The 57,671-nt window shown below is 59.7% G+C and carries 51 protein-coding genes and 2 pseudogenes (2 of these 53 running past the window's edge); 19 read left to right on the top strand and 34 right to left on the bottom strand.

The window, feature by feature from the left end; all coding sequences use genetic code 11:
* The 3 genes in view from PQU94_RS03925 to PQU94_RS03935 are tightly spaced (each overlapping or abutting the next) and all read left to right on the top strand, a layout consistent with a single transcriptional unit that may run on beyond the window.
* Positions 1-524 carry the end of a flagellar basal body P-ring protein FlgI gene (locus tag PQU94_RS03925; protein ID WP_438263732.1) on the top strand. Its footprint begins 589 nt before the window's first position, so 524 of the gene's 1,113 nt are visible here — the last part of the coding sequence; its start codon lies off the left edge, out of view; its stop codon occupies positions 522-524.
* Positions 524-826, top strand: coding sequence for a rod-binding protein (locus PQU94_RS03930; protein WP_272740195.1), 303 nt, complete (start codon positions 524-526; stop codon positions 824-826). The genes PQU94_RS03925 and PQU94_RS03930 overlap by 1 nt, the downstream gene beginning before the upstream one ends.
* Positions 823-1,263 carry a flagellar basal-body protein FlbY gene (locus tag PQU94_RS03935; protein WP_272740196.1) on the top strand — a complete coding sequence of 147 codons (441 nt, stop codon included), beginning with the start codon at positions 823-825 and terminating at the stop codon, positions 1,261-1,263. The genes PQU94_RS03930 and PQU94_RS03935 overlap by 4 nt, the downstream gene beginning before the upstream one ends.
* Here the strand turns inward: PQU94_RS03935 and PQU94_RS03940 are convergent.
* On the bottom strand, positions 1,253-1,936 hold the full coding sequence (locus PQU94_RS03940; protein ID WP_272740197.1) for a hypothetical protein: 684 nt from the start codon (positions 1,934-1,936) through the stop codon (positions 1,253-1,255). The two genes, PQU94_RS03935 and PQU94_RS03940, sit on opposite strands and share 11 nt — an antisense overlap.
* Before the next feature lie 257 nt (positions 1,937-2,193).
* Here PQU94_RS03940 and uvrA point away from each other — a divergent pair, with 257 nt between their 5' ends.
* Both uvrA and PQU94_RS03950 read left to right on the top strand, forming a co-directional pair.
* The gene (uvrA, locus tag PQU94_RS03945) at positions 2,194-5,076 is read left to right on the top strand and encodes an excinuclease ABC subunit UvrA (RefSeq protein WP_272740465.1); all 2,883 of its coding nucleotides are present in this window, start codon (positions 2,194-2,196) and stop codon (positions 5,074-5,076) included.
* A gap of 93 nt (positions 5,077-5,169) precedes the next feature.
* Positions 5,170-6,027 (top strand): carbonic anhydrase, encoded by an 858-nt coding sequence (locus tag PQU94_RS03950; RefSeq protein ID WP_272740198.1) that lies wholly within the window; start codon positions 5,170-5,172, stop codon positions 6,025-6,027.
* Here the strand turns inward: PQU94_RS03950 and PQU94_RS03955 are convergent, their stop codons facing one another.
* Positions 6,028-6,927 (bottom strand): hypothetical protein, encoded by a 900-nt coding sequence (locus PQU94_RS03955; RefSeq protein ID WP_272740199.1) that lies wholly within the window; start codon positions 6,925-6,927, stop codon positions 6,028-6,030.
* Between the two features lie 26 nt (positions 6,928-6,953).
* On the bottom strand, positions 6,954-7,757 hold the full coding sequence (locus PQU94_RS03960) for a hypothetical protein (protein WP_272740200.1): 804 nt from the start codon (positions 7,755-7,757) through the stop codon (positions 6,954-6,956).
* A 147-nt stretch (positions 7,758-7,904) separates the two neighbouring features.
* On the opposite strand from PQU94_RS03960, the gene trmFO reads away from it, so the two are divergent.
* Complete coding sequence (gene trmFO / locus PQU94_RS03965; protein ID WP_272740201.1) at positions 7,905-9,317, top strand: methylenetetrahydrofolate--tRNA-(uracil(54)-C(5))-methyltransferase (FADH(2)-oxidizing) TrmFO; 1,413 nt, start codon at positions 7,905-7,907, stop codon at positions 9,315-9,317.
* A 23-nt stretch (positions 9,318-9,340) separates the two neighbouring features.
* Complete coding sequence (locus PQU94_RS03970) at positions 9,341-10,027, top strand: DUF1353 domain-containing protein (RefSeq protein WP_272740202.1); 687 nt, start codon at positions 9,341-9,343, stop codon at positions 10,025-10,027.
* 147 nt (positions 10,028-10,174) lie between these two features.
* Here the strand turns inward: PQU94_RS03970 and PQU94_RS03975 are convergent, their stop codons facing one another.
* The 4 genes from PQU94_RS03975 to PQU94_RS03990 form a co-directional block, all read right to left on the bottom strand.
* The gene (locus PQU94_RS03975) at positions 10,175-10,873 is read right to left on the bottom strand and encodes a squalene/phytoene synthase family protein (protein WP_272740203.1); all 699 of its coding nucleotides are present in this window, start codon (positions 10,871-10,873) and stop codon (positions 10,175-10,177) included.
* A 92-nt stretch (positions 10,874-10,965) separates the two neighbouring features.
* On the bottom strand, positions 10,966-13,557 hold the full coding sequence (gene secD, locus PQU94_RS03980; RefSeq protein ID WP_272740204.1) for a protein translocase subunit SecD: 2,592 nt from the start codon (positions 13,555-13,557) through the stop codon (positions 10,966-10,968).
* Positions 13,558-13,668: 111 nt separating this feature from the next.
* Positions 13,669-13,968: a preprotein translocase subunit YajC gene (yajC, locus tag PQU94_RS03985; protein WP_272740205.1), complete on the bottom strand. Its 300-nt coding sequence runs from the start codon at positions 13,966-13,968 to the stop codon at positions 13,669-13,671.
* A 142-nt stretch (positions 13,969-14,110) separates the two neighbouring features.
* Entirely contained in the window at positions 14,111-15,226 is a 1,116-nt protein-coding gene (locus PQU94_RS03990) for a M23 family metallopeptidase (RefSeq protein WP_272740206.1), read from the bottom strand.
* A gap of 617 nt (positions 15,227-15,843) precedes the next feature.
* Here PQU94_RS03990 and PQU94_RS03995 point away from each other — a divergent pair.
* The 7 genes from PQU94_RS03995 to PQU94_RS04025 all read left to right on the top strand — a co-directional run bounded on the left by PQU94_RS03995 (position 15,844) and on the right by PQU94_RS04025 (position 25,697).
* Complete coding sequence (locus PQU94_RS03995) at positions 15,844-18,693, top strand: TonB-dependent receptor (RefSeq protein ID WP_272740207.1); 2,850 nt, start codon at positions 15,844-15,846, stop codon at positions 18,691-18,693.
* A 155-nt stretch (positions 18,694-18,848) separates the two neighbouring features.
* Complete coding sequence (locus PQU94_RS04000) at positions 18,849-19,778, top strand: LysR substrate-binding domain-containing protein (protein ID WP_272740208.1); 930 nt, start codon at positions 18,849-18,851, stop codon at positions 19,776-19,778.
* Positions 19,779-19,817: 39 nt separating this feature from the next.
* Positions 19,818-20,402, top strand: a complete 585-nt coding sequence (locus PQU94_RS04005; protein WP_272740209.1) for an HD domain-containing protein — start codon at positions 19,818-19,820, stop codon at positions 20,400-20,402.
* A gap of 74 nt (positions 20,403-20,476) precedes the next feature.
* The gene (locus PQU94_RS04010) at positions 20,477-21,751 is read left to right on the top strand and encodes a DUF5690 family protein (protein ID WP_272740210.1); all 1,275 of its coding nucleotides are present in this window, start codon (positions 20,477-20,479) and stop codon (positions 21,749-21,751) included.
* Positions 21,748-22,767, top strand: coding sequence for an alkaline phosphatase D family protein (locus tag PQU94_RS04015; RefSeq protein WP_272740211.1), 1,020 nt, complete (start codon positions 21,748-21,750; stop codon positions 22,765-22,767). Before PQU94_RS04010 ends, PQU94_RS04015 begins: the two co-directional genes overlap by 4 nt.
* A gap of 15 nt (positions 22,768-22,782) precedes the next feature.
* Positions 22,783-24,924, top strand: coding sequence for a phosphocholine-specific phospholipase C (locus PQU94_RS04020; protein ID WP_272740212.1), 2,142 nt, complete (start codon positions 22,783-22,785; stop codon positions 24,922-24,924).
* A gap of 71 nt (positions 24,925-24,995) precedes the next feature.
* Entirely contained in the window at positions 24,996-25,697 is a 702-nt protein-coding gene (locus tag PQU94_RS04025; protein WP_272740213.1) for a VIT1/CCC1 transporter family protein, read from the top strand.
* A gap of 144 nt (positions 25,698-25,841) precedes the next feature.
* Here PQU94_RS04025 and PQU94_RS04030 read toward each other — a convergent pair whose 3' ends face one another.
* A complete protein-coding gene (locus tag PQU94_RS04030) occupies positions 25,842-28,205 on the bottom strand; it encodes a TonB-dependent receptor (RefSeq protein WP_272740214.1) in 2,364 nt (787 codons plus the stop codon).
* A 388-nt stretch (positions 28,206-28,593) separates the two neighbouring features.
* Between PQU94_RS04030 and PQU94_RS04035 the strand changes: the two genes are divergently transcribed.
* Positions 28,594-28,959, top strand: a complete 366-nt coding sequence (locus PQU94_RS04035; RefSeq protein WP_272740215.1) for an HVO_A0114 family putative DNA-binding protein — start codon at positions 28,594-28,596, stop codon at positions 28,957-28,959.
* 12 nt (positions 28,960-28,971) lie between these two features.
* On the opposite strand, the gene PQU94_RS04040 is transcribed toward PQU94_RS04035, so the two are convergent.
* On the bottom strand, positions 28,972-30,345 hold the full coding sequence (locus PQU94_RS04040; RefSeq protein ID WP_272740216.1) for a sensor histidine kinase: 1,374 nt from the start codon (positions 30,343-30,345) through the stop codon (positions 28,972-28,974).
* Positions 30,342-31,037 carry a response regulator gene (locus PQU94_RS04045; RefSeq protein WP_272740217.1) on the bottom strand — a complete coding sequence of 232 codons (696 nt, stop codon included), beginning with the start codon at positions 31,035-31,037 and terminating at the stop codon, positions 30,342-30,344. Before PQU94_RS04045 ends, PQU94_RS04040 begins: the two co-directional genes overlap by 4 nt.
* Before the next feature lie 193 nt (positions 31,038-31,230).
* Between PQU94_RS04045 and PQU94_RS04050 the strand changes: the two genes are divergently transcribed.
* Complete coding sequence (locus PQU94_RS04050) at positions 31,231-31,623, top strand: HVO_A0114 family putative DNA-binding protein (RefSeq protein WP_272740218.1); 393 nt, start codon at positions 31,231-31,233, stop codon at positions 31,621-31,623.
* Positions 31,624-31,705: 82 nt separating this feature from the next.
* On the opposite strand, the gene PQU94_RS04055 is transcribed toward PQU94_RS04050, so the two are convergent.
* Positions 31,706-34,480 carry a TonB-dependent receptor gene (locus tag PQU94_RS04055; protein WP_272740219.1) on the bottom strand — a complete coding sequence of 925 codons (2,775 nt, stop codon included), beginning with the start codon at positions 34,478-34,480 and terminating at the stop codon, positions 31,706-31,708.
* Between the two features lie 401 nt (positions 34,481-34,881).
* On the opposite strand from PQU94_RS04055, the gene PQU94_RS04060 reads away from it, so the two are divergent.
* Both PQU94_RS04060 and PQU94_RS04065 read left to right on the top strand, forming a co-directional pair.
* On the top strand, positions 34,882-35,793 hold the full coding sequence (locus tag PQU94_RS04060) for a LysR family transcriptional regulator (protein ID WP_272740220.1): 912 nt from the start codon (positions 34,882-34,884) through the stop codon (positions 35,791-35,793).
* A 445-nt stretch (positions 35,794-36,238) separates the two neighbouring features.
* Positions 36,239-36,842 (top strand): annotated as a pseudogene (locus tag PQU94_RS04065) (IS3 family transposase); the annotation flags it as partial.
* A 22-nt stretch (positions 36,843-36,864) separates the two neighbouring features.
* Here the strand turns inward: PQU94_RS04065 and PQU94_RS04070 are convergent.
* The 14 genes and pseudogenes from PQU94_RS04070 to PQU94_RS04135 all read right to left on the bottom strand — a co-directional run.
* Positions 36,865-37,206: pseudogene (locus tag PQU94_RS04070) on the bottom strand (IS110 family transposase); the annotation flags it as partial.
* Between the two features lie 297 nt (positions 37,207-37,503).
* Positions 37,504-38,013 carry a DUF6932 family protein gene (locus PQU94_RS04075; RefSeq protein ID WP_272740221.1) on the bottom strand — a complete coding sequence of 170 codons (510 nt, stop codon included), beginning with the start codon at positions 38,011-38,013 and terminating at the stop codon, positions 37,504-37,506.
* Complete coding sequence (locus PQU94_RS04080; protein ID WP_272740222.1) at positions 38,003-38,812, bottom strand: Fic family protein; 810 nt, start codon at positions 38,810-38,812, stop codon at positions 38,003-38,005. Before PQU94_RS04080 ends, PQU94_RS04075 begins: the two co-directional genes overlap by 11 nt.
* A gap of 8 nt (positions 38,813-38,820) precedes the next feature.
* A complete protein-coding gene (locus PQU94_RS04085; RefSeq protein ID WP_272740223.1) occupies positions 38,821-40,941 on the bottom strand; it encodes a peptidase domain-containing ABC transporter in 2,121 nt (706 codons plus the stop codon).
* Positions 40,942-40,978: 37 nt separating this feature from the next.
* Positions 40,979-41,893 carry a pepsin/retropepsin-like aspartic protease family protein gene (locus PQU94_RS04090; protein ID WP_272740224.1) on the bottom strand — a complete coding sequence of 305 codons (915 nt, stop codon included), beginning with the start codon at positions 41,891-41,893 and terminating at the stop codon, positions 40,979-40,981.
* Position 41,894: 1 nt separating this feature from the next.
* On the bottom strand, positions 41,895-42,416 hold the full coding sequence (locus tag PQU94_RS04095; RefSeq protein WP_272740225.1) for a hypothetical protein: 522 nt from the start codon (positions 42,414-42,416) through the stop codon (positions 41,895-41,897).
* 24 nt (positions 42,417-42,440) lie between these two features.
* Positions 42,441-42,776, bottom strand: coding sequence for a hypothetical protein (locus PQU94_RS04100; protein ID WP_272740226.1), 336 nt, complete (start codon positions 42,774-42,776; stop codon positions 42,441-42,443).
* Positions 42,777-42,807: 31 nt separating this feature from the next.
* Positions 42,808-44,064: an HlyD family secretion protein gene (locus PQU94_RS04105; RefSeq protein ID WP_272740227.1), complete on the bottom strand. Its 1,257-nt coding sequence runs from the start codon at positions 44,062-44,064 to the stop codon at positions 42,808-42,810.
* Between the two features lie 699 nt (positions 44,065-44,763).
* Entirely contained in the window at positions 44,764-45,828 is a 1,065-nt protein-coding gene (gene ada / locus PQU94_RS04110) for a bifunctional DNA-binding transcriptional regulator/O6-methylguanine-DNA methyltransferase Ada (protein WP_272740228.1), read from the bottom strand.
* Positions 45,829-45,837: 9 nt separating this feature from the next.
* Positions 45,838-46,242, bottom strand: a complete 405-nt coding sequence (locus PQU94_RS04115; protein WP_272740229.1) for a YybH family protein — start codon at positions 46,240-46,242, stop codon at positions 45,838-45,840.
* Positions 46,243-46,355: 113 nt separating this feature from the next.
* On the bottom strand, positions 46,356-47,324 hold the full coding sequence (locus tag PQU94_RS04120; protein ID WP_272740230.1) for an SDR family NAD(P)-dependent oxidoreductase: 969 nt from the start codon (positions 47,322-47,324) through the stop codon (positions 46,356-46,358).
* A gap of 26 nt (positions 47,325-47,350) precedes the next feature.
* Complete coding sequence (gene nuoF / locus PQU94_RS04125; RefSeq protein ID WP_272740231.1) at positions 47,351-48,664, bottom strand: NADH-quinone oxidoreductase subunit NuoF; 1,314 nt, start codon at positions 48,662-48,664, stop codon at positions 47,351-47,353.
* 58 nt (positions 48,665-48,722) lie between these two features.
* The gene (locus PQU94_RS04130) at positions 48,723-49,169 is read right to left on the bottom strand and encodes a carboxymuconolactone decarboxylase family protein (protein ID WP_272740232.1); all 447 of its coding nucleotides are present in this window, start codon (positions 49,167-49,169) and stop codon (positions 48,723-48,725) included.
* A gap of 90 nt (positions 49,170-49,259) precedes the next feature.
* Complete coding sequence (locus PQU94_RS04135; protein ID WP_368407057.1) at positions 49,260-49,895, bottom strand: RrF2 family transcriptional regulator; 636 nt, start codon at positions 49,893-49,895, stop codon at positions 49,260-49,262.
* Positions 49,896-49,925: 30 nt separating this feature from the next.
* Between PQU94_RS04135 and pdxR the strand changes: the two genes are divergently transcribed.
* Complete coding sequence (pdxR, locus tag PQU94_RS04140) at positions 49,926-51,362, top strand: MocR-like pyridoxine biosynthesis transcription factor PdxR (RefSeq protein WP_497006775.1); 1,437 nt, start codon at positions 49,926-49,928, stop codon at positions 51,360-51,362.
* A 193-nt stretch (positions 51,363-51,555) separates the two neighbouring features.
* Here the strand turns inward: pdxR and PQU94_RS18275 are convergent, their stop codons facing one another.
* From PQU94_RS18275 to trbE, 9 genes are all read right to left on the bottom strand, one after another.
* The gene (locus PQU94_RS18275; RefSeq protein WP_438263733.1) at positions 51,556-51,936 is read right to left on the bottom strand and encodes a helix-turn-helix transcriptional regulator; all 381 of its coding nucleotides are present in this window, start codon (positions 51,934-51,936) and stop codon (positions 51,556-51,558) included.
* A 225-nt stretch (positions 51,937-52,161) separates the two neighbouring features.
* A complete protein-coding gene (locus PQU94_RS04150) occupies positions 52,162-52,401 on the bottom strand; it encodes a helix-turn-helix domain-containing protein (protein ID WP_272740466.1) in 240 nt (79 codons plus the stop codon).
* Positions 52,401-52,613 carry a DUF2274 domain-containing protein gene (locus tag PQU94_RS04155; protein WP_272740236.1) on the bottom strand — a complete coding sequence of 71 codons (213 nt, stop codon included), beginning with the start codon at positions 52,611-52,613 and terminating at the stop codon, positions 52,401-52,403. The genes PQU94_RS04150 and PQU94_RS04155 overlap by 1 nt, the downstream gene beginning before the upstream one ends.
* Complete coding sequence (locus tag PQU94_RS04160; protein ID WP_272740237.1) at positions 52,606-53,796, bottom strand: TraB/TrbI/VirB10 family type IV secretion system protein; 1,191 nt, start codon at positions 53,794-53,796, stop codon at positions 52,606-52,608. The genes PQU94_RS04155 and PQU94_RS04160 overlap by 8 nt, the downstream gene beginning before the upstream one ends.
* Positions 53,789-54,661 carry a P-type conjugative transfer protein TrbG gene (gene trbG / locus PQU94_RS04165; RefSeq protein ID WP_272740238.1) on the bottom strand — a complete coding sequence of 291 codons (873 nt, stop codon included), beginning with the start codon at positions 54,659-54,661 and terminating at the stop codon, positions 53,789-53,791. Before trbG ends, PQU94_RS04160 begins: the two co-directional genes overlap by 8 nt.
* On the bottom strand, positions 54,658-55,404 hold the full coding sequence (gene trbF, locus PQU94_RS04170) for a conjugal transfer protein TrbF (protein WP_272740239.1): 747 nt from the start codon (positions 55,402-55,404) through the stop codon (positions 54,658-54,660). The genes trbG and trbF overlap by 4 nt, the downstream gene beginning before the upstream one ends.
* Positions 55,405-55,407: 3 nt before the next feature.
* The gene (trbL, locus tag PQU94_RS04175) at positions 55,408-56,637 is read right to left on the bottom strand and encodes a P-type conjugative transfer protein TrbL (protein ID WP_272740240.1); all 1,230 of its coding nucleotides are present in this window, start codon (positions 56,635-56,637) and stop codon (positions 55,408-55,410) included.
* Between the two features lie 35 nt (positions 56,638-56,672).
* Complete coding sequence (trbJ, locus tag PQU94_RS04180; RefSeq protein ID WP_272740241.1) at positions 56,673-57,398, bottom strand: P-type conjugative transfer protein TrbJ; 726 nt, start codon at positions 57,396-57,398, stop codon at positions 56,673-56,675.
* A 94-nt stretch (positions 57,399-57,492) separates the two neighbouring features.
* Positions 57,493-57,671, bottom strand: the 3' portion of a protein-coding gene (gene trbE, locus PQU94_RS04185) for a conjugal transfer protein TrbE (RefSeq protein WP_272740242.1). It continues 2,242 nt past the right edge of the window; 179 of the gene's 2,421 nt are visible here — the last part of the coding sequence; its start codon lies beyond the right edge, outside the window — the gene reads right to left on this strand; its stop codon occupies positions 57,493-57,495.

Below are 57,671 nucleotides of genomic sequence, written 5' to 3' on the forward strand. Positions count from 1 at the left end.
TGAAAAATCCCGACTTCACCACCGCCAAACGCATCGCGGACACGGTGAACAAGGCCTATCCCGGCACGGCCTTTGCCGACAACCCGACCGTGGTATCGGTGCGCAACCGGCCGGAAATGAACATGATGAGCTTCATCACCGCCATTGAGCAACTGCCCGTCGCCGTAGATACACCGGCCAAGGTGGTCATTGATGAGGTCAACGGCGTCATTGTCATCGGTGAAAACGTCCGCGTCTCGCGCGTTGCCATCGCTCAGGGGAACCTGACCATCCGTGTCGATGAGCGCCCCTTCGTCAGTCAGCCCGCTCCCTTCTCGCAGGGCCAGACGACTGCCGTTCCCGACAGTTCGGTGAGCGTGGAAGAGGAAAAGGGCAAAAAACTCTATGAGCTTCAGGAGACCACCTCGCTTACCGATCTGGTCAATGGTCTCAATGCCCTGGGCGTCAGCCCGCGCGACATGATTTCCATCTTGCAGACCATCAAGGCGTCCGGCGCTCTGCAAGCCGATATCGAGGTGATGTAATGGACACGCTCAATACCACCGCAACCTCAACGAACGGACACAGCCCCACCCTGTCCAAGGCCTCGCCACCAACAGGGAAAAAGGTGGGTACAGACTTTGAAAACATGGTCATTTCCCAGATGCTGAAACCCATGTTCGAAGGCCTGTCCACGGACGGCCTGTTCGGTGGTGGCGAAGGTGAGGAAGCCTTTCGGTCGGTCTATCTCGACGCCCTGGCTGGTCAGGTGGTAAAATCCGGAGGTGTCGGCATTTCCGCGCAGGTTCAGAAACAACTTCTTGCCCTTCAGGAGGCGCACTCATGAGCATTTCCGCCCGCGACGCCGATGATTACGCGGCTCAGCTTCTGGTTCTGACCGAACGCCTCACCGAACGCCTGACCGGCGAAGCCGAAGCGCTGGAAGCCCATCGCCCGCTCGATATCCGCGACTCGGTCGAAGAAACACGCAGCCTGTCCGCCCTCTATCGGCAGGAAAGCGCCCGCCTGAAGGCCGACCCGGCGCGTCTGCAAGGGTTGAGCCCCGCGCATAAGGACAGCCTGCGCAGGGCGACCGAGGTGTTTGTCGCCATATCCGAGCGCCATGCGCGCGCTGTCGAAGCCGCCAAGACGATTTCAGAGGGTCTGATGAAGGCGGTCGCCGATACGCTGAATGAGAACCGCAAGCCCAGCCTGACCTACGGCCCCGGCGCGGCGGTAACGGATCGCACGCCGCAATCCCTGAACTACGGCTTCAAGGCTTAGGCAGGGTTTCGCGCTTGGCCTTGTAATAGGCATCGGTGCGCCCATCGACATCGTGCATAAACTGCCCCTTTTCCGTGGAATAGACGCCCGGCGCTGGCAGGTCGGGCGGCGTGTAGCGCGGCGAGTCGGGGCCGTTGACGCGCTTCCAGTAATCGACATTGCCGGGCTCGCTCTTGTAGCGGCGCTCGGCTTCGGTGGCGGCGACCTGCGCCTCCCAATAGGGTTGAGGCCCCGGCTTGACCGGCAAAGGCCGCACAGGGGCATAACCGCGTTCAGGACAATCGGGCGGCAGGGCGGTTCCGTTCATTAACGCCTTGCGACAGGCCTGCCCGTGACGCAGAGCAGCCCCAAGCGTCTCACGCCCCGTATCTTCGGTGGCGGACGGCGCGGCCGTACTGGCGACTACCGAAGGCGTAGCCCCGGAAGGGTCAGGAGACCGCAAGGGTTGAGGATAGGCCGGTGACGCCGTGTGGCGCCCTCCCTGAGCTGAGCGGGACGGCGACCTCACCCCGCGCGATGGCACAAACCACACCTCACTAAGGGTCGGCCCGTCCTTCGACGGCGTTTCACGGGGCCGCGAAATCATGAACAGCAGGGCCAGCGCCATATGCGCCGCCGCCACTACAAGTGCGGCGAACCCCACCTGTCGCCATTGAATCACCTGATGCGCCATACCGCCCCCTGTCTCTGCTAGATGAGACGAACAATTCGGCCTTTAAGAGGCGGTCCACGGACACAGTTTTTACAAAAGCGTTCGCAAAACGTTCTTGCGCCATCAGCGCAAATCGGGCAGTGAACCCAAAAACCTCTGCTGACACTTTCTCGACGCTGCCATTATACCTATATGGCGGAAATTGCCTCCCCAAATGGATATGCGTAATGGCCGATAGCGGACACGACAAGGATATGCTGATGAGCAGCTCAAACCTGATGCAGGGCTTCATCAAGGTGCGCGGCGCGCGCGAGCATAACCTCAAGGGGGTCGATGTCGATATTCCCCGCGGCAAGCTGGTGGTGCTCACCGGCCTCTCCGGGTCGGGCAAGTCGTCACTCGCCTTCGACACCATCTATGCCGAGGGGCAGCGGCGTTACGTCGAGTCGCTGTCGGCCTATGCGCGGCAATTCCTTGAGCTGATGTCGAAGCCCGACGTGGACCTGATTGAAGGCCTGTCACCGGCCATTTCCATCGAGCAGAAAACGACCTCCAAAAACCCCCGCTCGACCGTCGGTACGGTAACGGAAATCCACGACTATATGCGCCTTCTGTGGGCGCGCACCGGCGTGCCCTATTCGCCCGCCACGGGTCTGCCCATCGAAAGCCAGACCATTTCGCAGATGGTCGATAAGATCATGGCCCTGCCCGAAGGGACGCGCCTGCTGCTGCTGGCCCCCTTCGTGCGCGGGCGCAAGGGCGAATACAAGAAAGAAATCGCCGACCTTCAGCGTCAGGGCTTTCAGCGCCTGAAGATCGACGGTCAGTACTACGCCATCGAAGACGCCCCCAAGCTCGACAAGAAGTACAAGCACGATATCGACGTCGTGGTGGATCGTGTGGTCGTCAAAGGCGGGCTGATGCAGCGTCTGGCCGACAGTCTGGAAACGGCGCTGCGGCTGGCCGACGGCTTGGCCATCGCCGAATATGCCGATGTGGCTGAAGGCGAAACCGAGCCGAAGCGCCTGATCTTTTCGGAAAAATTCGCCTGCCCGGTCTCTGGCTTTACCATTGCCGAGATCGAGCCGCGCCTGTTCTCGTTCAACAATCCGTTCGGCGCCTGCCCGACCTGCGACGGGCTGGGGGTGAAGCTGACCTTTGACCGCTCGCTGATCGTGCCGGATGAGTCGTTGAGCCTCAAGGACGGGGCCATTGCGCCATGGGCCAAGGGCCCCTCGCCGCTGTACGCACAAACGCTTGAAGCCCTGTCCGGGCATTACGGCTTCAAGATGGACACCAAATGGCGCGCCCTGACGCCGGAAGCGCAGGACGTGATCCTGCTGGGGTCCGGTTCGGAAAAGATCAAGTTCGTCTATCAGGACGGCTCGCGGCGCTACGACGTGACCAAGCCGTTCGAAGGCGTCATCCCCAATATGGAGCGCCGCTACCGCGAAACCGACTCGTCCTGGGTGCGCGAGGACCTGAGCCGTTATCAGGCCGAAACCCCGTGCGAGGCCTGCGGCGGCAAGCGCCTCAAGCCCGAGGCCCTGGCCGTCAAGGTCAATGCGAAGGACATCGCCGAAATCTCCGGCCTGTCGATCAAGAAGGCACACGACTGGTTCGCCGATCTGCAGAACCATCTGAGCGAAAAGCAGATGGATATTGCGCGGCGCATCCTGAAGGAAATTCTCGACCGCCTGAACTTCCTCAATGCGGTGGGGCTCGACTATCTCAACCTGTCGCGCAATTCCGGCACCCTGTCCGGCGGCGAAAGCCAGCGTATCCGTCTGGCCTCACAGATCGGTTCGGGCCTGACCGGCGTGCTCTACGTGCTGGATGAACCCTCGATCGGTCTGCATCAACGCGACAATGACCGCCTGCTCGACAGCCTGAAAGGGCTGCGCGATCTGGGCAATTCGGTACTTGTGGTCGAACACGACGAAGACGCCATCCTTACCGCCGACTATGTGATCGACATGGGCCCGGCGGCCGGTGTGCACGGCGGTCAGGTGGTGGCCGAGGGCACGCCCGATGACATCAAGGCCAATGCCAACTCGCTGACCGGGCAATATCTGACCGGCAAGCGCGAAATCCCCCTCTACTTCTCGAAGGATACGGACAATGAGCGCCGCCCCATCGACAAGAAGAAGATGCTCAAGGTCATCGGGGCGCGCGGCAACAATCTGAAAAACGTCACCGGCGAAATTCCGGTGGGCGTCATGACCTGCATCACCGGTGTTTCCGGTGGCGGCAAATCGACCTTCACGCTGGAAACCCTGCATAAGGCGGCGGCGCGACGCCTCAACAACGCCTCCGCCAATCCCGCCGTCCACGACAAGATCGAGGGGCTGGAGTTTTTCGACAAGGTGGTCGAGATCGACCAGTCGCCCATCGGCCGCACGCCGCGTTCCAACCCAGCCACCTATACGGGGGCCTTCGGGCCGATCCGCGACTGGTACGCCGGCCTGCCGGAATCCAAGGCGCGCGGCTACGGACCGGGCCGCTTCTCCTTCAACGTCAAGGGCGGCCGCTGCGAAGCCTGTCAGGGCGACGGCGTCATCAAGATCGAGATGCACTTCCTGCCCGACGTCTATGTCACCTGCGATGTGTGCAAGGGCAAGCGATATAACCGCGAGACGCTGGAGATCGTCTTCAAGGGCCATTCCATCGCCGATGTGCTGGACATGACGGTCGAGGAAGGCGCCGAGGCCTTCAAGGCCGTGCCTTCGATCCGTGACAAGCTGGAGACGCTGAAGCGCGTCGGTCTGGGCTATATCAAGATCGGCCAGCAGGCGACCACCCTTTCGGGCGGTGAGGCGCAGCGCGTCAAGCTGTCGAAAGAGCTGTCGAAACGCGCCACGGGCAAAACCCTGTATATTCTCGACGAACCGACCACGGGGCTGCATTTTGAGGATACGCGCAAGCTGCTGGAAGTGCTGCACGAGCTGACCGACCACGGCAACACGACCGTGGTGATCGAGCACAATCTGGACGTCATCAAGACGGCCGACTGGCTGCTCGACTTCGGCCCGGAAGGTGGTGACGGCGGCGGCGAGATCGTGGCCTTCGGCACGCCGGAAAAGGTGGCGGACAATCCGAAGTCGTGGACCGGCAAATACCTGAAAGACATTCTGGCCCGGCACAAGGTGCGGAAAAAATAGGCTTCAAACGCGGATCCGTTGCGAAAGTGAACACTGCGTTAACCCTGTTGCGGCATTGAATCGAACATCGTCATCCTCGATTCGAGACCCGTCATGCGCCGCCGCCCCCTCTCCTCGGCCCTGCTCGTTACTGTTGCCGCCCTTGGTCTGATGAGCGCGGGACTGTCGGGGTGCAGCAAGCCGAAGGCCGAGCCTGGCGATCCGCACGCTGAAGCCGCAGGCGATCATGGGGGGAGCGATGCGGAACACGGTGCCGCCAAGAACGATGTCGCGCACTGGAGCTATGAAGGCGATGACGGCCCGGCGCACTGGGGGGATCTGAGCACTGAGAATAAGGCCTGCAAGACCGGACCGCGTCAGTCCCCGATCAATCTCAGCGGCGTGGCGTCGCCCAAGGCCGTTAATCTGACGCTCGACTATACCTCATCCCCGGCCAAGATCCAGAACATGGGACACGCCATTCAGGTCTCACCGACCGACGGCGGCGGCGTGGTGATGGACGGCGTGCGCTACAAGCTGGTGCAGTTCCATTTCCATACCCCGTCCGAACACACGATCGACGGCCACCGCGCGGCCATCGAAACCCACTTTGTGCACAAGAACGACAAGGGTGACCTGCTGGTTATCGGCGTCCTGTCGGATGTAGGCGTGGCCGACCCCATGCTGGCACCCATCTGGACGTGGCTGCCGACCGATCCGGGGCCGGCCGCCCTGATCCCCGACCTGCTGGTCAATGCGCGCGATCTGATGCCCGCCACCGAAGAGTTTTATGCCTATTCCGGTTCGCTGACCACGCCGCCGTGCACGGAAAACGTCACATGGCTGGTCTATGCCTCGCCGCTGTCGATCTCACCGGAGCAGGTGGACGCCTATCAGCGCCTGACCGGCCCCAATGCGCGCCCGATACAGTCGCCGCAGGGCCGAGACATCCTGCACCTCGTCGGAAGCTGATCAGGCTTTTGGCGTATTTTTCAGGGTTTGATAGGCCGCAGCGACGGCTCCAATCATGATAGCCGTGGTCAGGGGCGCAATCACACCGTTGACCGCCAGATAGATGCCCGTCAAAGGCTCAAACAGATTGGCCAGTTGTGAGACGTCGGGCTGAGGCACCTCGTCCACCGACGTGATTTCACGGCCCGTTATAAGAACGGCCAAGGCCATATACACGGTCTGCGCCAGCATACTGACCAGTAACGCCATCAGGAAGGCCACAGCAAATCCGCCCAGAAGCGACCAGAACCGCCCCTGAGTCAGCTTGAGCGAACCCGTCAGGTTGAAATGACCTTCATCGAAACTCTGTACGCTGACCATGGACAGACGCACCATCAGCCAGATGTTGAAGATCATGGCCGCCATGGCCGTCAAGGTTCCGATCACCGGGACGACGGCCTGAGACACCGCACCGACGAGGAATGACAGCAGACCACCCAGTATGGCGAGGACCACGGTAATCAGCAGGGTAACGACGATAATGGCCAGAGCGAGCACGAAGGAAAGCGCCATCTGCCGGATTTCATCGGCCCCCAGACGCAGAAACCCGAACTGAGGCGAATGTCCGCCCAGCACCGCCCGATACACCGCGCAGGTAATAATGGCCGAAAAAACCAGAGTCACCATCAAGGCCAGCACATAGGCCGGCCCCAGACGTAGAAGCAACTCCGCCGCCTTTTCCGGTTCGTTGGGCACCTGCCCCTGAATGAGGGCGTTCCATTCCGGACCAGCCACCGACATCAGCAAAGCGGTAGACAGGATAAGCGCTACCAGCAGAACCGCCCCCCACCAGGCAATCAGGATGGGCCGCTCACGGATGATACGGAAGCCTTCAAAGGCAAAATCAACGGACGAAGCCATGCACGGAACCGGGGAAAGAGAACTTCCTATCCCTTAGCGCGAAGTGCGCTGATTTGCCTATAGGCAGACGCCAAAAAAGCAATGCTCAGCGGCATGAAGACGCCCACACCCAGCGCTAAATTAATAATGCCCCCCAGCGGCAATTCCGCCATGATCATCAGCGGCGGCATCAGGTTGCTCAGGACGATAAACGGCAGCAGGATATAGACATAGCCAAGGAACAGCTTGACCGTCTGTCCCGAAGACAGGCTGAGGGCATTGAGCGACACCAGACGATGTTCGGCCACCGTGGCGGCGCGGTGCAGCCACAGTTTCACCGTCAGGATGCTGAGCGTCAGAAGAACGGCGATAATGGCAACGCCGACGACGACCCCTTGCGGTTGCGCCCCTTCGATCAGGGTGCGCAGCAGGGCCTGCGGTGTGCGGTAGCTGTCTTCGGGCAGACCTGCCGCCCCCATGAACAGAGCCAGCACCACGGCGCCCGCGATAAACACGATGGACCAGAACAGCAGGACCAGAGCGCTCGCCCCCAGCAGGCGGCGCTCACCCTTGCCGAACTGCAAACCGCCAAAGCCCAGACCTTCAGCCGCAGCAAAACGCTCACCGAACAGGGCCAGACGATACAGCGCCCCCGCCGCCGCCGTGTGCACGATAACGCCGACCACGATCAGACCCCGCCGCAACCACACATCCAGATGCGGCAGATGCCCCAGCAGCAGGACGACAAACAGAACACCCAGAACCGGGCCCGCCTTGCGCCACAGTAGCGGCAGGCTCTGCCCGGCCGTCTTCAGCGCACCGATCAGATGAAAGGCCGTGCCGAAACTCATTGTCGAAATCCCCAAAAGCCCGATAACCCGCAGCGTTAACCCTAAGCAGGGACCACTGTTAAACAAATCCTTTCCCTTTAAAAGGGCAAAGGCAAGTGGCCCGATGTTTTTCATCGAGACCGTGACATCGTCATACGATCTCATTATATGACCCGCATGACAGTCCAACCCGTACATATCATTGGCGGCGGTCTCGCCGGTTCCGAAGCCGCCTGGCAACTGGCTCAGGCCGGTGTTCCCGTCATTATTCACGAGATGCGCGGCGTCAAACCGACCGACGCGCACCAGACCGACGGCCTCGCCGAACTGGTCTGCTCCAACTCGTTCCGCTCGGACGACTGGGAATATAATGCCGTGGGCCTGCTGCACGCAGAAATGCGGCGCGGCAACTCGCTGATCATGGCCTGCGCCGACAGACATCAGGTGCCGGCCGGCGGTGCGCTGGCCGTTGACCGCGAAGGCTTCTCGCAGGCCGTCACCGCCGCTCTGGCGGCGCATCCGCTGGTGACCCTCCTGCGCGAAGAGGTCACCTCCCTGAAAGACAAGGACTGGAAAAACGTCATCTGTGCCACCGGGCCGCTGACCTCGGAATCCCTGTCCGAGGTCATTCTGGAACTGACCGGCGAAGGCCACCTCAGCTTTTTTGACGCCATCGCCCCTATCGTGCACTCCGAAAGCATCGACATGTCGATTGCTTGGCGGCAGTCCCGCTACGACAAGGAAGGGCCCGGCGGCGACGCGGCGGCCTATATCAACTGCCCCATGACAAAGGACCAGTATGAGGCCTTTGTCGATGCCCTGCTGACCGGCCCCAAGGCGGATTTCAAGGAGTGGGAGCACGTCCCCTATTTCGACGGCTGCCTGCCCATTGAGGTGATGGCCGAGCGCGGACGCGAAACCCTGCGCTATGGCCCGATGAAGCCCGTCGGCCTGACCGATCCCAATAATCCGACCGTCAAACCTCATGCGATTGTTCAGCTTCGGCAGGATAATGCCCTGGGAACATTGTATAATCTGGTTGGCTTTCAGACCAAGCTGAAACACGGGGCTCAGGCCGAGGTCTTTCGCATGATCCCCGGGCTTCAGAACGCGCAGTTCGCGCGTCTGGGCGGACTGCACCGCAACACCTTCATCCAGTCGCCCAAGGTGCTGGGGGCCGATCTGCGCCTGAAGCGCCTGATCGGTGAGCGGTCCCTGCGCTTTGCCGGGCAGATCACCGGCGTCGAAGGCTATGTCGAAAGCGCCGCCATGGGCTTGCTTGCCGGACGCTTTGCCGCCGCCGAAGCGAGAGGCGAAAGCCTGCCGCCGCCGCCGCCGACCACGGCACTGGGGGCCCTGATCGGGCATATCACCGGCGGGCATCTGGCCGATGAAAAGGCGTCCTTTCAACCCATGAATATCAACTATGGACTGCTGCCGCCGATGGAGGCCCCGAAGTTCGACGAAGACGGCAAGAAGATCCCCGTCAAGGATCGCACCCGCGCCAAGAAACGCCAAATGAGCGTTCGGGCCTTGCGCGATATCGAGACGTGGTTAAAAACAGAACCCGTTCCGGCCTGAATGCCTGCTGAAGTGTGTGTGTGATGAAAGCTCTCGCCCCTCTCCTCGCTCTGTCTGTTCTGGGCTTAAGTGCCTGCGCCACGACCGAGACGCCGCCGGTCGTGCCAACACCGGTCGTCATTCCCTCCTCCCTGCAACCGCAGCCCATCATGCTGTTCGATGTGCAAAAGGAAGGGCGCAAGCTCTATACGCTGAATGATGAGTTCCCCTATTGCGACAAGCTGACGGGCAAGGTGGTGGTGGTGCCTAAATGGTTCCGCACCGACTTCGCCTCGGTGCCGTGGTTCGGACAGTTTGCGGTCAATACGGACGGGCCGACCATCCGTGCGGCCATCGTCCACGACTGGCTTTACGCCATCGGGGAGCCGGGTAAGCGTCAGGACGCCGACGACATCTTCTACCGCGCCATGCGCAAATGGGGCGTCAGCGAGATCGAGGCGCGTATCGCCTATAATGCCGTCCGCACCGGCGGGGAAAGCGGTTATGGACTGGCCTCGGACTGGGTGTTCGTCAATCCGGCCTTCCCGTCGGCGCGCTTCCCGGCCCCGTTCGCCAAGCCGAAAACCGGCATCATCATGACCCTGCCGCAGTGCAAGGGCTTTGAAGAGATGGTGGCCAAGGGCTGGAAGGCCTATCCGTTATATCCGGCTCCCGTGACGCCGACCGTGACACAACCGCCGAAAAAGAAGCCGCTATTCGGGATTGGGTAAATCCTAGATTCAAACCCCGGATAGACACGGATATGGCCGCGTTGCGGCCATAACACGGATAAAAGAGCTTATGTTAAAAGGCTTTTTTAGTTTAAGGCATCCGTGTTGCCGCCGCAGGCGGCTATCGGTGTGTATCCGTGGTAAAATCTAAATCCGGCCCGTCACAAACACCCAGAGCAGTTTCAAACGCACCGACAGGGCGCTGCGCACGCGCCCCTGCCACAGGTCGGCCGCCACCGCCGTCGGCAGCACCAAGGGCAACAGGGCCGACGGCACGCGTTTCACAGACTGACGCGCCTCACGGTACAGATGACGCCCCTCTTCTGCACCGGCTTCGTTGGCGTTTAAACGACCCGCCACCTTCATCGTCGCCAGGGTGTGAAAGCGCGCCGGGATGAGCAGGCACGCCGCATCGGCGGTCGGGGCCAGCACCCTGGCCGCCTGTGCCAGTACCGCGGCCTGCCCCTTGTCGGCCACGCTCAAAGCGTCGCGCAAAGACAGGCGGCCATCCAGTTGTAACCGGTGCGGCTCTATGGCGTCGATCAGCACCTGCATATCAAGGGCATGGCGTTCGGCCACGCCCGACAGCGCCGCGCTCAGCGGATGATAACGCACCTTGCGCCCGTCGCGAATTTCCTCCAGCGCCTCAACCCACCATGTATAGCGGATATCGCCCAGCAACGGTTCAGAGACGCGGGCCGGGACATCGCGCAGCAGTTCAGCAAAGGCCAGCAGGGCCAGCACGTCTGCCCGCGTCTGCGCATCCTCGATGAACTGTGCGGCCAGACGCACGACCTCATCGCGCGGTACGGTTTCGTCTTCGGGCAAGATCGGGGAGTCGGACATGCCCTGCCCTTACCCTGCCGCACATCAAAAGCAACAAAAAACCGCCCTGCCAAACGGACAGGGCGGTCATTTGTAAGTCTGGCAGACCCGCTTTAAGGCTGCGGGGCCTTCTTGCCCTTGAAACCGCCGACATCGACGACCTCGGCTTCAGCCGCATTGCGGTTGACGCCCCACAACAGGATAACCGGGGCGGCAACATAGATGGACGAGTAAGTGCCGATAACGATACCGAAGATCAGCGCCACCGAGAAGGAGAACAGCGCCTCACCGCCCAGAACCGCCAGACCGGTCAGCGCCATGACCGCCGTCACGCCGGTGATGATGGTGCGCGACAGGGTTTCGTTGATCGACAAGTCGATCACGTCCTTCAGGGCCATCTTCTTGTACTTACGCAGGTTTTCACGGATACGGTCGAACACGACGACGGTGTCGTTCATCGAATAGCCGATGATGGTCAGGATGGCTGCGACCGCCGTCAGGGTGAATTCCAGACGGAAGACAGCGAACAGGCCGAAGGTCAGGATGACGTCGTGCATCAGGCCGACGACCGCCCCCAGGCCGAACTGCCATTCAAAGCGGAACCAGATATAGACCATCATCAGGCCGATGGCGAAGACCAGCGCCAGAATACCGCCGGTGAACAGCTCACCCGACACCTTCGGGCCGACCACGGTGGCCGGCTTGAAGCTGGCGTCCGGGAATTGCGCCTTGATCGAGGTCTGCACACGATCCAGAGCCGCCTGCGGGTTCTTGGTCGGCGACTCAAAGCGGATCATGGCGTCCTGACCGGCCTGACCGGCGCCCTGAACCTGCACGTCGTGGAGGTCCAGCGTATCGAGCGTGCTGCGCAGCTTGCCCAGATCAATGGTGGATTTCTGCGACATTTCGAGGATGGTACCGCCCTTGAAATCGACGCCGCAGTTCAGACCCCCGCACGGCGGGGTCGCCGGCCAGATGGTGAAGAACAGCGAACCGGCCACCAGAGCGATGGAGATAATCCCGGCCAGCTTGGAGAAGCGCACAAAGTTGAAATGCGTCTTTTGCGGCAGGATCTTGATCAGCGGCCACACGCCCTTGCCGTCCGGAGCCTGAATCGGCAGGGTCTTGGGCCGACGGGCATGATACCACCAGGCGAGCAGCAGTTGCGTGACCATGACGGCCGAGAAGACCGAGGTGATAACCCCCAGCGACAGGGTCCAGGCGAAGCCGCGCACAGGACCGGCCCCGAAGAAGAACATGATCGCCGCCGCCCCCAGTGAGGTCAGATTGGCGTCGATGATGGTTTCCATAGCCTTGGAGAAACCGGCGTCCAGCGCGCCGATCACGTTCCGACCCGCGCGAATTTCGTCGCGCATCCGTTCATAGATGAGCACGTTGGCGTCGACGGCCACGGCCAGAGTCAGGATCAGACCGGCAATACCAGGCAGGGTCAGGGTCGCCTGCGTTACCGACATACCGGCAATGATCAGGATCAGGTTGACGATCAGGGCGGCGATGGAAATGCCGCCGAACAGCCAGCCGTAGGCCAGCAGCATGAAGATCAGCACCGATATAAAGGCGATAATGGTCGAAAGCTGGCCTTTGGCCACCGAGTCGGCCCCCAATTCGGCCGACACCACGCGCTGTTCTTCGATATTCAAAGGCGCAGTCAGCGCCCCGCCGTTGAGCACATTGACCAGCTCCGAGGCTTGCTGAACCGTGAAGTTGCCCGTGATCTGGCCCGAACCGCCCGTGATGGCGCTGATGATACGCGGAGCCGACACCACCTTGCCATCCAGAATGATGGCAAACGGACGACCGATATTCTGCGAGGTCGCCTCGCCAAACTTGCGTGCACCTTCGCCGTCAAAACGGAAACCGATGGCCGGGCGACCGTTCTGATCGTTATCAACAAAGGCCTTGGTAAGGTTTTCGCCCGACACGATGACCCGCTTCTTGACCACCATGGACGGCGGCAAGGTCGGATCGGAGGTCGGCAGAAGCTCAGAGCCCGGCGGCACACGACCGGCGGCCACATCGGACGGCGAGGCCGACTCGTCCACCATCTGGAAGGTCAGCTTGGCGGTGGTGCCGATCACGCGCTTGAGCTGCTCCGGGTCGCTCTCACCGGGGGCCTGAACCACGATACGGTTGGTACCCTGACGAATGATGGTGGGTTCGCGCGTCCCCAGATTATCGACGCGGCGGCGCACGGTTTCGATGGATGCGTCCACAGCACCGGATGATGCAGCGGCCTTACCTTCCTTGGTGTAGGTCAGGTGGATGACCTGATCGCCTTCCTTGCTGATGGCCACATCGCGCGCCGACGGGTTATTGACCAGCGGATTGGATAGCGGCGTCAGGGCCGTGACGGCGGCATCGACGCGCCCGGCTTCGTTGATGCGGACGCTGACCACGTCGCCCTGAGCGGTCAGGGTGCCGAAGGCAATCCCGGCGCTGCGCAGGCGGTCGCGCGTCTCTTCGGTCAGGTTCTTGATCTTGTCCTGTGCCAGCGCGTCCGTATCGACTTCGAGCAAAAGGTGCGAGCCCCCTTGCAGGTCGAGACCGAGGTTCAGGCCGCTTTTCGGCAGGAACCCATACTGGTCAAGGACCGTTTTCGGCAGAAGATTGGGCAGGGAAAACCAGATACCCAAAAGGGTGACGAGCGTCACCAGGGTGATTTTCCAGCGGGACAATTGCATCATGATCGTTACGACCCTTGAGTTCCCGATATCAAAAGTTCACGGGAATGGGTTGAATAAAAACACAAAAAGCCTGTCTGACGGATCAGACAGGCCCTGATGGACTAACGGGGTTTACGCGGCTTTGTCATTGGCCGGGGCGGGATCGCCCTTGGTACGGACTTCGGCGATCATCGACTTGACAACCGGCACATTCACACCCGAAGCGATTTCCACCATAACCTGGGCCTCTTCAACGCGGGTGATCTTGCCGATCATGCCGTTCGACAGCACGACCGTGTCATTGCGCTTTACGGCGTTGAGCTGGGCCTGATGTTCCTTGGCGCGCTTTTGCTGCGGGCGGATGATGAGGAAGTACATCAGGACGAAGATCGCCACGAAGGGCAGAAGCTGAACAAGAGCGGCAGTATCCAAGACCGGGGTCTCCGTTTTGGCCCGCCAGGCGGCAGGCAGGAAATGAGGTTGCGCCATACATAGGCACACAGATTAAAAGGTCAATGCGCTTTTTACGGCTTCCTTATGCGTGCAATGCTTTGAAGGCCTGCGCACACAGGCCTCAGGGCAGGATCAGCGTCGGGTCAAAGGGCTTGGCAATTTCTGAAGACGGCGTGTAGCGCACTTCAAAATGCAGTTGCGGACGATCCACCGCCCCGGTCGCGCCCATAGTGCCAATCGTCTCCCCTTGGGTCACCTTCTGACCGGACTTCACCATAACCTTACCGAGGTGCGAATACCCGGTGTAAAAGCCATCGGCGTGGCGGATATAGACCGTGTTCCCCAGTTCCTTTACCTGATCGCCCACATAGACCACCGTGCCTTCGTTGGCGGCGACAATTTCCGCGCCTGCCGGCCCCGCAATATTGATACCGTCATTGCGTACATTCGGGGCCAGCTGCCCGTAGCGGACCAGCACATTCCCTTTGTACGGCCAAACAAAGCGCCCCTTCCCCAGCTTGACCATGCCCGCAGTATCGGACGGCAGGGCCTTAAGGGGCTCCACCGGCCTCGCAGGGGTGGGCGTCGGGGCCGGCGGCGTTACAACCGGTTTTTCGGCGGCAGGGCCGGCGACCACGGGCTTAGGGGCGGGCGCCACCACCACGCGCTTCGGCGCATCGGCCTGAGCCACCACGGCCTTGACGCGCTCAGGCGCCAGGCCGGAGGCGTAGGTTTCTGCCCCCTTGTCCCCGGCATCTTCGGGCAGCAATATCTTCTGGCCGATATGGGTCACCGAGTCCGACGCCAGACCGTTCATTTTATAAAGGGTCTGCACCGGCACGCCGAAACGTCGTGACACCCCAAACAGGGTGTCCTTGGGCTGAAGCGTGTAGACAAAACCGGCGCGGCTATCATGTACCGGCAGAGTCGCCGCAGGCTTGGGCGCAGCTGGCGCGGGCTTCGTCGCCACCGTAGTGGCAGGCGGAGGCGGTGGCGGGGGTGGCGGCAAGTCGCTGGTGGTCACCCCTCCTCTCGACCCGAGCGGCTGAATCCCCGTGGACTCTTCGGCTGCGGCAGGGCGCGTTTCAACCGGCGGCGTCTGCGGGGCAGCGGCCACGGGCTTCTGCTCCATATAGATAGGGTATTTCGGCGTCTGGGGCATCACCGTACACGCCGAAAGGGCCGTCGCGGTCAGGACCGGGATGACGATAACGGAAATTCGCTTTAAAGCGTGCATGAGTTTCTCCGGAGCGTCGGTAATCTCGCTCCTTTATGGCCGAACTATGGATAATGAAAGATTACCAGCCCCGGCCGCGGTTGAGGATTTGCAAAGGAATCTGCTCGCCGACCGGCTTTCCGGCTTAAAAAAATCGGCCCTCCGTTTCCGGAACGGCTGGCCTTGCAAACCGCACCACGCCCCTGCCAGCCGTCCTTCGCATCCAACGACAGGTTTGCAGAACCGTCATATCAAAAACGCATATAATTCAAATTTCAATAATTATATTCAATCGGCATGCGATCCGGAATCTGCCTGACATTTTCCGTAAGGCACAGGGCTACATACTGTGCTTCCTGCGCATCACTTGCCTGTCAAGCGCGACAAATCCGCACAACGTCAACAAAGCGTCATATGTGAAACGTATATATCACGTCATCTCATTTGCATTTTTTATATGTCCGTTTGTAAGGGGGCTTCACCAACGGCGCATCGCAAAGGGGAACCAGCCTCACACAGTTCTTAGCTGAAGCGCCATCTGCCGGGCCTTCAGTCGGTTTAGCCCGCCGGTATTGGCCGACGGGAGGGGACGACGCGCGCCGCCAGCGGGCGTCGGGACACATTCAACGGAGATACCCATGTTCAACCCGCCATCGCGCCTCAAACTCGCGGCCCTGACCGGCACCAGCGTACTCGCGCTCGCCTTCGTTCCGGCCGTGCACGCCCAGACGGCCAATACCCAGGCCCAGAAGTCGGCGGCCAAACCGGCCACTGATGAACCCATCACCGAAGTGATCGTCACCGGTCAGCGCCTGTCGAACGCCAACTCGATCCTGGCTCAGAAAAAGGCCACCGGCGTCGTCAACGTCATTTCCGCCGACGATCTTGGTAAACTGCCTGACGCCAACGTGGCCGATGCTCTGGCCCGTATCCCCGGCGTCAACGTCGTCGTCAATCAGGAAACCGGCGAAGGCGAATACGTCTCCATCCGCGGCCTGGCCAGCACCTATAACGCCTATTCGATCAATGGCGTGCGCGTCGCCCTGACCGACGCCAGCTCGCGCAAGATGTCGATGACGGTGCTGCCGCCCAACGGCCTGAAAGCGATCTCGGTCAACAAGACCCTGACGCCTGACCTCGATGGCGACGCCATCGGCGGTTCGGTCAACTTCGTCACCCCCAATGCGTTCGACTTCCGCAAGCCCACCCTGCGCGTTTTTGCCTCCTATGGTCTCAATGACCGCGCCCAGAAGCAGGACGAAGACGCCGGCAGCGGCCAGATCCAGATCGACGGCGCGCGCAAGTTCGGCGATGGCCGCTTTGGTCTGTTCGGTTCGGTCTATTACGGCAAGAGCCACTACACCAACGAAGAAACCGAAAACGACGGCGAATGGGAACCCTATCGCTGGCGCAAGGATTCGGTCGAAGCCATCGACAGCCGCTCCATGTACCTGCCGGGTATCGACCTCGACTTCCGTCGCGGTGAGCAGGAGCGTTACGGCGGCAACTTCTCGGCCGACTACCACTCTGAACAGCACGACCTCTACGTGCGCGGTCAGTACGCCAAGCTGAACCGTACCGGCACCAATGACTATACGGACTTCCGCAGCCGCTCCACCAAGCGTCTGACGCAGGTCAATCTGGAAGACACCACCCTGCTGCAACCGGAGCAGATGATCACGGGTCGTGACCCTGTGAAGGGTAATATCTACGGCTATACGACCGCTCAGATCGTCGATGCGGACAAGGACGGCCTCATCACCGACGCCGACCGCAAGTCGGGCAACTCCTACTGGTCGCTGTTTGGCCGTTCGGGCGTCTGGAACCCCAAGGCCTTCCAGTTTGCCCGCACCCATGAGTCTCAGGATCAGGAATCGTCGCTCTACACGATCAATATCGGTGGCCAGAGCCGCTATGAGCGCCTGACGCTCGATTACGACCTCAGCTATTCCTACGGTGAAAAGGGCACGCCGCTCTATTACAGCATCGGTTATAACTGCGATAAGTGCTCGACCGACCCGATGTTCACCTCGACCGGCATCCTGTGGTCGTCGGCCGATCCGCGCTTCCCGCTGGCGCAACTGCCAGCCTATGCCGCCAATGTCGATCGCCGCGACGATCTGCTGCCGTTCGATGGGGCGTCCATGAGTCAGGATAAGCAGTCGGATGCGCGCACGGCCCTGAAACTCGATGCCCGTTATGAAATGAGCGGCCTGATCGACTATGTGAAAGGCGGCTTCAAATATCTGAAGTCGGAGCGCGAATACGACTCCACCCCGATCTGGGAAGGCGATCTGTCCGGCACGCCGCTCAACGGCAAGTCGCTGGGTGCCTCAGGTCTGGTCGAGCGTCAGGTCGATGGCTTCTTCAAGGACCGCTACTACTATGGTTCGATCCTGAGCCGCGAAAAGGTCATCGCTGCCGTCAACGCCGCCCGTGCCGCCAATCCGGTGACTCATTCGACGGCTGAACTCAGCCGCGACGACAAGAAGGGCTCGGAAACCATCTATGCCGGTTACGCTCTGGCCCACATCCAGTCGGGCGACCTCGAAGTGATCGCCGGTGCCCGCGTCGAGCACACCAAGGTGGAAACCACGGCCTGGATCGACGACGGCACGAAGTCGGGCTTCGGCAAGACCGAAAAGGACTATACCAATGTCCTGCCCAGCGTTACGGCCGTCTATCGTCAGGGTCAGAACCTGATCTATCGCGGCGCTGTCTGGACCAGCTTCTCGCGTCCGGAATATGCCAACATCTCGCGCGGCGAGAGCGTCACCCGTGACAAGGTGACTCAGGAAATCATCGCCATCAACCGCGGCAATCCGGATCTGAAGCCGGGCGAGTCGGTCAATTTTGACCTGTCAGCCGAATATTATCCAGACCGTTCCAGCGTGGTGTCGGTCGGCGTCTTCCATAAGAAGATCAAGAACTTCATCTTCACCAATGGGCGCTCGGTCAATGCCGACACCAAGGAAGGCACCATCACCATCACCCAGCCGCAAAACGGCGAAGACGCGACCCTGACCGGCGTGGAACTGAACCTCATCAAGTCGTTTGAAGGGCTTCAGGCCCCGTTTGACGGCTTTGGTGTCGAGGCCAATGTGACGTCGCAGAACTCTTCGGCGGAAACCGGTCTGGCCTATCGCCGCGGTCATCCGATCTCGTTCCTGCAAGCGCCGGACCTGATCTACAACACCTCGCTGACCTATCAGAAGTACGGCATCGAGGCCAAGCTGAGCTATCAGTACCAAGGGGCCTATGTCGAAGACACCCGCGACAACGCGGTCGATAAATGGGTGCAGCCGAACAAGTCGCTCGACCTGCATACGCGCTACACCCTCCGTCCGGGCCTGACAGTGGACTTCGACGTACAGAACATTCTGGACGGTCACCGCTACTACACGACCAAGGGCCGCAGCCCGACTTATCAGAAGGACTATATGGAGCCGGGCCGCAACTTCATCCTGCGCCTCGCCTACACCTACTGATACCGCTCTCATCTCTGAACCTGCCCTTCCGGTTCCGGCCGGAAGGGTTTTTCTATACCCACAAGACAAATCATTGTTTTCAATAAACAAAGCCTGTTTGCGTTTCCGGCCCCGCTTTGTATGCTGAGGTCCTGTAGCTTATCGAAGAGAGAATCATGCCCGTTTCGCCTGACGACAGTGCCGAGCGTAGCCGCCGCCGTGAAACCGGCAGCCTGTCCATTGGGGCCCTCAAGGCCTTTGTCACCGTCGTCGATCAGGGCTCCTTCTCCCGCGCGGCGGCGGCATTGGGCGTGTCTCAGCCCAATATCTCCAACCAGATCAATACGCTGGAACAGATTTGCGGCGTGCGCCTACTTAACCGGCGCACCCAGAACCAGAACCTGACCGACGCCGGGCGCGAGCTTTATACGCGGGCGCGCCTGGTCATCAGCCGCGTCGATGACTTCGAAATGACGGCCAATCTGTTCAGCGGCCTGAAGCGCGGGCGCATGTCGGTCGGCTTTTCCACGCCGCCGGCGGCGATGCAGTTAATCAGCCAGTTTATACGCACCTATCCCGATATCGAAATCACCAGCCGTCTGGGCAATACGCGCTCTCTCACGCTCGACGTGATGGAATGTCGCGCGGATGTCGCCATTATCTCGCTGCTGGAGCCCGACCCGGTTCTGGCCTGCCATCTGGTGTTCGAGCAGTCGCTCAACCTGATGGTCCCCGTCGATCATCCGTTTGCCCAGCGTTCCCACATCGAAGCGCGCGAACTGAGCGGCCTGCCGCTGATCCTGCGCGAGGAAGGCTCCGTGACGCGCGCCCTGACGGAAATTGCGCTGGGGCGCAGCGCCACTAGCGTGGAACGCGGCTTTATCGTCGAAAGCCGCGAGGCGGTGAAGGAGGCGACCGCTCACGGTATCGGTTTCGGCTGTATTCTCGATGGCGAAATCGGCCATGACGCGCGCCTGAAAGCCTTGCCCGTTCAGGGTATGCCGCGCACCGGCGGCGTCTATATCGTCACCTTGCGTGAAAACATGGAAATTCCGGCGGTTTCGGCCTTTATTCGCCTTGCCGGACTGAGGGGGAATGGTTTATAATTATATTAAATATCATCATAAGATGGATTTAATATTTTTATGACAAAGCTCGTCTCTCTGGAAGCGTTGCACGCCGAAATTCGCGATATTTACCTGGGCAATGCCCAGCGTCCCTATGGCCTCTACGGCATCAATCAGCTTCAGCACGCCCTGCAATCGGCCGCCCATGCCGAGGCTCAGGCCCTGTCATCCGCCCTTGTGATCGCGTGCCTGCTGCACGATGTCGGCCACATGATCCACGATCTGGGCGAAGCCCCGGCCGAAGACGGCGTGGATGACCTGCACGAAGCCCTGGGGGCTGAATGGGCGGCCGAGCGCTTCCCGCTGGCCGTCAGCGATCCGATCCGCCTGCACGTCGCCGCCAAGCGGTATCTGTGCAGCGTGGAACCGGGTTATGAGGACGGTCTGTCGAAGGACTCACGCATCTCACTGGCGCTTCAGGGCGGCCTGATGGACAGTGCCGAACAACTGGCGTTTCTGCACGAGCCCTTTGCCGATCAGGCCATAGCGCTGCGTCGCATCGACGAACTGGCCAAGGACAAGCACGCCGTCACCGACAGCCTCGACGCCTTCCTTGATCGCCACCTCGCCGCGGCCCTGACGATCGAAACCACCCTCGCCTGATCGTCACACGATCATAATAATATTAAATTATACCAAAAGCGGTCTAACTTAATATTATAGCAATCGAGGATGGCATGACCTCCAGACTTACCCGCAGCCTGGCCCGGTCTGGTCCGGGATGGGTGGCCGTCTATGCCCTGATGGCCGCTTTTACCACCTATTTCTGCATGTACGCCTTCCGCAAACCGTTTGCGGTCGCCAGCTATGCGGACATATCCGGCTGGCCGTTTGCCATCGACTTCAAGATCACGCTCGTCATTGCTCAGGTGCTGGGCTACGCCCTGTCCAAGATGGTGGGCATCAAGGTGGTCAGCGAGGCCAAGTCCGAGCGCCGGGCCTTGCTGATCGTGGGCTTTGTCCTGACCTCCTGGATCTCCCTGATCCTGTTTGCCGTCCTGCCAGCAGCGCTGAAGGTCATCGCCATCTTTTTCAGCGGTCTGCCTCTCGGCATGATCTGGGGGCTGGTGTTCGGCTATCTGGAGGGTCGGCGCAGTTCGGAATGGCTGGGCACCGGCCTGTGCATCAGCTTCATCGTCTCTTCCGGGGTGGTGAAATCGGTCGGGCGCGCGCTGGTCGTCGATTATGGCATCCCCGAACTGTGGATGCCGGCGGCGACCGGGGCGCTGTTTCTGCCGCTTCTGGCCCTGTCGGTGTGGATGTTGTCGCAGACCCCGCCGCCGGATGCCCGCGACGTGGCCGAGCGCATGGCGCGTCAGCCCATGTTCCGCGAAGAACGTAAGGCCTTCTGGGCGCGCGCCGGGCTGGGTCTGGTCCTGCTGATCATCGCCTATATCGTCCTGACCGCCGTGCGTGACTTCCGCGACAATTTCGCCGTCGAACTGTGGGATGCGCTGGGTTATGGCGATGAACCCTCGGTCTTCAGCCTGTCCGAACTGCCGATCGCAGCCCTCATCCTGCCGTTGTTCGGCCTGACATCCCTGATCCGTGACAATCGCCGCGCGGTACTGGTCTATCATGTCATGATCATCTCCGGTGCAGTGCTGATTGGCGCCGCGACCCTGGCGTGGCAGGCGCATCTGCTCAGTCCACTTTGGTGGATGATCGCCGTCGGGGCTGGGGTCTATCTCGGTTACATCCCGTATAACGCTGTGCTGGCCGACCGTCTGACGGCAGCCCTGAGCCTGCCCGGTAACGCCGCCTTCTTCATGTATCTGGCCGATGCCTCCGGCTATGGCGGCAGCGTCGCCCTGATGCTGCTCAAGAATTTCGGCCTGTCCCTGAGCTGGCTCGGCTTCTTTACCGGCCTTTGCTACGCCGCCGCCGCCATTGTCGGGGCCACCACCCTCGCCTCGGCCCTCTACTTCTCTCTGAAGGTTTTCCGCAAATGACGCCGACCCGCCGCGCCGTAACCGCCGCCCTGAGCGGCATGGGTCTGGGCAGCCTGGCCGCTCCGCTCACCACCGCCACGGCGCAACCGGGCACCCCCATACGCCGCATCGCCATTCTGGGCTGCATCCGTCAGAAAAAACCCGTCCCGGCGCTGGTGGCCTATGCGGCGGCCAAGGCCGATCTGAACCTGTGGATTGGCGATGCGGTCTATGTCGATACCAAAGACGATCCCGCCGCCTTTACCGAAGCCTATGCCCAACTGGCCAGCAAGCCCGGCTTTGCCGAACTGCGGGCGCAGGGCGTGCATATGGCGACTTGGGACGATCATGATTACGGCGCCAATGACGCCGACAGCACCTACCCGCTGAAAGCGGTATCCAAGACGGCGTTTCAGCGCTTCTGGAACCTTGAAACCGACACCTCGGCACCGGATGACGGCGTGTACAACAGCCGCCTGTTTACCTTCGGGGCGCGCCGCCTGCACGTCATCATGCTGGACGTGCGCTGGCACCGCGACGCGCCGGACGGCCATGGCGACATGCTGGGCGAGGCACAGTGGCGCTGGCTGGACGAACGGCTGGCCGTCGCGGCAGACCTCACTCTCATCGTTAGCGGGACGCAGATCCTGCTCACCGCCGGAACCGGCTCAGAAACGTGGGAAGACTATCCGCGCGCCCGTGATCGGCTGTTTGAGATGATCCGCAAGCACCGCCGCGAAGGCGTGGTCTTCATCACCGGCGATCAGCACTATGGCGAGGTGGCCCGCGCGCGCGGCGCTCTGGGCTATGACGCGGTCGAGTTGCAATTCTGCGGCCTCAATCAGATCGAGAAGCCGGAAAAGAACCTCTATCGCGTCTCGCCCGTCTCCACGACCCTGCACGCCATGTGCCTGCTGGACATCCAGTGGGAGGCGGACGACTACAACACGCCGCACATCCTCTATCGCGTCAGCGACAGCCAGACCGGTGCGACCGACATCTCCTATCGCCTTAATTTTAGTGAACTGACCTTATAAGCAAGGGACACAGCCATGGCCGCTGATCGCCGCCATTTTCTGAAGGCGCTGGGCGCCGCGGGCCTGAGCGCTGCCACGCTGGCGACGCTGGAAAAGGCCATGGCCACCCCGGCCCATAACCGCACCGGTACGATCATGGATGTCGAGCACGTGGTGATCCTGATGCAGGAAAACCGCGCCTTCGACCACTATTTCGGCAGCTTTCCCGGCGTGCGCGGACTGGGCGATCCGCGCCCGCTGCGCCTGCGCAACGGGCACACCGTCTGGCGTCAGCCCAGCGACCAGCACACGGACGGCTATGTGCAGCCCTACTGGGCCGACTCCAAAACCGCCAATGCCTATGTGGTCGATGGGGCCGATCAGGGGCACAGTGCCGCGACGATCATCGTCAATGGCGGGCGTTTCGATCAGTGGGGCGTCTCACGTCAGTTGCAGCACCGCATGACCTATTACAAGGCGTCGGACCTGCCCTTCTACCACGCGCTGGCCTCGACCTTCACCATTCTTGACGCCTATCACTGCTCGACCCTGACCCAGACCTATCCCAACCGCCTGCACCTGTGGACCGGCTGCAATGGCGGCGGGCATGTGGGCGGCGACCCGGTGATGAGCAATTACGGCGAAGACGAAACCCCTTCGGCCGACATGGCCACCGATCAGCCGATCAAGGCCTATGAGTGGACCACCTATGCCGAGCGACTGGAAGCGGCCGGGGTAAGCTGGAAGGTCTATCAGGAATACGACAATTTCGGCGACAATATCCTGTCGGTATTCAAACCCTTCCGCCCGTGCGACAAGGAGTCGAACCTCTATAAGCGCGGTCGGTCCTGGGTATCGGAACACAAGACGGGCGAAGACCGCACCCGCTCGGACGGCCAACAACTGGTCGAAGCCTTCCGCGCCGATATTGCCGCCGGTCGCCTGCCGCAGGTGTCGTGGATCGTCACCGCCGCCGCCCTGTCCGAACACCCGCGCTGGACGCCGGCGGATGGTGAGAACCTGACCGCCAAGCTGATCGGGGCGCTGGTCGAACATCCCGAAGTCTTTTCAAAGACCGTCTTTATCCTCAACTATGACGAAGCCGGCGGCCTGTTCGACCATATGCTGCCGCCCATGCCCGCCGCCGATGCCACGCGCGGCTACAGCGGCGTGAGCGTGGCCGGGGAGTTCAAGGATTACGACAAACACCCGCATCCCGGCATTCAGGGCCTTCAGCCACTGGGCCTTGGCATCCGCGTCCCTGCCATCGTCGTATCGCCCTGGAGCCGCGGCGGCTATGTCTGCTCTCAGGTCTTCGACCACACCTCAACCCTGAAATTCCTCGAAAAGCGCTTTGGTGTGAAAGAGCCGAACATTTCCGAATGGCGACGCGCCGTGTCCGGCGACCTGACAGCCTGCTTCGACTTCAAAACGCCCAATGCGGACACACGCGGTATCGACCTGCCCTCGACCGACGATTATACGCATCGACTGGCCCACGCGGCGCGGCAGCCGGCGTTGAAAATCCCGCCCGTTCAGAGTCCGGCGCAACAACCCGCTGTGCAGCGACTGGCGCGGCCCCTGCCTTATAGCTTGGGGGCTGACCTGCGACCGGAGGGTGACACCCTGCGGATCGAACTGAACAACAGCGGCACACAGGCGGCGGTCTTCACCATCCATGACTACGCGCCCTACGGCCTGAGCGCGCCGTGGCACTACACCCTGATCGCCGGCGAACGTCATACGGCGGCCCAATGGAACCATCAGGACAAGGAGGCCTACGATCTGGCCGTGCACGGTCCCAACGGCTTCTATCGTCACTTCCGGGGCAAGCCGTCCAGAACCGGCTATGTGCGCGTGAGCCTGCACGAAGACCCCGCCAACACACAGGTGGTGCTGCGTCTGCATAATGACACCGCTGCCGAAGCGACACTCAGCCTCAGCGTCGATGCCCGCTATCCTTTGGGGCCGGGCACGCGGCGCCAGCAGACGGTCACCCTGAAACCCGCTGAGCACCGCGACATCGCCTGCGACCTGAGCGCCAGCGACCTGTGGTACGACCTCAGCCTCAGCGATACGGCCGATGCCGACACCCTGTGGCGTTACGCCGGGCACGTCGAAACCGGCAAGCCCAGCCGCACCGATCCCGGCATAGGTGCGATGGTCCTGACGGTGTAGAGGTGGATTAGCCAGAGCCCTGTTCTCCGTACCATGGTATAGGAAAAAGGTACGTTCCGGAGGGACATCTCATGGCGATTTCGCATACACTCATTGAACGGCACTATATCTCGCGCGTCGGTTGGCTGAGAGCCGCCGTTCTGGGGGCCAATGACGGCATCATTTCGGTGGCCAGCCTGATTGCCGGTGTCGCGGCGACGCAGGCGGACAAGCCTGCGGTGCTGGTGACCGGTCTGGCAGCGCTGGCGGCGGGAGCCTTGTCCATGGCGGCCGGCGAATATGTGTCGGTCAGTTCGCAGGCCGATACGGAAAGCGCCGATCTGGCGCGCGAAACGCGCGAACTGGCCGAGGACCCGGCGGCGGAGCTGGCGGAACTCACGGCCATCTATGTGACGCGCGGGCTAACCGAAGACCTGGCCCGCACCGTGGCGCAGCAACTCACCACGCACAATGCCCTGCAAGCCCATGCCCGCGACGAGCTGGGACTCTATGAGCATATGCAGGCCAAACCGGTGCAGGCGGCCCTGACCTCCGCCGCGACCTTCACTGCCGGCGGCATTATGCCCATTGGGGTACTGGCCCTCAGTCCGGAAAACCTGATCCTGCCAGCGGTTTCGCTGTCGGCTCTCGGGCTGCTGGGGATACTGGGGGCGGTCGGTGCCCGGACGGGCGGGTCGAACCTGCTGAAAGCGGTCGTGCGCGTGGTCGTCTGGGGTGGTATCGCCCTCAGCGTCACGGGTCTGGTCGGCCACCTGTTCGGGGCCGCCGGATAAAAACCGCGACGTTCCAGAAATCTTTGAGGCAAAAAAACAGGGACGCCGATCGAAACCGGCGTCCCTTCTTTCAGGCAGGTATTCACGCCCGGCCGAAGCCGGGCATGAAAAACCGTGTGCGTGACGCAACCTATCGGATTGCGCTTAGTAAGCCACGGTGACTTCGAGGCCGACCGTGCGCGGCGGATTGAAGTTGCCGTAATCACCCAGCGTCTTGGCGTTGGCGGCCGAGCGACGGTAGATGTAGGTTTCGTCCAGCAGGTTACGCGACCACAGCGAGACGGTCATCTTCGTGCCGGTCGCCTGCATGGCGATGTCGGCGATGGCCAGACGGCCGTTGACGATGAAGCTGCTGTCAGACATCACGCTCTCGTTCTGGAACGTGTACTGCGCGTCGGCGTAGTTGCCGTCGAGGTGGGCCTCGAAGCGCGCGCCGTTGCTGCCAAAGGGCTTCTTGTAGTCGATATTGACCGAGGCCGCGTTCTTCGGCGTGAAGACGGTGTAGAAGGTGGTGACCACACCGGCATTGTTCTTCGAGTTGATCGGCGGAACCTTGGTGTAGGCGTAGTTGAGGCCAAGCGTCAGGTTGTCCGTCGGCTTCACCAGCAGTTCGGCTTCCAGACCTTCGATCTTCTGAACGGTCGGGGCGTTGTAGGTGAACTCGATGTTCTTGTTGAAGTTCGGGTTGACCGTGGTCGTGCCCGGCAGGGTCGGGTTCGGATCGACGTTGGAGTCGTCGAGCTGAGCGTTCTCACGATCCATCTTGTAGGCGGCCAGGTTCAGACGCGCCTTGTGATCGAACATGTCGAGCTTGGCACCAACTTCATAGGACTTGACCGATTCCGGGCCAAAGGCGCGGAAGTCGGTGGAGCGGTCGTTGGCCCCGCCAGCGCGATAGCCGGTCGCATACTTGACGTAAACGTGGGCGTCGGGCGTCACGTCATAGGCCGCGATGGCGAGCGGATCGAAGCGGGTCTTCTTGAAGTTCAGCGTGTACGGGGTCGCCACGTTGCTGATCATGGTGAGCGCGCCGGTACGCTTGTCGTTGGTGACGCGGCCACCGAGGGTCAGGTGCAGAGCCTTGTTGGTCGAAGGCGTCCAGGTGGCCTGACCGAAGGCGGCTTCGCTGGTGGCTTCGCCGACGCTGTCACGCGCGATGAACATCTGGCTCTTGTTGGCCCAGCCCATCTTGGACGAGGTCACCGGGCCGGTATAGTTCTGGCTGTTGATGGTGTAGGTGCCGTCAGCATTCCAGGTGTTGGTGGACGGTGTCGCGGCCCATTCCGACACGTGCTCGTTGAAGTAGTAGATGCCCGCCACGTAGTCGATGTCGTCGGTCTTGCCGATCAGCTGGAATTCCTGGCTGACCTGATGCTGACGCAGGAACGACAGGCTGTAACGGCTGAAGGCTGCATTGGCCGCAAAGGCCGGGGTACGGTGCGCACCACCCGAGTTATCCCACTGATCGGTGGTCACACGGCGGTAGCCGGTGATCGACTTCAGGTCGAGGCTGGGGGTCAGATGGTAGGTGAAGGTCGCCGCGGCACCTTCGGTGAGGGCCACGCTCGGCTGTTGCGGCACGCCGATGTCGGCGCGCTTCATGCGGTTGCCGCCGCTGACCACCACGCTCGACGGCAGGGGCGCGATATTGCCCGAAGCCGTACCGACCGTCAGGTTCAGCGGGTTGTAGTTGATCAGCTGGCTGTAGTTCGGGGTGCTTTCATCGCGCGAAGCGTCGATCGAGAACACGCCGGTCAGCTTGTCGTTCGGGGTCCACTTGGCCGACAGACGACCGCCGGTGCGGTCATACTGGTTCCAGCCCGCCTGACCCGGCAGGATGTTCTTAACGGTCGGATCCTGATGCTGATAGACCGAGTCAATCTTGAAGGCCAGGGTATCGAAGGCCGGCAGATCCAGGTGGGCTTCCAGCGACTTGGAACCATAGTTGCCGAAACCGGCCTGCACGCGACCGCCGAAGACGCCCGTCGGGTCCTTGGTCACGATGCTGACGGCGCCGCCTTCGGTGTTACGACCGAACAGGGTGCCTTGCGGGCCCCGCAGGATTTCGATGCGCTGAACGTCGAACAGGGCGGCGTTCAGGCCTTGCGAACGGCCCATATAGATATTGTCGATATAGACGCCGACCGGCGTGTCGCGGGCGGTCTGGTTCTGGTCGAAGGGCACGATGCCGCGGATGCCGACGGTCAGAGCCGACTGACGGGCTTCGAAGGTGGCAACGCGCAGCGAAGGCGCAGCGCCATCGGCGAGGTCGAGCAGGCTTTCAACGTGGCGATCCGCCAGCGATTGAGCGCTCAGAACCGAGATGGCGATCGGAGTCTTTTGCAGGTTGGTCGCGCGCTTGGTCGCCGAGACAACGACTTCGGTCAGCTTTTCGGGGGCTTCAGCCGCCGGAGCTTCGGCCGGGGCATCCGTCGCCGGCGTGGCAGCGAAGGCAGGAGCAACAAGCGAACCCAGAAGGGCGCTGCTGAGGAACAGATATTTTTTCACGTCGAGTCTCCAGAGTGGGATCGACGAGCAATTAATTTCAATTCATGACAGTATTATAACGGCGCATTTGAAGCATTTTCAATTTCAAATGGAGTATCTTTTATGGCACATTACATCAAATGAGGCGAAAATTAAGTCTTAAAACGTCTTATTTATTTAATTATACAGGCATAGCAAGGCTATATTTGATATTGAAATCGAGTGGATGCGCGTTTTAAAAAAAATGACATTAAAATCACTCCAAAACGTCATAAAGCGTTACGTAACCGCGTTCACGCGGATGAAGCGACCCTTTATCTGTGTTAAGTGCGCTATTTTCGCATCACAAAAGGTTGCCTTATGGGCACAAAAGCGCTTGTGATCCGTGTGTTCCAGAGTAAGAGCCCCTATGCCCTCTGACCCGTCCAAACCCCCGCCGGTGGTCCTGACTGTTGGGATAGGCACTGAAGCGGCCTATAAACAGCGCTACCCGGATGCGTCGGACACCCCTGCCCTGTGGTTCGACAGCCTGAGCGACTTTGCGCGTCTGATGTCGACACCGAACCTGACGCTGTTGTCGATGATCCGCAAACACCATCCCACCTCAGTGCTGCAACTGGCGACCCTTGCCGGTCAGAATGCCACCACCGTCTCCTCGACACTCAGGTTGCTGGAACAGCACGGCCTGCTCAGCCTGTCGCGGGGGGAGCGCTACAATGTGGTGGCGGACGTGGCGTTCGACGAAATCCGCGTGCTGTTCCTGCTTGATGCCTGATCCGGTTCGGGCTCAGGCCGGAAACACCACCTCTATGCGGGTCCCCTTCCCGTCCGGACCGTCAAGAACGTGGATTTGCGCCCCATGCCGGGCTGCAATTTCGGCCACGATGGACAGGCCCAGACCACAGCCTGTCTGATCCGTCCCCAAACGATAAAAGCGTTCAAAAACGCGCGCACGCTCTGCCAGAGGAATGCCTGGTCCCGTATCATCGACGCACAGCCGCACAGGATGGAGGCTCACCATTACCGTAACCTGCCCGCCGGCGGGCGTGTAACGCACGGCATTGTCCACCAGATTGCCGATCAGTTCGCGCAAAAGCTGCGCCTCTCCCTTCAGGCAGACTCCGGCATCCAGACCGTCATAGCCCAGATCAATGTCCTTTTCTTCCGCTGCGTCGATCCAGTTTTCCAGTTCGTCGCGCACCAGTTCCGCCAGATCGACGGACGTCGTGGCGCTGCGGGTCTGAGACGGCTCTGAACGCGCCAGGGTCAAAATCTGGTGCACCATGTGGCGTGAGCGGGCCAGAGCCGTCAAAACCTGCGACAACGCTTCACTGTGACGTGCCGGATCGGTTTCACGCAAGGCCCGTTCCGCCTGCACCTGAAGGCTGGCCAGAGGCGTGCGTAACTGATGGGCGGCATTGGAAATGAACCTTTGCTGCGCTTCCTGCGCGGCCGAAAGCCGCCCGATCAGCCCGTTCAGCGAGGTCAGCAAGGGCTTCAGTTCCAGAGGCATCCGCTCGATATCCGCGACAGGCTGAAGGTCGTCAGCGCGATAGTCGGCCAGTTGCGCACTGACGCGGTTGACGGCCCGCAGGCTGGTGGCCACCGCGTACCAGATGCTCAGACCGATAATCGTCAGGATAAACGCCTGAAACGGCAGGCCAATCAGAGCGATACGGGCGACGATGGCGGTGCGCTTGTTGAAGGTTTCACCCACCTGAATCAGGATCGAATTGTTCGGATTGCCGGGATAGGCGATGCGCGTGGCCACGATACGGGTCTTATAGCCCCGGATTTTCGCATTATAGTAGAACCGCTCCCCGATCTTCGGGTTGACCGGCGGATCGGGGAAGACCGCATTGCTGAACAGGACCCGACCATGTCCGGTAACGACATTGCCAAAGATACGGTCCTTAGCGTCCCATTCGAACATTTCGATCGCCGCCGTCGGCAGGTTCAACTGCGCCTTGTTTTCGTGGCTCACCACCTGATCGCCCATGGCCATGGCTGAATCGTAGAGCCAGTTGTCATAGACCTCGGAGCCGATATAGCTGGCCAGCGCCAAAGTCCCCAGTCCGCTGAAGATCAGAACGACGGCAATAGGCACGCCCAGCCGCTGCAACAGGCGCCAGCGCAGGGAATAGGCGCGCGCGATGCTCACGACCCCGTCTCCGCCGCAGGTGTTTTCAGCCGTTCCAGACGATAGCCCAGACCACGCAGCGCGCGAATGGCCACATCGGCCCCGGCGTCCGACAGTTTGCGGCGCAGGCGGCTGATGAAGACCTCGATCATCGAGGCATTGGCCTCCTGATCCCAGTTGTAGATGGCCTCAGCCAGTTGAAACTTGGCCACGACCCGCCCGGCCCTCTGCATCAGAAATTCGAGTACAGCCAGTTCCTTGGCGGTCAGGTCGAGAAACGCCCCCTGCACCGTCACGGTCTTGGAGGTCATGTCCAGCTCGACAAGGCCGAAGCGCAGTTGCGGGCTGATGGACTGCCCCCGCCGCAGAAGGGCCCGCACCCGTGCCTCAAGCTCCACCAGCGCGAAGGGTTTGACCAGATAGTCATCCCCCCCGGCATCCAGTCCCTGCACACGGTCCATCAGCTCATCGCGGGCCGTCAGGATCAGGACCGGCGTGGTGATCCCCTCACGCCGCAGACGGCGCAGAAGGTTCAGGCCATCTCCGTCCGGCAGGCCAAGGTCCATGACGATCGCCTGATAACTGTGGGCCTGACACGCAGCCTGCGCCATGGCGCAACTGTGCACCACGTCGGCCGACAGGTTCGACTGTTCCAGCGCCCGCACAAGCCCGTTGGCAAGCTCTATATCGTCTTCAACGAGCAGCAGGCGCATACACGGGTCCGGCAAGGTTCAGGCAAGCTTTGGGCAAGGTCCGCGCAAAGTCGCAGAAGTATAACAGTTTCCGGAATGTGGGCCATCGGCGCGCCATGAGCAAGTCTTGTGTTGCGGGTGCCGCCGGTCGCCGCCATTTTCGGAGGGGCATCTCGCCTCCGGCCGGTTCTATTGTCGCGTCAGCAGGTTGAATATGAGCAAGGTTTTAAAGGTCGGCATCACGGACTATTGCGGTGATGACGATTCGGACGACAGCATCCAGTCGATGACGGATGGCACGCCGGAAATCTGGTTCCGCTCGCTGCCGGCACTGGCGCGGACACTGGCCGGCCAAAACCTGGCCGTTCTTAACGTCATTCGCGAATCGAAGCCGCAATCCCTTCTGCAACTGGCGGAAATGACCGGTCGTAATATCCGCACCGTGGCTGAAATCCTGCAAAACATGGAAAAGCACGGACTCGTCACCCTGCACAAGGGCGAAAACCGCATGGTGCGCCCGGAGGTCAATTACGACTCCGTGCAACTGGTCATTGACCTAGACAAGCTTCAGTTCAACCGCCGTCAATCGCGCGGCCGCAATTTCTGATCCCTTAGCGCCCCTTGCGTCCCGACATGCAAAAATGGTCCCGCCGGTGACGGCAGGACCATAAGTGACATCTCAGACCTGGCTAGTTCTTGAAGCGAACGCCCATGAAGATGCGGCTTCCGAAGGTCTCGTTGCCGATGATGCGCGCATCCGCATTATATTCCACGCGCACCTCGTCAGTGAGGTTGACCCCTTCGACAAAGACCGTCCAGTTCGGGGTGACGTTGTAGTTAAACGCCGCGTCGAGCGAGCCATAGGCCTTGTTGAATTCGGGCAAATTGCCGCGACCGGTCGGCGTGATGAGCCACTTGTCGCGCCAGTTGTAGGACAGACGCGCGCTTAGCTTGTCGTTTTCGTAGTAGAGCGAGCCGTTATAGCTGGTCTTGGACAGACCAGGATAAGGCAGGGCCTCGCCGGTGATGGCGTTGGTGCCCTTATACCCCTTATCCTCCTGAACGGTAACATTGGCCAGTATCCCAAGCCCGTTGAACGGTGCTGGCAGGAAGTCGAAAGCATACTGAATGCCCGCCTCGACACCTGTGATCTTTACTGGCGAATTGTCGTTGACCGGACGGGTGATGTTATAGGTTGTCCCATCAATGACTTCGGGTGAGGACTGATTAACGATGAAGCGTGAAATGTCCTTGCGGAACAGCGTCACCGACCAGAAGCTGTCGGCATTGAGATAATGTTCCAGCCCCAGATCGAACTGAGCCGCCGAAAAGGGCAGCAGGTCCGGATTGCCGCGCGAACCGGTCAGGCCGACAATATCGGTCGAACGGCGTAGCGCCAATTGGCTGGGGGCCGGGCGCGACATGACCTTGCTGGCGGTAAAGCGGCCAACCCATTTGTTCGGCACAAACTTCATGCGCATGTTGAAGGATGGCAGGAACTCTGAATAGCCGCCTTCACGGACACCGGGCACGAAGGTCACAGCGCCCCCGGTCCCCTGCACGCGGTTATAGCCGCTCGATTTGGTATCCGTGTCGATCAGGCGGCCACCAATGACCCCGTCCACCGGGAAGGGGAAGTCATTGTCGAAGCGGAAGCCCAGTTGCACATAGGCGGCGTTGGTGTTTTCCTCGACGGTCCAAGTGTCAAGAAAGGCCTGATAGCTGCCCATGGTGTTGGCGTTCGGGTTCGTCGCATGGACATCCATCGTCGTGCCGCTGGCGGCAATCGTCGCCCAGTAGGTCGCGTAGGTGTTATCGACCCACTGACGCACACCGCCGGAATAGCCGAGGTCGCCCGTCTTGAAGAAGGGAATGTCGTTAACGCGCGAATTGACGTTGACGATGGATTGCAGGGTCGCTGCCGGCACCGAATAGACGACGGCTGCACCAGAACTGGTGGGCATGGGCGTGCGGTTGGCCAGACGGATGGTGCGCTGATACAGGAGGCTTTCATTGCTCACCTCCGTGCGCGAGACGCCGAACTTGACGCTGGTGATCCACAACGAGTCCGACGGCGTCCATGTGGCATTAAAACGCGCCGCCAGTTCGTCGGCGACATTGTCACGCGGGTTATAGACGGCATCAAGCTGATTGACACCCTGCCCTGTTTTTACATCTAGACCGGGGAAGCTGAACTGCGGCGACCCTTGCGAGCCCGTATAGTCGATGACCGCCCGCGGTACGCCGAACACGACGGCGGTCGAGTTGATTTCATCGTTATGAACGTCACCCTTTGAGTAGGATACGCGGCCGTCAAACAGCCATTCCCCCACCGTCCACTTACCGCCAATGGCGGAGGTGTACTGGGTGCGCGTCAGGCTGCCGAGGATATTCCGGTAGGTCAGATCAATCGGAAAGGCCGAGGTCGAAACCAGTTCGACATGCGAGGCCGTGTTATCAGCACCCACACGCGAATTGGCGTAGTCGATTTCGCCAGACGAACCGCTCAGTTGCAGGAACTGGCTGTACACCTCTTCTTTGGCGCGGGCATAGGTGAGTTCCGCAAACAGGTTGAGGTAATCGTTCGGACGCCATTCGACGACGCTCGACAGGGCCGCCCGCTTGGTGTCGCGCCGATCCATAATCAGGCGCGGAATTTCGGGGATCCAGTCTTTGACGCCATCGCCATTAAGATCAGAGTCACGTCCTGTGGCTCCAGTGGCGCGACTGCGGGCCGCATCCGTGCGGCGAATCCAGCCGGTTGTGCGCGCATTATTCGAAAACAGGTGGCGGTCTTCGTAGGTGGCGCTTACCAGCACACCCAACGTATCGCCGGCAAACAGACGCGAACCGATGATCGCCAACTTCGGGTCCCAGCTTTCGGCAATGTTGGAATAGACACCCTGGGCGGACGCCGCAAAGAAGGGCTTACGGCTGTCGAACGGGCGTCGCGTGACAATCCGGACCGTACCACCGACACCGCCTTCGCTCATGTCCGGAGTGGCCGACTTCACGACCTCAAGGCGGGAAATAAATTCGACAGGCAGATCGCGGAAATCAACCGCCCGGTCGCCTGCGCCGACGGTCAGCGACATAGCTGTCGAGCCATTGACTTCGACGCGCGTCTGGTTGGGATCGCCGCCGCGAATGGACACGCCCCGGCCTTCGCCATCCTGACGGCTGATCTGAACACCCGTCACGCGTTGCAGGGCTTCCCCCAGATTCTTGTCCGGGAACTGACCAATATCTTCAGCGGTAATGGCATCGACGACCTGCACCGCATCGCGTTTGACATTCATCGAAGACCGTAACGAACTGCGGATGCCGCGGACAACAACCACTTCCGGTTCAGCCGCCGCCGTGGACGCCGAGACCTCTTGCGCCTGCACGATACCGCTGGCGCTGCACATGGCCATAACGAGCGCGGCGACGGACGCATGGCTGCGCCACCTGACATTGTTCATGAGGATGCTCCCTTTTGTTTTTCTGGTTCGAGCGCGAGACTCGATCACGCACTAATGATCGTGATTGAATTTGATCGTATATGATGATTTTTATTCATTCAAGTGCAATTACAGCAATGAATCTACAATTGAGACAAATTTGCACCACGAAATAAGAAATTCTATTTAAAAAGCAAAATGTGTAAATGAAACGGGAAAATCTCGACTGCGCCGTATGCGCGTCGAGTGAATATAGATTATAAATTTTTTTTCTTTTGCGCGATCTATAGCTTGTATTATTTTACGGCTATTTGATACGGGCAGTTTTCTGTAATCAGGTCAGAATTTTAACATGCCAGATTTGCGTTGAATAATACGAAATTTCGCGCGTTATATAGAAAAAATCTATATCGGAGCGCGTAATGGATCGGGTCCTTTTGCAATTTCTGTCAGTCGCCGAAGCGGGGTCGATCAGCACTGCGGCCGAACGGCTGCATGTCACCCAGCCCACCCTCACCTTCAATCTGAAAAAGCTCGAACGCACACTCGGAGTCAGTCTGTTCTCACGCACCTCTCGCGGGATGCGACTGACGCCCTATGGTCAGACCCTGTATGAACATGCGCTCATCATGAAGCGGCTGCACGACAATGCCATGGCCGCCATCGAGCGTCAGAAAAATGACTTTGAGCACGGCATCAGCATAGGGTCCGGATACACCGCCTGGAAAGCCTTTCTGCGCGACCTCGTCTTCGACTACCGCGCGACCCATCCCCACGTATCGATCAATGTCAGCCTCAGCAATGTGCTGCGCCTGATGGATCAGCTTCTGGCCGGGGACATATTGATGTTCGTCGGCTATAAGGTGCCGGATCTCGACCCCAATCTCGGGACCACCTTCGCCCCGGTCGGTCGCCTGCAGGATGGTTTTTTTGTCCGCGAGGACCATCCTTTGCTGGCGCGCCCGCGCACTCAGGCCGAGATCAAGGCCTATCCTTCAACCATCGCCTTCCCCCGCGAAAGCCATCAGCAACGCCTGTCCAGTTCGGTCTTTACCGGCGGCACGGTGGGCAAGGCCTTTACTTCCAATTCCTTGCAGGCGTGTATCGACTATGCCAAGGGCACCGACGCGGTGCTTCAGCACGGCGACCTGCTGGCCGATGAGTTCGCGAAATCCGGTCTGCGGCAGGTGGAACTCTTGCCCGGCGAAGCGCCAGACCCGGTACAAATGGGGGTTTATGCCCTCAAGGAACGCAGCAGCGATCCGCACGTCATGGCATTGATCGAGGATATTCGTAGCCGGGCCGCCAAGGCCTATAGCCTCGACAATGCGTAACCTGCCAACACAGCGAATGTGAGAGACCAAGGAAATGGTGCCTGGAGCCGGAACGAAGAGTTTTCGTTAAGTTGTTGAAAATACCCACAAACTCAATTGTAACAATTCTCGGAAACCCCAAAAAAGACCCCCAAAATTTTCGCAAAAATGGGGACAGCGTAGGGAATCGAAGCCGCGCCAAGCGTCTGATTTACCACAACATTTCCAACACCTTAGCCACACGCACGAATGGTATCATATTAGCGGGGACATGCGGCTAAAATAGTCTTTGGTAGGCCGATATTCGGTCACATTCACGTTATTGCTTGCTAATTGCAGCCAATCCAACCGGTTCGGATGAGGTCCGATATGGCCAGCTAACTTAAACCGGTTTCGCCTTAAATCGCCAAAAGTTTTACTCTCTGGTCAACGGCTTCGGTCGTCTGACACCGTTCGGGGTACAGATCGACAAAATGGCCGTCTGGTCGTCCTCAGCGATCATCAGGTGTGTCCGTTTTCCTTTGCGCAAAATAGGACGCCGTTCCTGTTCGGCGTCAGCGTGAGCGGCTTTTATGCCTGGAAAGGGCGCGCCCCCAGCCAGCGTCAGCAGGATGATATGCTGCTGATGGCACATATCCGCTCGCAGTTCGTCATGTCACACGAAACCTATGACAGCCCGCGTATGACGGTCGAATTGCAGGAAGACGGCATCGAGGTCGGGAGCCGTCGCGTTGCCCGCCTGATGCGCGACAACGGTCTGAGGGCTTTGCCGAAAAGGCGTTCCAAGAAGACGACTGGCAGCCATCAAGGTGGCCCCCTATATCCTGAACCAGGACTTTGAAGCGTCCGCGCCTGACCAGAAATGGGGTGTCGATATCAGCTATATCTGGACGGGGGAGGGCTGGCTTTAACTGGCCATCGTGCTCGATCTTTATTCCCGCCGGATTATCGGCTGGTCGGTCAGCGGCCGGATGAAGCAGGACCTCGCCCTCTATGCCCTGCAGCGCGCCATTGCCATCCGCAGACCGCCGCGTGGCGTTATTCATCACTTCGACCGCGGAAGCCGATATCCTCGCCCGAAAACCACGCATGTTCGGGCTTTACTGCAACAAACCTCATACTTGGCCTAGAGGCTTCTTCGGCGATAGCCTCCGCGACTGCGACATCATTCTTCAGGCGCTTAACGAAGGGTTTGACATAAGCCGGCGGAATTAGTCGCACGTCGTGACCAAGCGCTGATATCGTTCGCCCGCAGTGGTTGGCCCTGGCGCAGGCCTCCATAGCCACGATGCAGGAGGGTTGAGACTGTAGAAAAGGCAGGATTTGAGAACGAGATAACTTCTTACGGAATACAGCGCTCCCATCCGAGCTGGCGCCCTGAAGCTAAAAAACCCGCTTTGCCAAATCTACACCGATAATGCTAACCTTCTTCATGGATGCTGTCTCCTTCAAGTGACGTTGTTGGAAACATCACTTTGGCAAATTGCGATGCCGTCGGGAGGGGGCATCCACTCCATCAATTCTCGGCGAAAATTAACAGAGAGGGGTCGCTATGGTAACTTTCACACGTATCTTCATCTCACCCCGGAAAAGCCGAACCGAATTTGTATGAAAAATTGATTTTAGATGATTTTATGTCGTCGCCCGCGCGTGCTGGCGACAAATAGTGATTCAAAGGAAGAAGGGTCACCCCTTCTAGGGCAGCCCCTTCATGGCCGCGACGCGTGCAGGTTAATCGCGCTGCCGGTCATATAATATCAAGCCGTTCCGTATCGTCAGGTCGCCTTCCTTCTTGCTATAGAGAACTGAAAAGAATGACACGGACTTGATCATAGTGAAGGGATCCGCATCGAGCGGACAGAATCGGATATCGAGTCTGAGCTCCCTGGCCTCGCGGTTTCTGCTGACCAGCTGGTTTATGGCGTCTTCTGGCGCCCCTTCCTTAACGCGATAGAAAACAAGCGCGTCTATGTCCTTAGGTTGAGTCTGCGTTCCCAGGCGCCTAACGAATCCACCGCCGATCAACGCGCCAGGAATGTCAAAACCATCCGCCTCAAGACGCCCGGCGAACTTCTCAAAGGTCTCAAGAAGAAATATACGGACCGTATCGTCACAAAAAGCCCCGAAGAGGTCGCTCCGGGAAATCCGATAGGGGCTCGAATTCATGGGCGAACTGGCGCGCTCGGCCTCAATGTAGGGCGGAAACCCTTTGCGCAACAACGCAGGTAAATCATGAGGCATCGGTGCTTCCCGTTTCGGCGCTCGCTCGGCCCTTTGTCTGTTGTTGGCTCCCTGCCAGATCGCTCGAATAAAACTCCACCAGGCGCAGTATGGCCCTGCACAAAGGCTCCCAAGCATTGGTGAGTTCGGCGCGGCGCATCGCCAATTCGAAATTGCCTTGCGTGGCGTGGATCAGGGCGCCCAACGGTATAGGCCCATGAACCAGAACCCCCGATCTCATCAGGTCCAGGTTGAACAGAGCGCGCGCCAGTCTGCCGTTGCCATCCTTAAACGGATGAGCATTCAAAAGGGCCACAAGTATCCAGAGTGGTCGGATGGATGCGTCCTCAGGAGAGGCGTTCCAGACCGAGCAAATCTCCTGCAAGGCCGGCCTCAATGCCGGCGGCCCCACAAACTCCTGGCTTCTCCCGTTGCGATCGGGCGCCGTGAAATGGCGAAAGCCCCGCACGAATTGAGCCGGCAAACCGAGACACTTGCCATTCCAGCTCTCTAGCCGCTCCACGGTCAATGGCTGCGCCAGCTCAGGCAGAGTTTCCAAAATGAAGGTTTCGGACGGCGCACGCCTTAGAAACGCTGATCGGTCCCACTTCGGCGACTCAAGGTAGGCACTGAGCTCATCGTCAGTCAGCGCTTTCAACTGCCGTGTTTTCTCGGCTCCCTGGCGCCCGTACCAATCCGCTTCGTTGCCTACCGTCTTGGGCAATGCGGGTAGAAGCGCCATGAGCTTCAGGGTATCGGCCCACATCGCCCTGGCTTCAACGCTCAAATAGGCATCCTGATAGCGGAGAACCCGACGCATTCTTCCCCCTACGATTCAGTACCCGCGGGCGTAATTGACGAAAGACCTGCGCCAGAACTGGGCCGTGCGACATGGGGCGTGACAAACTGACCCGCGCAGATATCGAATACCTTGTCGGCATTTCGAATAGTTTCGGGCCGATGAGCAATAATGATCCGCGTCACCTTGAGTTGCTTCAGGCTGGCGTTGATACGCGCCTCATTCTGAACATCGAGATGCGAAGTTGCCTCATCAAGAAACAGAATTTTGGGATGCCGATAGAGGGCCCGGGCGATCAGCAATCTTTGTTTCTGGCCACCTGAAAGCGCGCCGCCCATATCGCCGACGAAAGACTCAAGCTTCATGGGCATAGCCATGATCTCATCCTTTAGACCAGCCATTTCAAGGGCTGTCCAAACACGGTCTATATCGATGCGCTCGTCAAAGAAGGCCACGTTCTCAGCAATCGACCCGGACAAGAGCTCATCGTCCTGCATCACCACCCCGAAGGCCCTTCGCAAGGTCTTGGGGCTCCAGGCAGCCAACGGGCGCCCATCGATCCGAACCTCACCGCCTGTCGACGGATAAAGACCCGCGATCACCTTAAGCAGGCTCGATTTGCCTGCGCCCGACGGCCCCACAATGGCAATCATCTCTCCCGCCCTGATTTTCAGGTTGAGGTGACGAAAGACATACGGATCATGCGGCCCGTAACGAAAGCTGAGATTCTCCAGTTCAATCTCACCCCGGAACTCGACATCCTGTGTGTCGAGGACGTCGATACTCTCCTCTTTTGGCGTTAGGACGATGTCGGCCAAGCGATACGAATAGATGTCATTGAGCTTCCAGTTGATGAGCTGTTCGACATTACTGGTGATGGCGCTTGTGAACTGGCCCTTGTAGGCCATGAAGGCGAAGAGAACCCCTACTGTCATGTCATTGGCAATTATGGCGCGTGCGCCCAAGAAAACAACGAGTGTCGTGGCGACTGTATCGACCGCCTGGTGAATACCCCCAATCACGAGCGTGAATCGCGCACTCACGAGGGTCTTCGTGACGACACTGGCATAGCGATTTGACCATTGGGTTTCCTGCTCGCCCTCGGCCGACATGACCTTGATCGTTTGAATCGCTTTGATGGTTTCGATTCGCTTTCCGTTCTCCGAAATGCGCGCCGTCAGGTTTTCCGCCTGAAGGCGCAAGGAGGTCGAAAGCGAGAGTAGCCTGACGGCGATGTAGATCAATGTCGCAGCCACGACACACAGACCGAGCGGCCAGGCAAACACGAACATCATGATCAGTGTGGCAAGTGCGAGCGCGCCGTCGATCAATGAGCTGATCAGGGCACCCGACACTTGGTCCCGAATGGGGTTGATCGCGTCGAAGCGCGACATGGTATCGGCCAGGCGTCGCCGCTGAAACCAGCCGAGCGGGAGCCGGACGAGGTGCCTGAACAGGCGCAGGCTCATATCCCAACTGAGAACGGCGGCGATCTGTTGCATGGCGAAGCTGCGGAGCAGTCCCGCCCCGGCGTTGAATAAACCAAACAGACCGAAACCTATGGCCAGGGTAATCAGGAGTTGCTGGTCTCCCTTGAGCGCCGCCTGGTCGATGGCGAGTTGCATGTAAAATGGCGCCGCTACCATATAGGCCTGCAAGACGAGAGACAGAAGGAGGACCTGAGCTAAGCCGCTGTAAAGATCGGGCGTCAGGCGTATCCATGACCAGACGCTCAATGGACTTTTCTCGCTTCTTTTCCTGAAGCTGGGAGACGCTGAAAGCTCCAGCGCAACGCCGGTAAAGCGCTTACCGACATCGCCCAGACGCAAACGCGTGCGTCCTCGGGCCGGATCGAATATGACAGCATGCTTGCCAGCCGCTGTCTCCAACACCACAAAATGGTTCAGCCCCCAGTGCAGAATGGCCGGCAATTTAAGGGCGGTCAGTTCGTCCACTTCACACTTCACGCCCCTAGCATGCATATCCAACGCGGTCGCGATTTCTGAAAGCTGCCGAAGTGTCAGACCGCGGCTTGAGACAGGAAAGCGCCGGCGGAGCTCAGCCATATCATGGTGCGCACCGAGGCGTGCGGAAGCCTGCGCGAGACAGCACAATCCACATTCCGTCGCCTCCGTTTGCATGACATCCATCGCTCCCCCTTCCGATCGAACCCGAAGAAATGATTGCTTAAGGCGTGAGCGTCGTGTCGAGCGGCGTGGTCTCGACAAAGTGCTTATTCTTCTTCAGGTAAGCGAACGACTCGCCATCGAAGCCATAGTCGAACTGGTGCAAGTGCCTGAACCCGATGATGGCGTCGAATTCGGCAGGCAATCTGGCCTGCTCATCGAGCACACTCACATAGGTCTCCTTGAAAGCCGCGGCACCGTACGACACGTCTTTCACCCTGATCACCTTGCGGGTATAGGCGTTGCCAAAAGTATCCTTCGAGGTGAAGGTCTTAAAGTTTGGGTATGCCTCCAAAAGTTTCAGTCTCGACGCGGCCTGCTGCGATATCTGCAGCTCCGGTTTCGAACCCGTGTCGATCAGGGCGTTGAGCCAGCCCTGCCCTACCCTGACCGGGATAACAATTCGCCGAGAGGCGGCTGGTGACTCCTTGATGAATTTCGCCGCGATCTTCGTGTAGTCAGGCCCAGGCTCAGCTGCGCCGTTCAAAACGATCGCCTGTGCCTCAAAACTCAATGTGCACTTCGACGCGGTTAGGAGTGCGGCTGAAATGGCCCCGGCCGCGATCGCGTCCCTCAAACCAACCATGTCCACCTGCTTTATAGGCAGACCGCCGTCGAAGTTCACGTTTGTGCATCGAAAGACGTTGACCGATTGTGACGCTCCGGTAATTCCCTTCAGCTGAATTTGCCGCACCTCGGGCAGCTTATAGAGCGCCGCGAGGTCTTCCTTGATGCCCATAAAGCTGGCTCCTGTATCAAGGACGAAGGGCACCTCTGGGTTTTCGCCGATCGATAGTTTGACGATCAGTCGACCGCTGGCGACCGCGAAGGGAATTGTGAAGGTGTTTGCACCCCAAGATGGGGGCGCGGCCAAACTTGCCACACCGCCCAAGACAATTACGCGTCTATTTAACATGTCATGACCTCCATCTACTATGTTCCGCGGTCAGGCGGGGCGTTCTGATCTTCGCGACGAGAACGGCAAGCGTGCAGGCGACGGCAACGGCAACACCCGGCATCTGGCCCAGATAGGAGGTCGCAAGGCTGATCGCGAAATGAACCCCGATTGCATACAACAGGCGCACCGGGCCACCGCGAAAAGCCGCGATAATGGCGGACGTGCTGAAATGAGTTAGCGCAATGATCGCCAGTTTTTCACCATTCAGCGACCCCTCCCTCTCGAAATAAATAGCAAAAAGGAGGGTCGATGGAAGGGAGAGCAGGAAAGCACCCCATAGTGACTTTCGATCAATCAGTCCGGATACCACGAACTTACATAAGGGAGATGTGACCGGGTTGAGACTCACCGTGGCCAGCACGCTTAGGAACGGCAGAGTCGGGGCGGCCGCCGATAGAGCGATCGCAAGGCCAAAATTGAGGACATGGTTCAGTAGGGCCGCCAGAATGCCGGCCCAAAAAGCTCTGATGCTGCTAATCATGGACCGCCCCGCGTCTCTTTAAGATTAATCGTCACCCGGGCGATTATCATCGCCCTGAATCGCGTCGATTATACCGGACTCCAAACCAATATTCTCGATGAAGTCTTCATGACTATTGTTCTCGCTTCGACCAGGATCGAAGTATCCTTCATCGACCGCCTCCTGATACAGGGTGTTGTAGGCGTCGGTCATGTCACGATCGCCGTCACCATCGGTGTCCTTGTAACCTTTGTTTTCCCACAGCCGATCCCACGCATCCATCAAATCCCGGATCGGATTGCCCGGAGGCAGTTCGAACGGGTCACGGGTATCATATCCGCCAGCCACCAATTCCATTTCCATCGCACTCAACGCTCTCATACGATATCTCCTTAGTGGAAGTTGCCTCCTATTAGCCCGCCGCCCGTTTTTGGGCGGCGATAAGAGGATCTAGCAGCCAGTCGAGCAAGGAGCGCTCGTCCAGAACCAGATCAGCGGTCAGACGCATGCCCGGCATCAGCGGCCAGGATCGTCCGTAAGCGGTGAGGTCGTTGCGATCGAGCGCCACGACAATTTTGTACATCTGCTCATCCGTCTCTATCGGTACAGGCAGATCGGCGGGCATAACCGGCGCTGTCGACACCTCGACCACCTTCCCCTCGCCAACGCCAAAGGTCTGGTAAGGAAAAGCATCAAACATCACACGAACCCGGTCACCTTTCCGAACAAATCCCACCGCACGCGATGGCGCCCAGAGCTGAACCACTTGCGACCGTCGCGCTGTTTCCGGGACAATCATCGCCAGTGACTGACCCGAATTGACAATATCACCCGCGCGGGCCTGAACACTCGTCATCCTGCCGCTCTGAGCCGCAACGATATGTCCGCCTTGGCCGGAAGCTTCGGTCAGTCGCTTTTCTTCCATCTGCGCGCGCGACAGGGCCAGGTCGGCCTCAGAAGACGCTATCTGCGCCCGCAAGCCCCTGATCTGGCGCTCGATCTGTTGAATCTGGTTCTGAGTTTGCTGGATGGACTGTTCTGACTGCACCAGACTTTGGCGTGCGAGGAGTAATGCGTCCTCTCGTTGGCGCAACTGAACGGCTGAGACGAAACGCTGTTCAAAGAGTTCCCGTGACGACTTCACGGTGCTTTCCAGCAATATGACGCGATCGGCCTGAATAGCCTTCTGTTTTTGAAAAGCCGCGACATCCGCTTCCAGCCCATCGCGTCGGACCAGTAGAGCGCCCGCATCTTCGGCCAGTTGGGCTTTCCGCAGACGAACTTGCGTTTGGGTCGCACGATTCTGCGCGTCTGTGGTGGCATTGATCCGCTCGGACAGTTTGGCGCCGTCCTCCAGAGTGACGTCGTATGAAATCGAAAAAAGCGCCTCACCCTTGCGAACCGCTTGACCACTTTTGACAAAAACCTCTTTGACCAAACCCGACCGCATAGGCGAGACGCGGACAACCCCGTCATCGGGAACGACCGACCCGAGAACCGTTTCCTTCTTCGTATAGTTGGCCAGGCAAATAAAGGTCGCAGCGCTTGCAAAAACCGCGATGAAGAATCCGACCAGAATCCAACTCGTGAGACCGAAATAGCTTGCAGGGCTCCCCCAGCGTTGTCGCGCATGGTCGACGGCTTCAGATCGCAAAAGCTCGCTGCTCATGGCGCCCCCCACCTTTCAAGCGTTAACCGCACGTTAGCATACACAATCATGACGAAATCAACTTAAATTTTCGCGTCCGTGATAACGAGGCTGTGAGGTGCGCCAATGCTAGGTCCTGTTGATAAATGGAATAGGCAGCTGGCCCGCCTTGAGCTGAAGTTACGTCTTAAAGCAGGTCAACTGGGTTCGCCTCACGCAACCACCCATCAGAGTAATCACATTCTGCCAAGGTAATTGCCCACCTCCCTGGCAGACTGGCTATGCGAGCATGAAGTTTCCGTCGACGAGTCTTCGGATGGCGGCATAAGGGGTTTCGCCGCTCAGGCGGGCGGTCCCTGTGTGGAGCCGGAACCACTTTAAGCACCCAACTATTTGAATTTGCTCCATTTTCTTGTTGTAACAATTCGATCAGCCCCCAAAATGGACCCCCAAAATTTTCGCGAAAAGGGGGAAGCCCAGGGAATCGAACCCGCGCCAACCGACTGAATTATTGCAATATTTTCATTCAATTACCCAAACGGATAAACGGTACCATCTTAGCGGGAACATACGGTGAAAATGGGCTTTGATAGCGCCAAATTCGCTCACATTCGCGTTACATTGTCTGCCCGTCACAGATCGCGGCGCTTTAACTAAGGTAGAATGAAACCGAGCGATCACAGAACTTTCAGGGTGGTCAAGTGCTTTAATCGCCTCAAGCTATCCTTCCAGCTCCAACAGTCTAAATTTTCGCTCCAGGCCCCAGGCATACCCCCAAGCTTGACCACTTCGCCGCACTACTCGGTGGCAAGGAATAGCAACAGCCATCGGATTCGAAGCGCAGGCGGCGGCGACCGCCAAAACTGATTTTCTGCCTCCGACCCGTTGCGCCAGTTCTGAGTAAGAAATCGTCTCTCCGACCGCGATTTCCCGAAGTGCCCGCCAGACACGCTTCTGAAACGCCGATCCTCGCAAATCCAAAGGGAGTTCCGCACCTTGTCTGGGATTTTCGACCATACCGACGACGGTGGCCACCATCGCATCGTAGTGCGGGTCAGCACCGATTAGGTCAGCGAAAGGAAATCTGTCTTGCAGGTTGCCAAGCAGAGTTTCAGGATCGTCGCCCAGAAGAATGGCGACCACCCCCTTGTCGCTGGATGCCACGAGGATGTGTCCGAGCGACGATAAGCCTATGGCAAACCTAAGCACCTCGCCGATACCGCCTTTCCGGTAGCGATCGGGCTTCATACCCAATATCTTCAGAGAGGCCTCATAGAAGCGGCCGCTTGACCCAAAGCCAGCATCATAAAGCGTGGCGGTCACGGTCTGCTCCCTCGACAGGTTACGGCGAACGCGCGCACCTCTCTGCTCCTGGCTATAGGCTCGCGGTGTCAGCCCCGTCGCCGCCTTGAACAGCCGGTGAAAATGGCTCGGGCTTATGCCGAGTGCTTGCGCCAGTTGGCCTGCCGTAAGAATTTGCTCGCTGCGATCCATTAGCCGGCAGGCGCGGGCCACAAGCCGCAGGTGTTCGGTTTCCAGTGTCTCGCCCTCGGCGCTGCAACGGCGGCAAGTTCGATAGCCTGCCGCCTCCGCCATCGCTGGGGTGTCGTAAAATCGCACGTTACTACGATTTGGCAGACGCGCGCCGCACGAGGGACGGCAGTAAACACCCGTCGTCGTAACGGCGCGCACAAAGACGCCATCGGCCTTTCGATCGCGGCTGCAGGTCTGGCACCAGCGTTGTTCAAACAGCGCTTTCGAAAAGCTGGAATGATCGTCAGGCATCGCCCACCTCTATTGAGCTTCGCGTACGACGGCGCCAAAAGGGTTGTCGATCAGGTAGCGCCATTTGCCGTCCGGGCCGCGTCGGGCAATATCGGTCGCCGTCGCTGACATGTTGATCTCCGTGCCGTCGCGCGCTGTGCCGATGTAATCCCAGTCCAGAATGAGGAGGCAGGTGTCGCCGGCGACGAAACGATGGCGTTCAGTGATCCGCATTTGAAGGCCCAGGCTAAAATATTTGGCGAGTTCCGCGCCGATGGCGTCGCGGCCTTGCTGTGGTGTACCCGAAGGATCAACGATCAGGCCTTCTGGCTCATAGAAGCCCAGCATGGTATCGACGTCGAGGGAGTTGAGGTGCGCGAGTAGGTTGGGAACAATGTCCTCGGGCCGTTCGGCGAGAGTGAAAGTCTGGGTCATAGGATGGCTCCAATATCAGGAGGGCAGCGACAGTGCCGCCCGGTCGACGGTTTGCCACACCCTCTCCCTCAAAAAACTCCGGAGTCTGCTTTTCGAATTCTAAGGACTGAAAATCACAAGCTAACGCCGGTAAGGCGCTCGCTCAGCGTCCAAAGGCGCTCGGCATTCTCTGGATCGCAGGCGTAGTTCGCGACACCGAAGGTACGGTCGTCGGGCACGGCTGGGCGGGCGATATCGCAGTCTTCGCAGTACACGCCGCCCATCCCGTCGAGTTGCGTACTCAGGGCGCACCAGACGATTGCGCCGGCGCCAGTCTCGACCGTTTTGAACAGGCTCGGGTCTTCCATTGTAAACGATCCGTCGGCGTTGCGGGTCACACCTGAGGCCGCAAGGTCGTCATCGCTGAGATGGCGCGACAGATCGCTCGGAATGGCACCCGGATGCACGGAGAATGCGCGAATATTGCGTGGCTTGCCGCGCCGATCCAGCCCCACAGCGAACAAGGCATTGGCGGTCTTCGATTGCCCATATGCCCCGTTTTCGTCGTAGGTCCGGTTCTCATAGTTCGGGTCTTCAAAATGCACATGGTCAAAGCGATGTCCGCGCGATGAGACGGACACGACCCGGGCGCCACCGGATGCAACAAGAGCTGGCCATAGACGATGGGTGAGCTGAAAGTGGCCGAGATGGTTGGCGGAAAATTGCAATTCATTGCCACGGCCGTCCCGCTCAAGCGTAGGGACCATCATGATACCGGCGCTGTTAATCAGGTAGTGCAGTGAACTTCCAGAAGACAGGAAGGCATCCGCAAACGCGTCGATGGAGGCCGGATCGGTCAATTCAAGTGGCAGGGTTTCGACATCAAGCCCCTTCAAGTTCGTGCTTGCTTTCTCTGGGGAGCGCACGGGCACAATGACGGTGGCCCCGGCCTGGCTAAGGACACGGGTCGCTTCAAGACCCAAGCCAGAATACCCGCCTGTGACGATCGCCACCTTACCTGTAAGGTCGTGCCCCCGGACCACTTCGGCTGCCGTCGTCTCGCGGCCGAACCCAGAGTTGATGGGTGATTGTGGTGTCGTCATTGATCTGGCTCCGGATTATGTTTCGACTACTGCGCGGCGATTGAATGGCCAGCGTAATTGGCTTTGGACCTGCGATAGAGGCTGATGCGGTCTTCGATCTCGTGACGGAAATGGCGGATCAGGCCTTGTATCGGCCACGCGGCGGCATCACCAAAGGCACAGATGGTATGTCCCTCCACCTGTGTCGTGACATCGAGCAAGGTGTCAATTTCCGAGGGATCGGCGTCCCCTTTCACCATGCGCTCCATGACACGCCACATCCATCCGGTGCCCTCTCTGCAGGGCGTGCATTGTCCGCAGCTTTCGTGTTTGAAGAAATAGCTCAGCCGGGCAATGGCCCTAATCACATCGGTCGATTTATCCATGACGATAACCGCCGCCGTACCTAGTCCGGACTGAAGCTTGCGAAGCGAGTCGAAATCCATCAGCAGATCCTGGCACTGCTTTGCCGGTATCAAGGGCACCGATGCGCCGCCGGGAATGATAGCCTTCAGATTGCCCCAGCCGCCTCGTATCCCGCCAGCGTGGTCGTCGATCAGTGTCCGGAACGGGATGGACATCGCCTCTTCGACCACGCAGGGGCGTTCGACATGGCCAGAGATGCAGAACAGTTTCGTGCCGGCATTGTTTGGCGCGCCGAAGGAAGAAAACCAGTCGGCGCCGCGCCGAAGGATGGTCCCGACAACCGCGATAGACTCGACATTGTTCACTGTTGTCGGACAGCCATAAAGCCCGGCACCAGCCGGAAATGGCGGCTTAAGACGCGGCTGACCCTTCTTGCCTTCAAGGGATTCCAGCAGCGCCATTTCCTCTCCGCAGATGTAAGCCCCTGCACCGTGATGGACGTAGAGATCGAAATCCCAACCATGGACATTGTCCTTCCCGATCAGCCTTGCCTCATAGGCCTGCCTGACGGCCGCTTCCAGTCGCTCACGCTCGTGAACATACTCGCCTCGGATGTAGATGTAACAAGCGTGGGCACGTGTGGCGAATGACGCGATCAGACAGCCCTCGATCAGGAGATGCGGGTCGTGGCGCATGATTTCCCGGTCCTTGCACGTCCCCGGTTCAGATTCGTCGGCATTGACGATCAGATAATGCGGTCGCTCCTTTACCTCCTTCGGCATGAAACTCCACTTCATACCTGTAGAGAAGCCGGCGCCGCCTCGGCCGCGGAGACCAGAGGCCTTGATATTGGCGATGATCCAGTCGGGGCCACAGGACAAAATAGCCCGAGTTGAATTCCACGCCCCACGGCGAAGCCCGCCCTCCAGACCCCAGTCGTGGAGGCCGTACAGGTTCGTGAATATCCGGTCCTTGTCTTCCAGAACGCCAACCATAGGAAGCCCCTCGTGTGTATAGGATGGATAGGAGCGTCAGACCGCTCCTATCCGAGACTTAGACGGTCGCCTTGACCGGCAGACGGAAAGGCGATCCCAAGCGGTTAAAGGCGTTCATGGCCGCGATTGTGATGGTGAGGTCGACCAGCTCCTTGGGAGAGAAAAATGCCGACGCTGCCGCATAGGCTTCGTCCGACGCGTGGGTCTCGCTTACCAGCGTGACTTCCTCGGCCCACGCCAGCGCCGCGCGCTCCTGCTCGGAAAAGAGATGCGGCACCTCATCCCAGACCGGTACGAGCAAAACCTTGTCGACCGACATGGTCTTGCGCAGGTCACGGCTATGCATGTCGATGCAATGGGCGCAGCCGTTGATCTGGGAGACACGGAGAAAAATCAGGTGAATGAGTTCTTCGGGCAGGCCCGTGCCCTTCGTCACATATTGGTGGACGGCGAAGAGTGCCTTGGCGCCTTCCGGGGCAACCTCAGACCAGTTCATGCGTGTCATAATCTTAATTCCTTTGGCGAGCGGATACAGGGCTCCCATCACCGGATGCTCGTACCGGCGTGGAGACGGTTTTCAATGTCAGCAGTCAGCTCAGCGCGGCGAGCGTCGGCCTTCTTTCACGGCTGATATGCGCGCAGTTTCCCGCGCCTTGCCTCGATCACGGAACCAATCCACGACCTGGGCTTCAAATTCGGGCGGCCGGCCGCCCCTCGCCAGATCGGCCAAACTTGTCTTGGCCAGCTCTGCACGCATCCTTTTTTCAGCGCGAAGCATCACAGCATGGATGCGACAGACGCCGTCGACAGACCATGCTGGAGGATGGCCACCGAACAGGATGCAGCCCCGCCGGACCTCCTTGCAATCGAACAATCGGCGGTCGCCTTCGATCGCATCGACCACATCCCCGACGGATATATCGGAGGCCAGCCTAGCCAATTCATAGCCACCGGTAATGCCGCCGCTGGAGCTGACGATACCGGCCTTCTCCAACTTCTGCATCACTTTCGCCAGCATGGCGGCAGGCAGACCCTGCATATCCGCCAGGTCGCGACTACTGGCACGCTTGGGATGTTCAGACAGCAGCCACAGAACCGCGTGCAAGCCATATTCAACGGACGCCCCATAAAAGGCTGACGGCCCTTTTGGGCGACCGGCTGAGGCCCGAGATTGCGCACTGTCGACAGAAGGTGGTTTGCTTGTCATAATACGGATATTATCACTCCACATTATTGTGCAACAGGCCCAGGAAATGAAGAAGTGACTGGCCCAAACCCAAACGCTGAATGCGCGATCAACTTGGATCGGGCGGCCCCAACGCCTATCGGCGAACAGATATTTGCGAGCCTGAAGGGCGCCATTCTGAGCGGTGTTCTGGCCTCTGGGGATCGACTGCCATCAGGTCGCGATTTGGCCGTCCAGCTTGGGGTGGCCAGAGGCACAGTGCGCGCAGCGTATGACCGGCTCGTCGACGAAAGCCTCATATTCGGGGCCGGCTCGGCGGGAATGCGGGTTTGTTCGGAAATTCCAACGTCATCAATAATCCCAACTCCGGCCATGCCTCCCCCAAATCGGCCTCTACTCCCTTTCGGCCGCCCACAATCCGGCGGCGTTTTGCCCTTTCAAATGGGGGTGCCCTCCCAAACCGATTTTCCGGCGAAAACCTGGCATCGATTGATGGCGAACGCGGCGCGAGCCGATCGATCGTTTTCTCAGGTTTACGGCGATCCGCAGGGTGAACAGGAGTTACGCGTTCAAATCGCCGCCCACCTGGCGGTCAGCCGACAGTTGCGCTGCCACCCGGATCAAGTCGTCGTAACGAGCGGCTACCGGCAAGGCCTCGCCTTGGCGTTGACTGCATTGCAGGTTACAGGTGCTGAAGCGTGGATAGAGGACCCCGGCTATCCGTTGGGACGCAGAGCGATGGAATTGGCGGGACTTTGCGTTGTACCAATTCCGGTGGACTCCGAAGGCATTTGCGTTGCTGAGGGCATTAGGAAAGCGCCTGACGCAAAGATAGCGCTCGTAACCCCCGGACAGCAGGCGCCACTCGGGGTATGCCTTTCGCCTGCTCGCAGATTGGCTCTTACTGACTGGGCGGCCGGACGTGATGCCTGGGTCATCGAGGATGATTATCTTAGCGAATTGCAACTCGATGGCCGCGCCGCCCCCGCATTGGCCTCTGGTCCAGACGCCGACAGAGTGATCCACATTGGCTCCTTCAGCAAAACCATGAGCCCAGTCATAGGCGTCGGCTTCGTCGTCTGCCCACCCTTACTTGCCACCCGCTTTATTGAGGTAGCCTCGACACTGAGCCCCGCCCCCAGTCAGACAATACAAAGGGCGTTGGCAGAGTTTATGAGTGGTGGCCACTATTTGCGCCATCTGCGTAAGATGAAGGCGCTGTATACTTTCCAGCGTTCAATCGCCATAGAAGGTCTCACCGAACTACCCGCGACGATCGAAACGTCAGGTCTGGCCCTGAAAATCCCTCTGCTCGATCATGCCGATGACAAGAGGCTGGCCTTACGTGCGCGCGAGCTAGGTATCGCCCCAGTGCCGCTTTCAGCTTGGTATGCATCGCCAAGCAACGCGACGCCCGGCCTTCTTGCAAGTATTACCAACATACGCGCTGATAACTGCGAGACGGCTTGCCGGGAATTGAATGAGTTACTGAATGCCCTCCTGAAACAGTGAGGCAACCCGTTCGCATCCGGCGTCCCCCTTGCAGTGTGTCTAGTGAAGGACGCCAGATTGGGAGGCTGAGATCGCGGTAAACCGATTCCGGGATGACCGGCCCCGCACGCGCCGCTTAAGCGCCTGTTCCGAATGACCGGCCCCTGCCCCGCCCGCTTGTCAAGACCCCCAACGAGACCCCCATCGGCTAAGGTTAGGAAACGTGGCCTCGGGCGATCGCTATCCGCCTCTCGATCCAGGCGGTCACCTCTCCTTCGACCCAGCCGACATTGCGTCCACCGAGGCCGACAGGCTTGGGGAACTGCCCCTCTCGTATGCGCTCATACACTGTAGAGCGGCTAAGACCCGTAAGCGCCTTCACCTCAGGCAATCGGACGATCCTCTTGGCAGGCAGCGTTGGCGACACGGCGTTTTCATCTTTTGCGGTAACGGCCATTCCAGCCTCCATTTCTCGAAGAGCCATCACCGAACCATGCCTTGAAATCAGCCGCATGTGCAGTGAGCATTGCGGACTTTGCGGCGATATTCGGCAGCGGGCGACAGAGGAAATTTCGAATCCCTCTCTGTCCGCCATTTCCTTCGGCGTAAACAACTGAAAATTAAGCGGTTTTTATGAGCCCGTCGAAGGGCGAGCCTAAAAACGAGCCTAAAAACGTTCACGTACGTTTTGGCATAATTTCGTTTGTGGACGGACGATCAGGTGCCGGAGATCTACCCTTGGAGCGGTAGTTGATTGGCAGAAAAATGGCCCCCGAGTCGCTTCGGAGGCCACCAACGCTGATCGGGATGCAGTCGACGACTAAAGGCTCAGGCCCTGCCCTGGGGGGCTGGAATTCAGGTAGTCCATCAGATCGTTCTTCAGGATAACTCGCCGCCCACCCAATTTGCGTGATTTGAGTTCGCCAGACATCATTCGGTCGTAGAGGAATGTTCGGCCGAGGCCCGTCGCCAGGATTGCTTCTGGAATGCTGTATGCAAGTTTTTCTGGTGTTACCACACTCGTGTTGCCGCCCAGAGTTTCATTAGGGTTGGTGCGCATCACTTCTTACCTCCTCGCTTAAAGCCTTTGTCACTCTGGAGGAACGCCTCCAGCATGTAGGGAATGAGATCGACGACCGGCTCGGTGGCCCCGTAAGCGGCTGCGTACAGGCCCGCATAGTCTTTGAGGCTCTGATGTAACTCCGCGCCTAAGGTGATCGTCAGTTTGACCGGTGTTCGATCCGGGAGTTTGGCGAGTTTCAGGTCAACCATGTCCGGCACCCCCGGCATACGGCTTCAGAATGAGATCCTTGTGCACGATGACCCGCACCGGCCATCCCGGACGAACGGTGATAGAGGGCCGGATATTCAGGGCCTTATCGACGATCCGCTGTCCGGCCTGATTGGCGGTGTCACGGGTTGCGTCCCGAAAGGCACGCACAAGGTCACTGTCATCATCGGACTGGCCACTATGCGAAGCCAAACCCAGCAAGGTCGATAGCCCCACCCCCTTGAGCAGGCTCCAGGTATGGTAATCCACCTTGTCGGACAGACCCGCATAGCCCTCCGTGTCAGTCGCTGGCAGATTGTCGATTTCGAGGGAGGAGCCGTCGGGGAGGATCAGGCGTTTCCACACGACCAGCGCGCGGGATTGGCCGAAGGCGACCTGATCATCATATTGCCCCAGAAGTCGCGTGCCTGCCGGGATCAACAGGTGTTGGGCGGAAACGGAGTCAAAGACAGGCTGCGACACCTGGGCGATGACGAACCCGGGAAGGTCGGATTTCAGGCCGGTGACCAGGCTGGCGGAAATGACTGTACCTGCCATGACCTGATAGGGTGACACTGGTGTCTGCATCTGGTGGCCGTTGTAGATGCCGCCATAGCCTTTGCGGTCGACAAAATCGGGCTTGGCGAGAGACACACCTTCGGTCGGGCCGACCGGCACCGGCGACATCACGACATCCAGCGGTCGGATGTCAGACGGTGGGGCCTTTTCCGCGACCGTTGAGAGGCGAGGCGCTATCTGGAAGAACACCTCACTGACGGTCGCGGGCGCGGACACGCCACCGCCTCCGGCATTGCCAGACCGCCACTCCTGCGCGGGCACTTGCGTTTCCCGGAGAGATGGATCTCCCGGATAGGCTGGCAAAGGCGGACCCAGATGAGGCACGCCCTCCGGAATCTGATCATAGGTTTGCGGCAATTGGCTCAGTTTGTCGGGCTGGGCCTTCTGCGTGTCCGCGACCCTGTCGGGATTGAAGGTTTCCGGCTGAGCGAGCACCCGGGGCGCCGATGCTCCAAGCGCCAGCCATGTTACCCCGAACAAGGACACGCAGGCCACGGCGGCAGATGCCACCAACACATGACGTTTGAAGCGAATGATACGGCGCGGTTGGGCGCGCAGAACCAGAGTTTCGGGATCGACCTTAGGACGGGGGGCGGTGTCAGTCATGACGGGCCCCCAGTGCGTTAGCCGTCCCCTCACCCGCTCGGGTGATGCGCACGACCGCTTGCCGCTTTGCGCCCAGACGCAATTCCGCCTCGCTGAACAGGACGTCTGTGACATAGAACCGGCCCTGAACACGGTAGTTCAGGAGGTCAGGCTTGCCGTCTGCCCTCACTACAAACAGGGGTGGCGCTTCCGACAGGGCCAGATCGGCAGGGAACTCGATATAGACCCTTTGGCCGTCGTCGAACGCGCGAACGGGCCGCCACGCCGGTTTTGCCCCCGTTATGCGGTAGGCAAAGCGCAGGCTCTCCAGCGGCAAGCCCATGATAACAGGTACGGGCGGGGACGTTACCGCAACGGGTGCCTCCAGCTTTTTCGTCAAGAGTTGATCCTGGGGGTAACGCCAGGTGACCGCCGCCATGGCCGTAAACCGGGAGCTCTCCAGTTGAAGGTGATAGGTCCGCCGATCCGTGGTGATGATCAGGTTGGTTTTAAGCCCCGCGCTATAGGGCTTGACGAGGATATGCGTCTGCTTGCCCTCCCCGCTTCCACTGGTGGTATCGCCAATCACCCAGCGGCCCGTGTCGCCGGCTGAGACCGAGATCAGGCTCTCGCCGGGCTGAAGGACGATGTCGCTGACCTTATCGGGGGCAGTGAACAGCCGATAAAGAGTGCCGTCGCTGAACGTGTAGACCTGAACGGCATTGAGATAGCTGCCCGCTTCTGGCCCTTGGGTCGCCGCCGCATTGGCGGCCTGAATGGCGCGGGCAGTGGGCGAGACCTTTCGAGCGGGACTGGCGTCAGACACCGCAGGCACGATCAGCGCAAGACAGGACCCGGCAAGACAGGTCGCAATGATAGCCTTCATGGCTGCACTCCTTCTGGGGATGAGGGGTTCAGGGCAACGACGGGCGGCCTCGTTTCCGGCCCGCTGTAATCCTGTGACCAGGAGAGGTCGGTGATGTAGAGGCCAAGCGGGTTCTTGCGCAGAACGTCTTCGCGCCTGGGGAGGGTCTGCTGAACGTTGAGAATTCCCGTCCAGTAGGTTGTTTTGTCCGGCAATCCCCGCACATAGGCCTGTTCCTTCCATTTGATCTGGAAGCTCTTTGGCGACGCTCGCACCACACTGAGGATCGACACCGTCACGCTGCGCTCACCGATCCCCGCGAACGGATCATTGGCCTGAGCTTGGGCGTTGAGGGCCTGTGCCGCGCGGTCCGTGGCAAAGGCGTAGGCCTCAAGCCAGTTCTGACGCACCAGCACCGGATCGATCGGCAAGGACCGGACATTGGTAATGAATCGCGCCAGGAACCACGCGATTTGCGCGTCGCTCGGCTGATAGGTCTCAACGGCAGGCGCTACCGCCCTCACGCCACCCTGACTGTCGACCTCTACGACATAGGGCGTGACGCGGCTCTGCGAAGCGAGCCAGATCATGCCGCCTGACAAACATAGGGACACAATGGACGCACCCAGCGCCATCAGTCGCCAGTTCGCGGCCTGAGCCTGACTTGTGCCCATGCGTTCATCCCAGATTTGCGCCGCCTTTTGGTAGGGGGGTTCGGGTTCGGGGCTATCCCCATAGCGCTGGACGGGGCGTTTGAACCGCATGGTTTACTCCTTCTGGCTGAGGTCGGGATTGGCGGAGGCGACCGGTTGATCGCCAGCGGATATGGCCGTCTGGGCCGCATGCAGATGACCGCGCAGCCTCTGTTCCCGCTGCATCTTCTTCGCCCACTCGGGCTGGGCTGGCTCTGACGCCCTGGCGGAACTCGCCGCTGCAGCCGGTCCACCGCTGCCACCTGATGAGGATGGCGCAGATGAGGAAGTTGTTGGTGGCGGTGGGACGGGCGCTGGCCCTGCCCCGCCAGAGCCTGACGCGCCACCTGAGGATTCCCCTATCTGAGAGGCCGCCTGCATGGCAGAGGTGCCACCGGCGGCACCGCCCGCCAGTCGTGCGGCGGCCATGGCACCGCCGCCGGCCAGCATTCCGGCCGCCGCAGCGGCGCCTACAGTTCCAAGGGCGGCGCCCGCGCCCAATTGCGGCGCGCCAGACACCAGACCCGAGGCGATACTGGGGCCAAAGATACCGAGCCCCAAAAGCGTCAGCGCGGCGAGGACGAGCGTCATGGTCTGATTGATGTCGGGTTCCGCTCCATCCAAGGCCCCGACAAAGCGGGAGAAAAACCCCGTTCCGATGCCGACAATAACGGCTAGCACCATGATTTTTATGCCAGACGTGATGACGTTGCCCAGCACGCGCTCAGCGAGGAAGGCCGTCTTGTTCCAGAAGGCGAAGGGTACGAGGACAAACCCTGCCAGACAGGTCAGCTTGAATTCCAACACCGTGATGAAAAGCTGGATGGCCAGAACGAAAAAGGCCAACAGCACGATCAGCCAAGCGATGAGCAGCACCACGATGGTCAGGAGATTGGCGAGGACCGTGTCGAGCCCCATGAGAGCGGCCACCTGTTCCAGCAGCGGATGGGCCGCCTCAAACCCGATACCGGCCAGCCTTCCGGGCTTCAGGAGATCGCCAGACGCCACCGTGCCCCCGCTGGCGTTCAGGCCCAATTGGGTGAAGGACTGATGGATCAGATTGGCCAGCGACTGGAAGTTATTCAGGATGTAGGCGAAGGCCCCGACATAGAGAACCTTCTTGATGAGCTTGCCAAACAGCTGGCTTTCTTCGTCCAAGACCCAAAAGAGGGCAGCGAGCGTCACGTCGATGGCGATCAGAAGGCTCGTCAGGCTCACGAGGTCACCACGGAGCAGACCGAACCCGGAGTCGATATAGGCGATGAAGGTCGCCAGAAATGAATCGATGATATTGAGATCGGTCATGAGGAATACCCCGCCACACGATTGGTTTTTCTGAATTACTGCGCCGTATAGGCCTTGCCTGAGCCGAGGAACTTTTTCGTCGCTGCCCTGGCGGCGGCCTCCCCTTCGGCCTTCCTCGCGGCATCGAGCGCTTCGGCCCGGTACTGCGCCGTCATCAGGGTGGTGATCTGCATCTGCTGTTTGGCCACGAGGGCGGAAAGCTGATTGGCCGCCTGCTGGGCCTGCAACCCGCCATCGGCAGCCTCTGAGGCGCGAACGAGGTCATTCAGTGTACCTGCATCCGACTGCAGGGCTTCCGAGATCTGGGATTGCACCAGAAGCGTCTGGCGGAAAGCGTCCATAGCACTTTGCCAACGTGCTTCAGCCTGCGCCGATAACCCTTTGCCTGAGATCGATAAATTGTAGTCTCGCGGATACTGGGCTTTAAGCGCGTCCCGGGTCTGCGACAGGGTGAAGGCAATGCCCCTGGCTTCTTTCATGAGGTCATTGATGGCGGCGAGATCCTTGTTGAGCTTCAGCAAAGCCGAGACATCCAGACGTTTCAGTTGGGTCGCCATGTCGCGGATCATCTGCGCTTCGTTTTGCAGCGACTGGATCTGATTGTTGATCGTCTGAAGGGCGCGCGTCGCCTGCAGGATATTCTGGGTGTAGTTGGTGGGGTCAAAGACGGCGATCTGCGCCGACGCCGGTACAAACAGGCCCGCGAGCGACGCACTCACCATCAGGGCGATGGAGAACCGACGTAAAGCGTTGGAGGACATGGGAAGGCTCCGAAGTTTAGGCAAAGGAAGGGCATGACCTGCAAGGGCAGGCCTGAGAACGGGTCGGAATGATCAGGTAGGGAGGGGTAAGCGCCTAAGGCGGCTTCAGGAGATCGGCCGCCCAGGATAGGCCCCGCGCTGCCAGAAACGCGAGGGCGAAGCGTTCAGCCCCTTCGGCTTCCACCACCCTATCGATCAAGCGTTGATCCTCGGGCGACGCCGCCGCACAGACGGACAGGGCCAGCGGGCCGAGGTTCAAATCGAACAGTCGGT

Origin of the sequence: Asticcacaulis currens, from assembly GCF_028550395.1 — a bacterium.
GTDB lineage: Bacteria > Pseudomonadota > Alphaproteobacteria > Caulobacterales > Caulobacteraceae > Asticcacaulis > Asticcacaulis currens.

Excerpts from the sequence above, each read along its gene's own strand:
- PQU94_RS04160 (WP_272740237.1), bottom strand. The coding sequence starts at position 53,796 with ATGACTGACACCGCCCCCCGTCCTAAGGTCGATCCCGAAACTCTGGTT.
- trbL (WP_272740240.1), bottom strand. The coding sequence starts at position 56,637 with ATGACCGATCTCAATATCATCGATTCATTTCTGGCGACCTTCATCGCC.
- PQU94_RS04035 (WP_272740215.1), top strand. The coding sequence starts at position 28,594 with ATGCCCTCTGACCCGTCCAAACCCCCGCCGGTGGTCCTGACTGTTGGG.
- secD (WP_272740204.1), bottom strand. The coding sequence starts at position 13,557 with ATGATGCAATTGTCCCGCTGGAAAATCACCCTGGTGACGCTCGTCACC.
- PQU94_RS04015 (WP_272740211.1), top strand. The coding sequence starts at position 21,748 with ATGACGCCGACCCGCCGCGCCGTAACCGCCGCCCTGAGCGGCATGGGT.
- PQU94_RS04095 (WP_272740225.1), bottom strand. The coding sequence starts at position 42,416 with ATGATTAGCAGCATCAGAGCTTTTTGGGCCGGCATTCTGGCGGCCCTA.
- PQU94_RS03955 (WP_272740199.1), bottom strand. The coding sequence starts at position 6,927 with ATGGCTTCGTCCGTTGATTTTGCCTTTGAAGGCTTCCGTATCATCCGT.
- trbF (WP_272740239.1), bottom strand. The coding sequence starts at position 55,404 with ATGCGGTTCAAACGCCCCGTCCAGCGCTATGGGGATAGCCCCGAACCC.
- trmFO (WP_272740201.1), top strand. The coding sequence starts at position 7,905 with ATGACCCGCATGACAGTCCAACCCGTACATATCATTGGCGGCGGTCTC.
- PQU94_RS04000 (WP_272740208.1), top strand. The coding sequence starts at position 18,849 with ATGCCCGTTTCGCCTGACGACAGTGCCGAGCGTAGCCGCCGCCGTGAA.
- PQU94_RS04045 (WP_272740217.1), bottom strand. The coding sequence starts at position 31,037 with ATGCGCCTGCTGCTCGTTGAAGACGATATAGAGCTTGCCAACGGGCTT.
- PQU94_RS04090 (WP_272740224.1), bottom strand. The coding sequence starts at position 41,893 with ATGTTAAATAGACGCGTAATTGTCTTGGGCGGTGTGGCAAGTTTGGCC.
- PQU94_RS03950 (WP_272740198.1), top strand. The coding sequence starts at position 5,170 with ATGCGCCGCCGCCCCCTCTCCTCGGCCCTGCTCGTTACTGTTGCCGCC.
- PQU94_RS04120 (WP_272740230.1), bottom strand. The coding sequence starts at position 47,324 with ATGACGACACCACAATCACCCATCAACTCTGGGTTCGGCCGCGAGACG.
- PQU94_RS04100 (WP_272740226.1), bottom strand. The coding sequence starts at position 42,776 with ATGAGAGCGTTGAGTGCGATGGAAATGGAATTGGTGGCTGGCGGATAT.
- PQU94_RS04155 (WP_272740236.1), bottom strand. The coding sequence starts at position 52,613 with ATGGTTGACCTGAAACTCGCCAAACTCCCGGATCGAACACCGGTCAAA.
- PQU94_RS04135 (WP_368407057.1), bottom strand. The coding sequence starts at position 49,895 with ATGTGGAGTGATAATATCCGTATTATGACAAGCAAACCACCTTCTGTC.
- PQU94_RS03995 (WP_272740207.1), top strand. The coding sequence starts at position 15,844 with ATGTTCAACCCGCCATCGCGCCTCAAACTCGCGGCCCTGACCGGCACC.
- PQU94_RS04085 (WP_272740223.1), bottom strand. The coding sequence starts at position 40,941 with ATGGATGTCATGCAAACGGAGGCGACGGAATGTGGATTGTGCTGTCTC.
- PQU94_RS03990 (WP_272740206.1), bottom strand. The coding sequence starts at position 15,226 with ATGCACGCTTTAAAGCGAATTTCCGTTATCGTCATCCCGGTCCTGACC.
- PQU94_RS18275 (WP_438263733.1), bottom strand. The coding sequence starts at position 51,936 with ATGGCGGACAGAGAGGGATTCGAAATTTCCTCTGTCGCCCGCTGCCGA.
- PQU94_RS04115 (WP_272740229.1), bottom strand. The coding sequence starts at position 46,242 with ATGACCCAGACTTTCACTCTCGCCGAACGGCCCGAGGACATTGTTCCC.
- PQU94_RS04010 (WP_272740210.1), top strand. The coding sequence starts at position 20,477 with ATGACCTCCAGACTTACCCGCAGCCTGGCCCGGTCTGGTCCGGGATGG.
- PQU94_RS04050 (WP_272740218.1), top strand. The coding sequence starts at position 31,231 with ATGAGCAAGGTTTTAAAGGTCGGCATCACGGACTATTGCGGTGATGAC.
- PQU94_RS04025 (WP_272740213.1), top strand. The coding sequence starts at position 24,996 with ATGGCGATTTCGCATACACTCATTGAACGGCACTATATCTCGCGCGTC.
- trbG (WP_272740238.1), bottom strand. The coding sequence starts at position 54,661 with ATGAAGGCTATCATTGCGACCTGTCTTGCCGGGTCCTGTCTTGCGCTG.
- PQU94_RS04080 (WP_272740222.1), bottom strand. The coding sequence starts at position 38,812 with ATGCGTCGGGTTCTCCGCTATCAGGATGCCTATTTGAGCGTTGAAGCC.
- PQU94_RS03975 (WP_272740203.1), bottom strand. The coding sequence starts at position 10,873 with ATGTCCGACTCCCCGATCTTGCCCGAAGACGAAACCGTACCGCGCGAT.
- PQU94_RS03970 (WP_272740202.1), top strand. The coding sequence starts at position 9,341 with ATGAAAGCTCTCGCCCCTCTCCTCGCTCTGTCTGTTCTGGGCTTAAGT.
- PQU94_RS04130 (WP_272740232.1), bottom strand. The coding sequence starts at position 49,169 with ATGACACGCATGAACTGGTCTGAGGTTGCCCCGGAAGGCGCCAAGGCA.
- nuoF (WP_272740231.1), bottom strand. The coding sequence starts at position 48,664 with ATGGTTGGCGTTCTGGAAGACAAGGACCGGATATTCACGAACCTGTAC.
- PQU94_RS04075 (WP_272740221.1), bottom strand. The coding sequence starts at position 38,013 with ATGCCTCATGATTTACCTGCGTTGTTGCGCAAAGGGTTTCCGCCCTAC.
- PQU94_RS04005 (WP_272740209.1), top strand. The coding sequence starts at position 19,818 with ATGACAAAGCTCGTCTCTCTGGAAGCGTTGCACGCCGAAATTCGCGAT.
- PQU94_RS04060 (WP_272740220.1), top strand. The coding sequence starts at position 34,882 with ATGGATCGGGTCCTTTTGCAATTTCTGTCAGTCGCCGAAGCGGGGTCG.
- PQU94_RS03935 (WP_272740196.1), top strand. The coding sequence starts at position 823 with ATGAGCATTTCCGCCCGCGACGCCGATGATTACGCGGCTCAGCTTCTG.
- uvrA (WP_272740465.1), top strand. The coding sequence starts at position 2,194 with ATGCAGGGCTTCATCAAGGTGCGCGGCGCGCGCGAGCATAACCTCAAG.
- PQU94_RS03940 (WP_272740197.1), bottom strand. The coding sequence starts at position 1,936 with ATGGCGCATCAGGTGATTCAATGGCGACAGGTGGGGTTCGCCGCACTT.
- PQU94_RS03960 (WP_272740200.1), bottom strand. The coding sequence starts at position 7,757 with ATGAGTTTCGGCACGGCCTTTCATCTGATCGGTGCGCTGAAGACGGCC.
- trbJ (WP_272740241.1), bottom strand. The coding sequence starts at position 57,398 with ATGTCCTCCAACGCTTTACGTCGGTTCTCCATCGCCCTGATGGTGAGT.
- PQU94_RS04105 (WP_272740227.1), bottom strand. The coding sequence starts at position 44,064 with ATGAGCAGCGAGCTTTTGCGATCTGAAGCCGTCGACCATGCGCGACAA.
- PQU94_RS03930 (WP_272740195.1), top strand. The coding sequence starts at position 524 with ATGGACACGCTCAATACCACCGCAACCTCAACGAACGGACACAGCCCC.
- ada (WP_272740228.1), bottom strand. The coding sequence starts at position 45,828 with ATGCCTGACGATCATTCCAGCTTTTCGAAAGCGCTGTTTGAACAACGC.
- PQU94_RS04055 (WP_272740219.1), bottom strand. The coding sequence starts at position 34,480 with ATGAACAATGTCAGGTGGCGCAGCCATGCGTCCGTCGCCGCGCTCGTT.
- PQU94_RS04020 (WP_272740212.1), top strand. The coding sequence starts at position 22,783 with ATGGCCGCTGATCGCCGCCATTTTCTGAAGGCGCTGGGCGCCGCGGGC.
- PQU94_RS04150 (WP_272740466.1), bottom strand. The coding sequence starts at position 52,401 with ATGCGCACCAACCCTAATGAAACTCTGGGCGGCAACACGAGTGTGGTA.